The sequence below is a fragment of the Streptomyces humidus genome (assembly GCF_014649655.1).
GTDB lineage: Bacteria > Actinomycetota > Actinomycetes > Streptomycetales > Streptomycetaceae > Streptomyces > Streptomyces humidus.
In genome coordinates this window covers 114160-171830 of the sequence record NZ_BMTL01000010.1, presented here as the reverse complement: position 1 = coordinate 171830, position 57671 = coordinate 114160, and the positions used below count along the sequence as shown (strand labels likewise).

The window sequence follows — 57671 nt, the reverse complement described above, 5'->3', positions numbered from 1 at the left end:
ACTTGTTCGTGATGTCGTACGCCTCCATGTCGAGGTAGATCGGGCTGCCCGCCTTCATGCCGAGGGCGGACGCCTTGGCGACGGCGTCCGCCGCGTCGGTCGCGCCCAGGGAGGTCGCCGTGGCGGCGGTGATCTTCTCGGGGCTGGAGCCGGTCTGGCAGGGCGGCTGGGCGCCGACGTACAGCGGGATGAGCTTCCAGCCGAGCGTGTTGACCGACTTCACCCAGGAGGCGGTCAGGTTGGGCTGGGCACAGCCCCGGTTCTTGCCGCCCACGTACACGGCCGCGCCGCCGTAGTAGCCGTCGGTCTTCCAGGCCTTCATCGCGGCCGACGAGGGCGCGGTGCAGGTGTCGAAGGCACGGCCGGTGTACGTCTTCTGGGCGGGCCAGACGGTGGCCGCCATCGACGTCTGGGCGGCTATGCCCGCCCCCGCGAGGACGGCCGCTCCGGCCACGCCCCACGTGATGTATCTGCGCTTCCTGGACTGCCGGTGCTCGGCCATCCCCCACCCCATCGTTCGTCTGTGCGCACGGCGCCGACAGCGCGTACGCCTGTTTCTCGCCAGGTCTGCCTGTGGTGCGCTGCGTCGCGCGGGGCTCCTGGTGTTCTGCGCTCGGAGCACGACGATACGGTGTCGTCTCGACGTCCTGGACCGCAAAACGGATCGCACGTTACCCCGCGGTGTCCCTGTGACCGGGAAACACAGGTCCCGCGAAGCGGCAAGATTCGCTCATGTCACGGTAAAGAAGCAACGCTCCGACATGGTCCGCGCCCCGGTCGGTCCGTGGCCTACCCTTGGCCCCTGGTGACTTGGGGGCGACATGACGATGCCGACGACGGCTACGGGCGAGAACAGACGGCTGGAGGCCGGCTGGTTCCAGCGGCTTGCGTGGACGGCCCTGGTGTGGGGCTCACTGGGCTTCCTTGCTTGGGTGCCCTTCCTCTACGCGGCGATCCGCCGCGGGCTGCTCTCCGACTGGACGGCCGTCGGGGCGTTCTTCCTCTACGAGGGCTCGATCGTGACCATGACGGCGGTCTCGGGCGACGACGACGCGGACGCCTACTTCGGCCTGACCTTCATGACGGCCCTGCTGACGGCGACGGTGCTGCTGCTGTTCGCGGTCTTCGACAAGAAGCCCCAGCAGCCGGCACCGGCGTACGGAGCGGCGCAGGGCAACCCCTATCAGCAGGGCTATCCGTACGGCCGTTAGCCGCGGCGGCCGCGTCCGACGCCCCAGCACTCCCGGCACAGCCGGAGCAGCCGCGGCAGTGCGCTGTCACCCGTCGGCACACCCCGGGACGCCCCCGGCGAACCCCGGAGGGCAGCCGGGCGTTCAGCCTGCGCGGAAACGCCCCGCCGCCTTCGTGGGGTTGCCGCCCACGGGGAGTTTCTGCCCCGGGCAGGCCGTCAGGACCTTCTCCGTCGCGGACTTCTCGGCCCCGCTGACCCGCAGTTCGCACTTCCGCGCCGGATCGTGCTGAAGAAGGTCACCGACCTGCCGACTCCACGGTCAGGTCACCGTTCGTCGTCGACAGGTCCAAGCGGTACTTGCCCGACGGGTCGTTCTCGAAAGCCACCTTCTTGTCGCCGTGGGAGTCGCTCGCCGAGATCTGGTAGTGGGCGGGCGGGGCCGTGACCGTGAGGCTGCCGCTGGTCGTGCGGGCACTGATGTTCTGCGGGGTGACCGTGTGGATCGTCACCTCGCCGTTCGACGTCTGCGTGTCGATGTCGCCGCCCTTGGCGTCCTTGACCTTCACGTCACCGTTGGACGTGCGCAGCTTCAACGGGCCCGTCGTCCTGTTCACCGCGATCTCGCCGTTGCCCGTGTGCACATCGACCATGCCGACATCGGTCAGTGTGAGACTGCCGTTGGAGGTGCCTCCCGTCACCGCGAGACCGGCGGGCACCTCGACGACGTAGTCGACACCGCAGTCCCTGCCGCATCCGGAGAGCGTCAGGACGCCGTTCTCGACCCTGAACGAGGTGCCACTCGGCTTGTCGCCACGGTAGTTGACCTTGCGGTGCACGGAGGTCGTCGAGATGTCCGCCGAGGCGTCCACCTTCACCCCGCCGTTCCCGCTGTCGAGACGGATCGAGGAGATCTTCTGGGACACCTTTGCATCGTCCTCGAAGGTCTTCTGGCCGAGGGCAGCGCATGCGGAGAGCCCGCCGACGGTGAGTGCGGCGAAAGCAACCGTTGCAGGAAGACGCGTCTGTAAGCGTCGCATGAAGTTCCCCCGTCTGGAGCGAGTCGGACCGGTGATCCGTCACTGCGACGTTACGCGGCCACGGTCCCGCCCACGATGGGGAAAACCCCCCGGGACCGGGCTGGGTGCGGGGCGCTCGCCGCATTCACTGCGTGGAGCTACCAGAAGCAGGTCACGGGCCACTGTCGTGGATCAGCCGATCCGCCCTCGTCGAGATGCCCGTGCCGCTCGTCAACCGCCGCACTCGCGCAGCATGATCTGCTTGTCCGGGGCCGTCACCGGCATCTCGTACTTGAGGGCCACCTGCGCGAAGCGGACCGCATAGGCGCACCTGATCTGCTTGTTGGGCGGCAGCCAGGACGCGGGTCCGGAATCGCCCTTGGCGCTGTTGGCGCGTCCCTCGACCGGGATCAGATTGAGCACGTCGTTCGCGAGCTGTCTGCGCTTGCTCACCGGCCAGCGCGCCGAGCCCATCTGCCAGCTGTACGACAACGGCACCACATGGTCTATCTGTACCTCGGACGCTTTCGCCTTGCGCCATTCGATGGTCGTCGCGGTGTACGGATCGTGCAGCGTCATCGCGATGACCACACAGTCGGAGCCCGCTCGGAAGCGAAGGTTCTGGCCGTCGCGGTGGATGAGATCATTCCGCGTGTCGCATCCGTTCCTCGCGAGCGGCACTCCGTCCGCCGTGTCCATCCAGGCGTGGCCGAACTTGTCCCGCGCGTAACCCGTCTTGGGCCCACGCCCCTTCGTGGAAACCTCCTCGATGAGCTTTCGGGCCACGGCCTTGTCCGCATCCGTCGTCACGGGTGCGAGTCCCGGTTTCGTACCGTCCGGATTCCTGAGCGGACTGACCGCTCGTCCGTCCGCCGCAGCCGGCCCTGACCCGGTCGAAGCCGGGCCCGCACCGGTGGTCTGTTCCTTGCAGCCGGCCACCGTCACGGCGCACATCAACGCGGCGGCGACGGCCGCCCCACCCCTCAGACGCTTCACGCGCCCTCCCCTTCACCTGGCCGACGTCCGTCCCGCACAGAGCGGATTCCCCTCACGGGGAACGGCACACACCGTAGCGGGGGGCTCCAGGAAGCATCCGGGAGGTCCGGACCACGACCGACTCACGCGGGCATCTCACACACTCGGACGTCGCAAGCCCAGGCCTCCGGGAGACCGGGCATCCCGCACGAGGCCGCCGAACCGACCTGGCGCGGCACACGAAGCCGCCCGCCCGAGGCCGCCCGCACGGAGCAGCCCGTACGGAGCAGCCCCTGCGGGCGGCTTCGCCGCGCCCGGCGGGTGGCCGCTCTACGCGCCCGGCACCGTCGCCAGGAACTCCCCCACCCAGCCCAGCAGTTCGCGGCCGACCAGCGGCTTGCCACCGACCTTCGCGGTCTTCGGGCGAGGAACGAGGACCTGGTGCGCGGCGTGCTTGATGACGGACCCGGGGTACAGCCGCTTCAGGCGCAGCTCCTGCGACTCGCGCAACTCCACCGGCGCGAAGCGGATGTTGGCGCCCTGCAGCACGATCTCGCCGACGTCGCACGCGCGGGCCAGCATCCGCAGCCCCGCCACCAGCAGCAGGTTCTCCACCGGTTCCGGCAACTTGCCGTAGCGGTCGACGAGTTCCTCGCGGACGGCCTTGACGTCGTCCTCGGAGTTCGCGGAGGCGATGGCCCGGTAGGCCTGCAGGCGCAACCGCTCGCCGGGGGCGTAGTCGTGCGGGACGTGCGCGTCTACGGGCAGCTCGATCTTGACCTCGAGCGGCGGCTCCTCCTCGATCGCGCCGGTCTCCAGCTGGCGCCGGTAGTCCGCGACGGCCTCGCCGACCATGCGGACGTACAGGTCGAAGCCGACGCCCGCGATGTGGCCGGACTGCTCCCCGCCGAGCAGGTTGCCCGCGCCGCGGATCTCCAGGTCCTTCATCGCCACGTACATGCCCGCGCCCATCTCGGTGTGCTGGGCGATCGTGGCGAGCCGCTCGTGGGCGGTCTCCGTGAGGGGCTTCTCCGGCGGGTAGAGGAAGTAGGCGTAGCCGCGCTCGCGGCCCCGGCCCACGCGGCCCCGCAGCTGGTGCAGCTGGGACAGGCCGAAGGTGTCGCCGCGCTCCACGATCAGCGTGTTGGCGTTGGAGATGTCGATGCCGGACTCGACGATCGTCGTCGAGACGAGCACGTCGAACTTCTTCTCCCAGAAGTCGACGACGACCTGCTCCAGCGCCGTCTCCGACATCTGGCCGTGGGCGGTGGCGATGCGCGCCTCGGGCACGATCTCGCGCAGTCGCGCGGCCGCGCGGTCGATCGACTCGACCCGGTTGTGGATGTAGAAGACCTGGCCCTCGCGCAGGAGTTCACGGCGGACGGCGGCACCGATCTGCTTCTGCTCGTACGGTCCGACGAAGGTGAGCACCGGGTGGCGCTCCTCCGGGGGCGTGGTGATCGTCGACATCTCGCGGATGCCGGTGACCGCCATCTCCAGGGTTCGGGGGATCGGCGTCGCCGACATCGTCAGGACGTCGACGTTCGCGCGGAGCTTCTTCAGCTGCTCCTTGTGCTCGACGCCGAAGCGCTGCTCCTCGTCGACGATGACCAGGCCGAGGTCCTTGAACTTGGTCTCGGAGGAGAACAGGCGGTGGGTGCCGATGACGATGTCCACCGAGCCCTCGCGCAGGCCCTCCAGGGTGGCCTTGGCCTCCGTGTCGGTCTGGAAGCGGGACAGGGCGCGCACCTTCACGGGGAACTGGGCGTAGCGCTCGCTGAACGTGCCGAAGTGCTGCTGCACGAGCAGGGTCGTCGGCACGAGGACGGCGACCTGCTTGCCGTCCTGGACGGCCTTGAAGGCGGCGCGGACCGCGATCTCGGTCTTGCCGTAGCCGACGTCTCCGCAGATCAGGCGGTCCATCGGGACCGTCTTCTCCATGTCGTCCTTGACCTCGGCGATGGTGGTGAGCTGGTCGGGCGTCTCCGCGTAGGGGAAGGCGTCCTCCAGTTCGCGCTGCCAGGGGGTGTCGGCGCCGAAGGCGTGGCCGGGGGCCGCCATGCGCGCGCTGTACAGCTTGATCAGGTCGGCGGCGATCTCCTTGACGGCCTTCTTGGCGCGCGCCTTCGTCTTCGTCCAGTCGGCGCCGCCGAGCCGGTGCAGCGTGGGGGCCTCGCCGCCGACGTACTTGGTGATCTGCTCCAGCTGGTCGGTCGGGATGTAGAGGCGGTCGCCGGGCTGGCCGCGCTTGGCGGGCGCGTACTCCACGACCAGGTACTCGCGCGTGGCGCCCTGGACGGTGCGCTGCACCATCTCGATGTAGCGGCCCACGCCGTGCTGCTCGTGGACGATGTAGTCGCCCGCCTCCAGGGTGAGCGGGTCGATGGTCTTCCTGCGGCGGGCGGGCATGCGCGCGCCGTCCTTGCCGGCCGCCTTCTGGCCGGACAGGTCGGTCTCGGTGAGGACGGCGAGGCGCAGCGCGTGGTCGACGAAGCCGTGGTCGATCGAGCCGCAGGAGACATGCACGAGCGAGGCGCCGAGCTCGGTCAGGTCGCTGTCCAGACGGGCCGCGACACCCTCGCCGCCGAGCACCTCGACCGTGCGGGCGGCCGGTCCGTGCGCCTCGGTGACGAAGGCGACGCGCCAGCCGTCGGCCAGCCAGCCCTTGGTGTCGGCGAGGGCCTTGGCGGTGTCGCCGCGGTAGGTCTCGGGGGCGCGCATGCCGAGCTGGAGGGTGTCCGCCTCCAGCTCCAGGTCGGCCGCGAACGGCGAGACCGACCACCACATCATGTCCAGCTCGCGGGCGCGGTCGCGGACGTCCGCGATGGACCACAGGGAGGCCGCGCCGACGTCGATGGGCGCGTCGCCTCCGCCGGCCGTGGCCGCCCAGGACGCCTGGAGGAACTCCTGCGAGGTGGTCACGAGGTCGGCCGCACGCGTGCGTACCCGCTCCGGGTCGCAGACGACGGCCATCGCGCCCTTGGGCAGGACGTCGATGAGCAGCTCCATGTCGTCGACGAGCACCGGGGCCAGGGACTCCATGCCCTCGACGGCGATGCCCTCGGCGATCTTGCCGAGCAGCTCGCCCAGCTCGGGGTGGAGCTCGGCGAGGTCACGCGCGCGGGCGCGCACGTCGTCCGTCAGCAGCAGTTCACGGCAGGGCGGGGCCCACAGGCCGTGCTCGGCGACTTCCAGGGAGCGTTGGTCGGCGACCTTGAAGTAACGGATCTCCTCGACGTCGTCACCCCAGAACTCGACGCGCAGCGGGTGTTCCTCGGTGGGCGGGAAGACGTCCAGGATGCCGCCGCGCACGGCGAACTCGCCGCGCTTCTCGACGAGCTCCACGCGCGCGTAGGCGGCTGCGGCGAGGGCTTGGACGACCTCGTTCAGGTCGGCCGTGGAGCCGGAGCGCAGGGCCACCGGTTCCAGGTCGCCGAGGCCCTTGACCTGCGGCTGGAGCACCGAGCGGACGGGTGCGACGACGACCGAGACGGGGCCGGTCTCCGGGTCGTCGGGGCGCGGGTGGGCCAGGCGGCGCAGGACGGCCAGGCGGCGGCCCACGGTGTCGCTGCGGGGGCTGAGGCGCTCGTGCGGGAGGGTCTCCCAGGAGGGGTACTCCACGACGCCGTCGGCCGGGATCAGCGAACGCAGGGCGGCGGCCAGGTCCTCGGCCTCGCGGCCGGTGGCCGTGACGGCGAGAACCGTGCGGGTGGTCTCGCGGGCGAGAGCGGCGATCGCGAAGGGGCGGGCGGCCGGCGGGCCGACCAGGTCGACGTGCAGGCGGTTGCCGTCGGCGGCCGCGGGGATGGCTTCCGCGAGGGCGGCGTCCTTGACGACGGCGTCGAGCAGACCGTGCAGGCTCATGGAGGGCTTTCCGTCCGAGGGGCTCGGGCACGCGGCGTTCTTCGAAGGACGCGGGCGTACCGGAGTCCGGGGTGGGCAACGCGAAGGGCCCGACGCGTCTCACGGGCCGGGGGTGTCCAGAGTACGACGGGGCGGGACGGTTCGCCGGGGGCTGTGGACAACCCCGGCGTCGGCGGGGGCCGCGCGAGGCCCTCCTCCGCCCCGCCGCCTCTTCTTTCCCCGGCCCTGGCGGCGCTCTTTCCCGGCCCTGGCGGTGCGCCTGCCGACCCCCGCTTCCGGCCCCGGCCCTGGCGGCGCGCCGCCAGGGCGGGCCGGGGAAGAGCACGACAAAGCCCGGCACCGAGAAGACCCCCGTCCTCCTCGGTGCCGGGCCGTGTGCCCCCGTCGGTCCCGCGGTGCTACTCGGTCGCGATCGCGTTCAGGACGTTCATGCGACCCGCGCGGAACGCCGGCACCAGAGCCGCGAACAGTCCCACGAAGGCGGAGCCGACGAACACGCCGATGATCGTCGGCCACGGGATCTCGAGGACGTCCAGGCCCTGCAGGGCGAGCAGCCGCTGGGCGGTCGCGCCCCAGCCCATGCCCAGGCCGAGGCCGAGCAGCGCGCCGAAGAGGGCGATGACGACCGACTCCATGCGGATCATGCGGCGCAGCTGGCGGCGCGAGAGGCCGATCGCCCGCATCAGGCCGATCTCCCGGGTGCGCTCCACCACCGACAGGGCCAGGGTGTTCACCACACCGAGGACCGCGACGATGATCGCGAGGGCGAGCAGACCGTAGATCAGGTTCAGCAGCTGCCCGATCTGGTCCTTCAACTCCTGCTTGTAGTCGGTCTGGTCACGGACCACGTACTGCGGATAGTCGTGCAGCGCCGCCTTCAGGGCGGTGTACGCGCTGTCCTGCTGCCCGTCCTTCGCGGTGGCGAAGACCAGCGCGTCCAGCGGCAGCTTGTCGGCGGGAACGTACTTCTTCAGGGTGGCGACGGAGGTGTACATCGCGCCCTGGTCGATGACGCCGTCGCTGCTGGTGATCGCGCGGACCGTCAGCCGGGCCGTGGAACCGTCCCGGAAGGCGACCGCGATCCGCGAGCCGAGTTCGACCTTGTGGTCCTTCGCGAACTTCTCGTGGACGGACATGGAGTCGGGGCGGTAGGCGTCGGCGAGGTTGCCGGCGACGGTCTCGACGCGCAGGTCGCTCGCGTAGGTCGGGTCGGCCGCGGTGATCGCCGTCCCGTCGAGCGTCTTGCCGTCGGGGGTGGTGAAGTCGGCCTCGGTCACCTTGTACTCGGTGACCCGCGCCAGGCCCGGCGTCGACTTGACGGCCTGCACGGCCTGCGGGGTCACGCGCTGGCCGTTGCCGTTGTTGCTCTGGATGATGAAGTCCGTGCCGACGCTCTTGTCGAGCTCTTCCGTGGCGGAGGCCACCATGGAGGAGCCGACCACCGACAGACAGGCGACCAGCGCGAGGCCGATCATCAGGGCCGCGCCGGTGGCGCCCGTGCGGCGGGGGTTGCGCAGCGCGTTGCGTTCCGCCATCCGCCCGACCGGGCCGAAGGCCCTGAGGACGATCGCGCCCAGCACCCGGACCACGAAGCCGGCCAGCAGCGGGCCGATCACCACGAAGCCGATCAGGCTCAGCACCACGCCCAGACCCAGCCAGAGCGAGCCCTCGGCGGCCTTGTCGGCGGCGGAGGCGAGGTAGAGCCCCGCGCCGCCCGCGCCGGTGAGCAGGAGGCCGACGACGGCCCGGACGGCGCCGGCCTTGGCGTCCGCGGGGGCGCCGGCGTCGCGCAGCGCGGCCATCGGGGAGACCTTGCCGGCGCGACGGGCCGGGAGGTAGGCCGCCAGCACCGTGACGACGACGCCGAGGACCATGCCGACCACCGGGGTCGTCCAGGCGACGGTGAGATCGTCGGTGGACAGGTTCATGCCGGTCAGGCTCATGAGCTTCATCAGGCCGACCGCGACGCCGACGCCCGCGCCGACCCCGAGGACCGAACCGACCACGCCGAGCAGCAGGGCCTCCGCGAGGACGGACCGGTTGACCTGCTTGCGACTGGAGCCGATGGCGCGCATCAGGCCGATCTCACGGGTGCGCTGCGCGACCAGCATCGAGAAGGTGTTGATGATCAGGAAGATGCCGACGAGGAAGGCGACCCCGGCGAAGCCGAGCATCGCGTACTTCATCACGTCGAGGAAGCTGCCGACGTCCTCGCGGTTGGCGTCGGCGGCCTCCTCGGCGGTCTGCACCTTGAAACCGGCGCCGATCTCGGCCGCGACGCTCTTCTTCAGCTGCGCGTCGCTCACCCCGGACGCCGCCGTGACGTTGACGTTCGTGTAGACGTCGGGTTCGCCGACCAGCGTCTTCTGGGCGGTCGCGGTGTCCAGGTAGAAGATCGCCGCGCCGGGGTTGGTCACCTGGAAGGCGGCGACGCCGGAGACCTTCGCGGTGTGCGTGCCGACCGCGGTGATCACGCCGACCTCGTCGCCGAGCCGGAGGTGGTGCTTGTCGGCGGTGTCCTCGTCGACCATGACCTGGTCGGAGCCCTTCGGCGCCGCACCCTCGGTGATCTTCATGGTGCGGGCGTCGTTGGCGTTCCAGCTGCCGACGATGGTGGGCGCGCCGCTGGAGGGCGACAGGCTGTCCTTGTCGGCGTCGACGACGGTCACCGCGCTGGAGAAGACCGACCCCTCCGCCGACTTCACGCCCCGCGCCTTGCGGACCCGGTCGAGCACGGAGGCCGGCATGACCGGCGGCTTGCCGTTGTCGGCGGTCGTCGCGCCGGTGTCCGAGGCGCTCTTCGCACTCACCGTCACATCGGAGGCGGTGGCGGCGAAGAGCTTGTCGAACGTCGTGTTCATGGTGTCGGTGAACACGAGCGTCCCGCAGACGAACGCCACCGACAGCAGGACCGCCACGGCCGACAGGGCCATGCGTCCCTTGTGCGCGAAGAAGTTGCGCATCGAGGTTCTGAGCACGGTCATGACGTACGCCCCCGCGCGTCGAAGTCCTTCATGCGGTCCAGGACGGTCTCGGCGGTCGGCTTGAACATCTCGTCGACGATCCTGCCGTCAGCGAGGTACAGCACCCGGTCCGCGTAGGCGGCGGCCACCGGGTCGTGCGTGACCATCACGATGGTCTGGCCCAGGTCGTCCACCGAGCGGCGCAGGAAGCCCAGGACCTCGGCGCCGGCACGGGAGTCGAGGTTGCCGGTCGGCTCGTCGCCGAAGATGATCTCCGGGCGGGCGGCCAGGGCGCGGGCCACGGCGACGCGCTGCTGCTGACCGCCGGAGAGCTGGGTGGGACGGTGCTTGAGCCGGTCGGCGAGGCCGACGGTCTCCACGACCTGGCTCAGCCACGCCTGGTCGGGCTTGCGGCCGGCGATGTCCATCGGGAGGGTGATGTTCTCTATCGCGTTCAGCGTGGGCAGCAGGTTGAACGCCTGGAAGATGAACCCGATCCGGTCCCGGCGCAGCTGGGTGAGCTTCTTGTCCTTCAGCCCGGTGATCTCGGTCTCGTCCAGGTAGATCTGCCCGGACGAGACGGTGTCGAGCCCGGCGAGGCAGTGCATCAGCGTGGACTTGCCGGACCCCGAGGGGCCCATGATCGCGGTGAACTGACCGCGGGCGATGTCCACGTCGACGTGGTCCAGCGCGACGACCCGGGTCTCCCCGGCCCCGTACGCCTTGACGACCTGCCGCGCCCGCGCGGCAACGGCCGTACGCCCTCCAGTGCCCCCGTGCCTGGGAATGGTCACAGCCGATGTCACGGTGAATCTCCTATGTCCGATATCAGAAGCAATGGCGCGATGCCGTGGGCGGTGGTGCTGGGTGACGCGGTGCCCGGTGACGCTCGCGGGTGCGACTCGCTGATGCGACTCGCCGGTGAAGCGCTACGTCGAAGAGTCTGTCGCGGGAGGCGATCCCGCGCGCTGGTGCTCGGGCCCGTCTTCCCGGGGGGTTAGCCCCACCCCCCGGCACGGGGGCCGCCCCCCCTGCCGGTCGCCGCCACCCCCGTCGACGGCGTAAAGCCAGGTTAAGTACCGACCGGGCCCGTCTCCTCCTCCGTCAGTACGAGCCCTCCCCCAGCCCTGGTGCGGATGTACCCCTAGGGGCAGTCCACCGCGGGGTGGAGAAACCCTCGGGGTCGTCTCCACCCCTCGGCACGCCCAGCCTGCGCCCTCCCGTCGCGTGAGCCTCAAGCGGGAGCCCGGGTTCCGCCGAACGGGTGCAAGGGACACGGAGAACCCGGCCACGAGGACATGCGGTCGCGGCGGACCGGGGGCGCGGGGGCGCGGGGAGGGAATCCGGTGGGGACGCGAGGCCCGCGTGCGGCACGCGGGACCGGAGAGCGACGCCGGCGCCGCTTCCCGGCCCGGACGGAATGAGCCGCGCACCAAGCCTTCCGCACGCCCATGGCCGGCAAGGCACGACGAGAAGCGACGAGGCGCGGATCAGGGGCGGAGAGAGCGGGGCGAGCGGGGAGCCGCGACGAGGCTCGGCAAGGCGGTGGAACGGCGTCGCCGGTACGAGGCGGTGGAGGGCTGGATCCTGGCAGGAGCAGTACGCGGCGGCGGAGAAGGCGGAGAAGACCGATCCCGGCACAGGTGGACGACGCCTGGTCGGCGGAGCCACGCCGGTCGAGCAAGCCATGTCAGTCGGCCACGCCGGTCGGCCGGGCCACTTCAGTCGGCTGTACCACTTCAGTCGGCTGTGCGGCCGGTGAGCGCGGAGAGGCTGTTGCGGACGTGGTCCATGTGGGCCTGCACGTCCTCCCCGCGCGCGCCGTGTTCCCGCAGCACCCGCTCCGTCTCCCGCTCGGTGCGCTCCTCGCGGGTGCGCGCCTCGGCGAGAATCTCGGCGGCACGCGCGTGTGCCTCCTCCTGATCGCGCCGGGCCGACTCCTCCGCCTCGGCGAAAGCCTGCGCGGCCTCGGACAACGCCGCCTCGGCGTCGGCCACGGCCACGGCGTACCGGGCGTCCAGTGCCGCGGTCCGCTCGGCCACCTCGCGCTCCGCCGCGGCCCACCGCTCGGCCTGCTCCTTCTCCTGCTCGGCGAGCACGGCCACGGTGCGCTGGCGCACCTCGCGCAGGGCGGCCAGCGCCTCCCCGCGGTACTCCTTCACCTCACGCCGGGCACCGACGCGGATCTCGTCGGCCTCGGCGCGCGCCGCGAGCAACCGCTGACGGGCGCGGTCCTCGGCCTCCGCGCGCAACGCGTCCGCCTCCTCCTGGGCCGCCCGGCGCACATCGAGGGCGCACGTCTCGGCGTACGCGACGTCCTCCAGCGCGGCACACCGCGCGTTCTCGCGGACGTCCGCCGCCTCTTCGACCGCGAGCTGGAGGACACGCCGTGCGCGCTCCCCCAGCGAGTCGTACGTCTGCGGCGCGAGCTGGGTCACGACCGCGCGCAACTGCTCGGCCTCCTCCTCCATCTCCCTGGCGAGGACGGTGAGTCGCGCGGCCCGCTCCCACGCGGCGTCCCGGTCGGCGCAGAGCGCGGCGGTGTACGCCTCCACCTGTTCGGGCCGGTAACCACGGCCGCGAACGGTCACGAACCCGGGCGGTGACACCGATGCGCTGCTCATCCTTGAACCCCTCACCACCAGACGGACACGATGATTTCGCGCATATCTTGATGGATCGGATGGAAGTGTTCATAACGCGACACTCCGCGCACAGGTCAGGGCCGACCCCAGCGCCGGCGGAGCCGGCCCCTGACACAGACGGGGCTGCGCCGAACGTGGGGGCCGAACCGAATGCACGGAAGGGCTGCGCCGAACGCACGGAAGGGCCGGGACCCTGTCCTCCGACCGGGTCCCGGCCCCTCGCGCGTCACCCGCTCGACCGTCCGCGGGTCAGCGGCCGCCCGTCACAGCAGCCCGTCCCACATCTCCTCCAGCAGCACCGACCACCAGCTCTCCGGCGAACCCAGCGCCGCCGGGTCCAGCGCGGCCAACTGCGCCTGGAAGTCGACGGTCCAGCGCCCCGCCTGCTCCTGGTTCAGGCCGAACCGCAGCCGCCACATCCGCCCGAGCAGCGCCAGACAGCGCGCGAACTCCGGCAGCCCCGTGTTCACGAACTGCGGCGGCACCGATCCGCCGCCCGGCCCGGCCTCCACCGGCACGGCCACGATGTTCGCCGTCCCGTACTGCACGCAGATCGCCTTGCCGAAGTCACTGCCCATGACAAGGTACGAACCCGCGTCCGGGGCGGGCTGGACGCCCCGTTCCGCCGCCAGCTCCGCCAGCGTCGGCACCGGCCGCCCCGGCTGGGCCTGCGCCCAGAAGAACGGCCCCATGTCCGCCGGCAGACCGGCGACCACCAACGTGTGCGCCACGATCGGCGGCACGCCCTGCCGCGACACCGCCGCCTGCTCGAACCGGAACACCCCCGGCCCGAACACCGCCGCCAGCTCCTGCCCGACCGCCTCCGGCGGAACCGGCGGCAGGGGCTGCACCGGCGGCAACGGCGCACGCACCGGCGCCGGACGCGCGGGCCCGTCCGCCACCTGGTGCAACTCGCCCTGATGCGCGAGCAGTTGCTGCATGCCCTGCTGCCGGCTGGCGTGATCCGTGCCGTACGGAGCGATGCTCGTGATCCTCGCCTGCGGCCACTGCTCCCGGATCATCCGCGCGCAGTACGCCCCCGGCAGCTCGCACGACTCCAACTCCGTGTGCAGCTCCAGCACCTGGTCCGGCGGCACGTTCATCGCCCGCAGTTCGTGGAAGATCTGCCATTCCGGGTGCGGCGTCCCCGGCGCCGAACGCCGGATCAGCTGCTGCTCCGAACCGTCCTGCGCGCGATAGCGCAGCACCGCCTGGTAACCCGGGCCCACCGTCGGCAGCCCCTGCTGCTGCGGATACCCGTACGCCGGCGGCTGCCCCGGCACCGGGCCGCCCGGCGGCGGCATCGCACCCGGAGGCATCGGCGGCCGGGGGACACCCGGCGGCATACCGGGCGCACCGTGGGCCGCACCGGGGCCGCCAGGAGCGCCGGGGAAACCGGGAACGCCGGGGACCTGCGGCGGCGGAGGCACGCCGGGGCCGCCCTGCGCAGGGCCGGCCAGCATCGTCCGAGCTTGGTGAACCGCACCCGGCGCACCCGACCCGCCGGGCCCGGTGCCGTGCACGCCGGGCCCGCCCGGGGCCTGCTGCGCACCGGGGCCGCCGGGAGGACCCGGCGGCTGCGGAGCGCCCCCGGCGCCCGGGCCCATCCGACCAGGGTCGGCCAGCATCGTCGCGGCATGGTGAACACCGCCGGGTGGCGTGCCCCCGGGCGGGTTCGGCCCGGCCGGCGCGCTCGGCGCACCGGCTGCTCCGGGGACACCCGGCGGCTGCGGCGCACCCGGCCCGTCGGATCCCAGGGCGGACACCAGCTGCGTGGGCACATAACCGCCCGCTGGAGCACCCGGAGCGCCGGGAGTTCCGGGAGCGCCCGGCGCGCCCGGTCCGGAGGAGGGGGGCGGCGGCATGCCGCCCGGACGCGCACCCGGCGCTCCGGGAGCACCCGGCGGAGGCGGCGGCACCGCCCCTCCGCCACGCGCCCGACGCGGAGGCGGCGCGGCCTTGCTGGTGGCGGCGTCGGCGATGTCACCGGCGTTCGGCGCGAGCGGCCGCGCCGGCGAACCCGGAGCCCCGGCAGCGGGAGGCTGGACGTCCCCCGCTCCCTGCGGACGGCCGTAGGACGAACCGCCGGGCGCGGGCGGCCCCTGCGGACCCGCCGGAGGCGGAGTCCCCGGCCCACCGGCCGCACCCGTCGCACCAGCCCCACCGGGCCCTTGCGGATAGCCGTACGACGCGGCAGCCGGCCCGCCCGGCGAACCAGGCGCACCCGAGCCGCCGCCCGCCCCGCCGGGGCCGCCGTGACCTCCCTGGCCACCCGGGCTCGTCGCGTCGAGCGGGGGCGAGACCGCAGTGGCCGGAAGCCGGCTGCCGCCGGACATCAGCGCCGTCTTGGCGTCCGAGGCCGCCGACGGCGGCACCGCCTCGTCGTCGTCGGAGCCGCTCAGCGGCGGCGCGAACACCGTCGCGGGCAGCGGAACGGAACGGTCGTCACCCGCGTCGCCGTTGGTGTCCGTCCCCGCCCACGGCGTCGCCCCCGCCGGAGCGGGAGCAGCAGCCGCCGAAGCCGCGCGGGCACCCGCACCCGCACCGGCACCCGAGGGCACCCCGCCCCGCGTCTCCGGATACCCGCTCCCGGGCACCCCGGCCTGCGTACGGGGAAGCGAAGGATCACCACCACCCGGCACACCCGCCGGAGCGCCCGCGCCGTCCCCGGCCGGGACACCCGAGACACCCGGACCGGAACCCGAACCCGTCACCACGGACGCGGCCGCGGCCGGCTCCACGGCCTCACCGACGCCACCGCCACCGCCACCGCCACTGCCGCCGTCACGGCCGTCACCCGGACCGGCGTCCCGCCCGTCCGTGACACCCAACTTGTCCGCCGCCTCCTGCAACCACTCCGGCGGCGACAGCAGGAACGACGTCTGGTTCAGATCCACCCGCGCCGCAGGCGCCGGCACCGCGTCGGCGGGACCGTCCGGCCGGCCGTACTCCTCCTCGTACCGGCGGATCACCTCACCCACCGGCGCCGCCGGCCACAACGTGGCCTCCCCGCTGTCCCGGGCGATCACCAGCCGCTGCGCGCCCCCGTCCGAACGCGGCCCCTCCGCCCGGTCCTCGGCCCACACCACGAACCCCAGCCCGAACTCACGCACCCGCACCTCACGGTGCTGATACGCCGGCACATCCCCGTTGACCCACTCTTCGGCGCGCTCCTGCGCCTGCGCGAACGTCACCATCGTTCAGCTCACTCTCCCGCGGACGACAAGGACGACACCGGGACCGCCCTCGCGAACCCGCCGTCCACCATCAGATTCGCCACCGTCTCCAGCTCCGGCGGACTACCGGCCAATCGCGACAGGAAGACGTCGAAGTCCTCACCGCACGGCAGAAGCAACCGCTCCACGCGCTCCGCCGGCGACCACCCCGGATCCACGTCCCGCACGTCGTCGTACGCACAGAACCACACCGAACCCGCCCGCTCACCCCGCACCTTCACGGCCAGCAGCCCGCCCTGCACGAAACCGACGCCCAGATAGTCCTTCGTCAGATGATCACGCAGACACTTGTTCACATACACCAGGTCGTTGACCGCAGCCTCGTCCCGCACCGTGAAGAACGGCTGGTCCACCAGCAGCCCCAGCTCCGCGTCCAACGCCGCGCCCACCGGCGCACAACCGCCCGCCGCCTTCAGGAACGACCGATACGCACCCGGCAACCGGTACCCCAGATCCTCCTCGACCCCCTGCACCTGCTGCTCCGTCACCGCCACACCCGACTTCGGCAGCCGGAAGTGCGCCGGACGCGTCTCCTGCAACGGACGCGTCCCCCGCTTCGACTGATCCACCACAGCCGTCGACACCCCACCGTGATGCCGCAGCAACGCCTTCACCTCGACCGGCACCAGCTCCAGCCGCCGCGAACCCGCCACGTGATGCCACGTCCAGCCGTGCGGCGTCGCCACCGCGGACACCGTGTCCCACAGCTCGTGCCCCGAAGCCGCCGACGCCGCGTTCGCCGACACGTAGTCCGTCAACCGCAACTCGTCCACGCCGAAACCCTCCGGCGGATCCGCGATCTCCGCGACCGCGCGCGCGTACGACGAGAAATCCGGGTAACCCCGCTCGTCCACGCGCACACCCCTCGGGTGCCGTGCCGCCCGGACCGGATCCGGGAAATGCACGACCTGCCCGGCATAGGCCGCGTTCGGCGGCGCGGCCTGCTGCCCGAGCCGACCTGTAGTCATGGCGGTTGCCCCCTGCGGCACTCTGTACGGCCCGCAGCGACCCGTTCCGCTTGCGAACCGGCCCGCCACGCCCCGTATCGACTGTCTTCAACAATCGCCAACGCGCGTCAACCGCGCGCTCACGGTGGCGACAGCCTATGCGGTACGACGACAGCGGTCACCGGCCCTCCGCTTCCGTGACCAGCCGTCACCCTGCCGTGACAGCCAGCCCGAACACGGGCGTGTCGCACCGCCCAGCTTCCCCACCCGCCACGCCGTTTGGCACTCTGAGACCTTCCGGGGGATGCACGCGAGGGGAAAGCGATCATGAACGCGACGCAGACGGGGTCACACACCGGCAGGCCGGACGACCTGCACCACCCCACCACGGGCGACCACCACACCGCCCTCACCGCCGACACCCGCCACACCTCCACCGGCGACCCCCGCATCGGCTGGTCCAGCGCCGAAGCCCCCCGGACCCCCACCCTGCTCCACCGCCGCGACGGCATACTCCCCACCGTCGCCGCCGCCCTCTCCGTCCGTGGGGCCACCCTCACCGGCACCGCCGCCCGCGGGGACCAGCCCCCGCCCCTGCACCCCCTCGTCCAGGACTTCCTCGACACCCTCCCCAGCGCCGGACGCGACCGCTTCACCGGCCGCTGCGCCGAAGCGCTCCTCATCTCCCGCCACATCGCCGCCGCCGACGCCGCCCGCAGCAGACGCGCCGCCCGCCGCCCCATGACCAACGGCGAAGCCCGCAAGACACTGAAACAAGCCAAACTCACCACCCGCCACATCCGCGAGGACGGCGACCCCCTCCACGGCGGCTTCGCCACCCCCTGCCGGGCCTGCACCGCCCTCAGCGCCCACTTCGGCGTTCGCATCGTCGACCCCACCACCGCCGACTGACCCACACACCCAGGCCGGCACCCCCACACCCTCCCCACCCGGCCACGCACCGCCAGCACGACGAACGAAGGGCAGATGCACCCCGACCGCACCTCCACCACGCGCTTCCCCGTACCCGTCGACGCCGCCCTGCGCGCCGCCGGCTGGCAACCCGGACGCTGGGACATCAGACAAGCCGAGATCTGGGCCGACGCCCTCCGCGCCCACACCTCACCCGCCGGCCACCGCCACGCCGTCTTCCCCGCCGCCGTCGAAGCCTGGGCCGAATTCGGCGGACTCACCATCACCCCCGCCGGACCGGGCCGCCAGATCGCCCCCACCACCCTCCACCTCGACCCCCTCCACGGCCTCCACCTCACCCGCACCCTCGCCGACCTCAGCCGCTCCCTCGACACCGACGTCGCCCCCCTCGGCACCGAAACCGACACCCACTCCCTCCTCGCCATCGACGCCGAAGGCCGCGTCTACGCCCTCGACCACACCGGCGACTGGTACCTCGGCCCCGACATCGACCAAGCCCTCGGCACCCTCACGACCGGCATGGAACCCACCCGCCTCACCGCGAACTGACCCCGACCCCCACCCGGAGCCCGGCCCACGCCGCGCCGATCACACCGGAGCCACGAGCCACGACGCCGGAGCCGCGACCCCGGAGTCACGACGCCGCAAGCACGCCCCAGAGCCACGACCTCGGAATCACGACGCCGCAAGCACGCCCCAGAGCCACGACCTCGGAATCACGACGCCGGAGTCACGACGCCGGAATCACCGCAGACACCCGAAACCCCCCCGACTCCGTCGGCCCCGACACGAACACACCGCCCAACGCCACCACCCGCTCCCGCATCCCCACCAACCCGTTCCCCCCCGACGGCAACCCCACCGACCCCACCTCAGGCGGCGCCCCGTTCTCCACCTGCATCGCGATCTCCGCCACCCGATGCGCCAACCGCACCCGCGTCTTCGCCCCCGCCGCGTGCTTGTGCACGTTCGTCAACGCCTCCTGCACCACCCGGTACGCCGTCTGCTCCACCTCCCGCGCATACGCCCGCACCTCACCCTCCACCGACAACTCCACCACCATCCCCGCAGCCGCCGACTGCCCCACCAACTCCTCCAACTCCTCCAGACAAGGCCCCTCCCCCTCCTCCACCACCGCCGCGGCCACCGCCGACAACGGCGCCGACGCAGCCCGCGCCCCCGGCCCACCACTGCGCAACACCCCGAGCATCTCCCGCAACTCGGTCAAGGCCTGCCGCCCCATGTCCCCCACCAACACCGCGTTGCGCACGGCCTTCTCCGGATCCTTCCGCGCCACCGCCTGCAACGCCGCCGCATGCACCACCATCAGGCTCACCCGATGAGCCACCACGTCGTGCATCTCCCGCGCGATCCGCGTCCGCTCCTCACCACGCGCCCACTCGGCCCGCTCCTCAGCCCGCTCCGCGAGCAACTGCAACTCCCGCTCCAGACTGTCCGCCCGCTCCCGCAGGCTCTCCATGAGCCGCCGCCGGGCGCCGACGTACATCCCGAGCAGCAGCGGAGGCGCGGTGAGCCCCAGCGAGGCCGTGATGGCGGCGAACGGGATGAACCAGTCGCCGATGGTCAGACGCCCCTGGTCCATGCTCTGCCGCACCCGCACGAACGTCACGATCAACGTCCCCACCAACTGCATCCCCGCCAGCGAGGCGATGATCCGCCGGGGCAACTCCGACGCGGCGAGCGTGTACAGCCCCACGATGCCCATCAGATAGCCCATCTGGGCCGGCGTGATCGCGATCGCCACCAGCACCACCGCGATCGGCCACTTCCGCCGCCCCACCAGCACCGAACCGGCCAGCGCCCCGAACACCACCCCCACCGCCACCGGAACCCCGGCAGCCCGCGCGAAGGGAACACCCTCCACCGCACACTCCACGGCGGACACGAACCCCAGGCTCAAGTCGAACGCCGCGCTACGCCGTCTGCTCCACCACAACGGCCCTCCCCGGGCCGCCGTGTCCTCTTCCCCCGTCGTGGTCATGACTCCACCCTACGGGCGCGGCCCCCGCCAATTCCGGCGACTTTCTCCGGCCCGCCCACACCACACACCGTAACCGAACAGCATCGAAACCCACCGGTATCCCTCGAACTGCTGAACCAAGCCCGTTCGACCCCGGAACCGGGCATTCCGCCCGGACGGTATGCGTATGGCACACACGGAAGGCAGGTACGCGGACTTCGAGGGATTGCGGGAGCGGGCGATCGCCCTGCGCCGCGAGGGCCTCAGCCTTCGCCGCATCCGCGACGAGCTGAAGATCTACAACAACGACATCCTCAACAGGCTCGTGAAGGGGGAGCCCCCTCCGGAGTGGACGAAGCGCCCCAACGCGAAGGACGACCTCAAGGCCAGGGCGAGGGAGCTCCGGCTGCAGGGCAGGACATACGACCAGATCCAGCTGGAACTGGGCTGCTCGAAGAGCTCGATCTCACTGTGGGTGCGAGATCTGCCGAAACCGGAGCGCCGCGACCCGGCCGAGCAAGCCCGCCTGGCCAGTCGTAAGCGCTGGGAGCACGAACTCGCGGTACGAGATGAGGCACGTCGACGCACCAAGACGACCGCAACCGCTCAACTCGGCACCATGTCCGAGCGCGACCTCTTCATCGCGGGGATCGCTCTGTACTGGGCCGAGGGCTCGAAGGACAAGCCCTACTGTCGCCGCGAGACCGTCACCTTCGTCAACAGCGACCCCGGCGTGATCCAGCTCTACCTGGCTTGGCTCAACCTTCTGGGCGTGGAGCCCGCGCGTCTGACCTACCGGCTGATGATTCACCTGACCGCGGACGTGGAGGGGGCGATCCGCTACTGGGCAGACCTTGCCGGCGTCGACGCGTCCGCCTTCCAGAAGACGACGATCAAGAAGCACAACCCCAAGACCCTCCGTAAGAACGTCGGCGAAAGCTACCGGGGCTGCCTCGTGATCCGGGTGGCGAAAGGAGCTGACTTGTACCGGCGCATCGAAGGCTGGTGGGCCGGCATGGTGAACTCCGCCAGGCGGGATCATGCCCCTCCCTGCCTCCGGTAGGGTTTGAGGCAGCAATCCGCCGTGGGGTAGCGGCATCCCGCAGGCCTTTGGAGCCTTGAGACGCTGGTTCGAATCCAGCCGGCGGAGCTGCCGAGCCGGGTCCTGGCCCGCCAAGGGTCGGGGCCCGCTCTCATGTCCCCCCGGAAACGCCCCGGTATCCTTCGGATGTCCCCACCTCTCCACAGCCGAAGGGCAACTCCGTGAGCGCCATTCGCCCGGCAGCCGTCGTCGTACTCGCAGCGGGTGAGGGCACCCGTATGAAGTCGGCCATACCGAAGGTCCTGCACGAGATCAGCGGCCGCAGCCTCGTGGGCCACGTGCTGGCCGCCGCCCGCGAGCTGGACCCGGAGAACCTGGTCGTCGTCGTCGGGCACGCCCGCGAGAAGGTCACCGCGCACCTCGCCGAGATCGACCCCGCCGTGCGCACCGCCGTGCAGGAGGAGCAGAACGGCACCGGTCACGCCGTGCGGATGGGGCTGGAGCAGCTCGGCGGCGGTGTCGACGGGACCGTGGTGGTCGTCTGCGGCGACACTCCGCTGCTCACCGGTGCGACCCTGGCGCAGCTCGCCGCGACGCATCAGGCGGACGGCAACGCGGTGACGGTGCTGACGGCCGAGGTGCCGGATGCGACGGGGTACGGGCGGATCGTGCGGGACGAGGCGTCGGGTGCGGTCACGGGGATCGTGGAGCACAAGGACGCGTCGGAGGCGGTGCGGGCGGTCCGGGAGATCAATTCCGGGGTGTTCGCGTTCGACGGGCAGTTGCTGGCGGACGCGTTGAAGAGGGTGCGGACGGACAACAGTCAGGGTGAGGAGTACCTGACCGACGTCCTGGGGATCCTGCGGGAGGCCGGTCACCGGGTGGGTGCGTCCGTGGCCGTCGACCACCGTGAGATCGCGGGTATCAACAACCGTGTGCAGTTGAGCGAGGCGCGCCGGATCCTGAACGACCGGTTGCTGACGGCGGCGATGCTGTCCGGTGTGACGGTCGTGGATCCGGCGTCCACGTGGGTGGACGTGACGGTGACGTTCGAGCGGGACGCGGTGGTCCACCCGGGTACGCAGTTGCACGGCTCGACGCATGTCGGCGAGGGTGCCGAGGTCGGTCCGAACTGCCGGCTGACGGACACGGCGGTGGGTGCGGGGGCGCGGGTGGACAACACGGTGTCGTACAGCTCGCAGATCGGTGCGCAGGCGTCGGTGGGGCCGTTCGCGTATCTGCGGCCGGGTACGCGTCTGGGCGTCAAGGGCAAGATCGGTACGTATGTGGAGACGAAGAACGCGTCCATCGGCGAGGGGACGAAGATCCCGCATCTGTCCTATGTCGGGGACGCGACGATCGGCGAGTACTCGAACATCGGCGCTGCCAGTGTGTTCGTGAACTACGACGGGCAGGAGAAGCATCACACCACCGTCGGGTCGCATTGCCGGACGGGTTCGGACAACATGTTTGTGGCGCCTGTCACGGTCGGGGACGGTGCTTACACGGCTGCGGGGTCCGTGATCACGAAGGATGTGCCGCCCGGTTCGCTGGCTGTGGCCCGTGGCCAGCAGCGGAATATCGAGGGTTGGGTGGCTCGTAAGCGTCCGGGCAGTGCGGCGGCGAAGGCGGCGGAGTCGGCGTCCCGCCAGGTGGACGGCGAAGGCTGACCGGAAACAGGTGCGCCGGAGTCGGCGTACCGTGATAGGTGCACACCCGCACCCCACCAGCTGAGACGGCCTCGTCGCGCCCAGCGGCGTGGTTTCTCGACATCCAGCTGAGACACCTCTGAGGAGACAGTGCTGTGACCGGGATCAAGACGACCGGCGAGAAGAAGATGATGTTCTTCTCCGGCCGCGCCCACCCCGAGCTTGCCGAGGAGGTCGCCCACCAGCTGGGTGTCGGGGTCGTCCCGACGAAGGCCTTCGATTTCGCGAACGGCGAGATCTATGTGCGGTATCAGGAGTCGGCACGCGGTGCGGACTGCTTCCTGATCCAGAGCCACACGGCTCCGATCAACAAGTGGATCATGGAGCAGTTGATCATGATCGACGCGTTGAAGCGTGCGTCGGCGCGTTCGATCACCGTGATCCTGCCGTTCTACGGTTATGCGCGGCAGGACAAGAAGCACCGTGGGCGGGAGCCGATCTCGGCCCGTCTGATCGCGGACATGATGAAGACGGCGGGTGCGGACCGGATCCTGACGGTGGATCTGCACACGGACCAGATCCAGGGTTTCTTCGACGGCCCGGTGGATCATCTCTTCGCGCTGCCGCTGCTGGCGGACTACGTGGGCAGCAAGGTGGACCGCTCGAAGCTGACCGTCGTGTCGCCGGACGCGGGCCGGGTGCGGGTGGCGGACCGTTGGTGCGACCGGTTGGGCGCGCCGCTGGCGATCGTGCACAAGCGGCGTGACAAGGACGTGGCGAACCAGGTGACGGTCCACGAGGTCGTGGGTGAGGTCAAGGGCCGCGTGTGTGTTCTCGTGGACGACATGATCGACACGGGTGGCACGATCTGTGCGGCGGCGGACGCGTTGTTCGCGCACGGCGCCGAGGACGTCATCGTGACGGCCACGCACGGTGTGCTGTCGGGTCCGGCGGCCGATCGTCTGAAGAACTCGAAGGTGAGCGAGTTCATCTTCACGAACACCCTGCCGACGCCGGGTGAGCTGGAGGTCGACAAGATCACGGTGCTGTCGATCGCGCCGACGATCGCCAACGCGGTGCGCGAGGTGTTCGAGGACGGTTCGGTGACGAGCCTGTTCGACGAGCAGTGACGGTCGCCGTGCCGGTGACTGTGACGGTCGCCGTGCCGGTTCTCGTCTAGATCGATTTCTTGTACGGCCTTCCCGCTGCGTAGACTGTCCCAGTTGCTCGGCGAGGGAGGCCGTACGCGTGTGTTCCGCGCGTGTGTACGGCGGTCCGTTATCGACGCGCTCTTCGTAGCAGGCCGATCGTTTGGCCGGGTGACCACCTTTCCCCAGTTCTACGAGGAGTGAACATGGCCGAGGTCAAGCTCGCAGCCGAGACCCGCACCGAGTTCGGCAAGGGCGCCGCCCGCCGTATCCGTCGCGCCAGCAAGGTTCCCGCCGTGGTCTACGGTCACGGCGCCGAGCCGGTGCACATCACGCTGCCGGGTCACGAGCTCCAGCTCGCGCTGCGCACCCCGAACGTCCTGCTGAGCCTGGAGATCGAGGGCAAGAAGCAGCTGGCGATCCCGAAGGCCGTGCAGCGTGACGCGATCAAGGGCTTCCTCGACCACGTCGACCTGCTGCTGGTCCGCAGCGGTGAGAAGGTCAACGTCGAGGTCTACGTGCACACCGAGGGTGACCTGGCGCCGGGCGCGTACCTGCTCGAGCACGTGCTGAGCACGCTGACCGTCGAGGCCGAGGCGACGCACATCCCCGAGTCGGTCACCGTCTCCATCGAGGGCCTGGAGGCCGGCGCCTCCATCCTCGCGAAGGACATCCCGCTGCCCAAGGGCACGACGCTGGCGATCGACGAGGACGCGGTCGTCCTCCAGGTGCTGGCCGCCCAGGCGGAGGAGGCTCCGGCCGAGACCGAGGCCGAGGGCACCGAGGCCTGATCCTCGGGATCGTCGTTCCGCCGGCCGCCGCTTCCTCCGGGGAGCGGCGGTCTGCGTATGGTCCGTGTGTGCGGTTTCCGCTTGTAGCCCGTGCTCTTGCCCTGGCCCGTGGGCCCTCTGCCCGTGGGCCCTCTGCCTGTAGCCCCCTGCTGTGACCCCCTGCCTGTGAGTCGAGGAGACATGGACGTGACGACCGATGCCAGTGCGCCCTGGCTGATCGTGGGCCTGGGGAATCCGGGTCCGGAGTACGCGATGAACCGGCACAACGTCGGTTTCATGGTGGCCGATCTGCTGGCCGGGCGGATGGGGGGCAGGTTCAAGCGGGCGGGGAAGGCGCAGGCGCAGGTGGTTGAGGGCCGGGTGGGTCCGCCGGGAGTGGGAAGCCGGCGGGTGGTGCTGGCGAAGCCGATGTCGTTCATGAATCTGTCGGGTGGTCCGGTCAACGCGTTGCGGGACTTCTACAAGGTGCCGTTGGGGAACGTGGTGGCGGTGCACGACGAGCTGGACATCGATTACGGGGTGCTGCGGTTGAAGCTGGGGGGTGGGGACAACGGGCACAACGGTCTGAAGTCGATGACCAAGGCGATGGGGGCGGAGTACCACCGGGTGCGGTTCGGGATCGGGCGGCCGCCGGGGCGGATGCAGGTGGCGGATTTCGTGCTGAAGGACTTCTCGTCGGCGGAGCGCAAGGAGTTGGACTACTTCGTGGACCGGGCGGCGGACGCGGTGGAGGCGCTGGTGCTGGAGGGGCTGGAGCGGGCGCAGGGCACGTACAACTCCTGATCTCCCGGGCGGGCGAGTGCCGGTCTGTCACCCGGGCGGCTCCTCGTCCGTCGCTCGGGTGAGTGCGGTGCGTCGGCCGGGAGGTTGACGTGTCGTTCGGGCATGGCCAATGATCCCGGCCATGACTGCCGTAGCTGTCCGGTCCCATCGTCGCCGGGGTTCCTCGTGGAGAGGGCCTGCCGGGGGGTCGGCGGCGGCGTTGCGGTGGGGGCGGTTCGCCGTGATGGGCGGGGTGGCGGTGCTGATCCTGCTCGCGGGGGTGTGGGGTTCCTGGGGTGTGGCGCAGCACGTGATGCTGACGAAGGGCCGGGAGCAGGGCACGGTGGCGGTGGCGCGGTGTGACGGGGAGTGGTGTGCGGGGCGGTATGCGCCGGTGTCGGCGGGGTCGACGGCTCGTTCGCGGGTGGTGATCGCGGAGTCGGTGGCGGTGCGGGTGGGCGGCACGTATGCGGTGGTGCTCAAGCCGGGCACGGATGAGGCGGTGCGGTCGGGTCCTGCGGGGGTGTTGTTCGCGTGGGTGCCGTTGGGCGGGGCGTTGTTGTTGGCTTCGGTGGTGGTGGCGGGCGGTCTGGGGCGGGTGCGGGCGGGGTGGGTGTTGGCGGGGTCGGGGGTGGCGTTGTTGACGGCGGCTTTCGTGGCGATCTGAGGGGTCGCGCGGCTGGTCGGGTGGGCGGAACGTGACGGCGCCCCCGGGTTCGGGTGAACGCGGGGGCGCCGTCGTCGTGTGGTGGGTGTGTGTCAGCCGGTGTTGCGCAGGCCGGCGGCGACGCCGTTGACGGTGAGGAGGAGGGCGCGGGACAGGAGCGGGTCGGGTTCGGCGCCGGCGGCGGCGGCGTCGCGCTGGCGCTTGAGCAGGGTGACCTGGAGGTGGGAGATGGGGTCGAGGTAGGCGTCGCGGATGCTGAAGGTCTGCTTGAGGGCGGGGGTGGCGTCGAGCAGTTCGCGTTCGCCGGTGACCTTGAGGACTTCGGCGACGGTGAGGGCGTGTTCGGCCTTGATGGTGTCGAAGATGTGGCGGAGTTCGTCGGGGACGAGGGTGTCGACGTAGTGCTGGGCGATGCGCAGGTCGGTCTTGGCGAGCGTCATCTCGACGTTGGAGATGAAGTTGCGGAAGAAGTGCCACTGTTCGTGCATCTCGTCGAGGACGGTGTCCCCTTCTTGCCGCAGGCCTGCCTCGCGCAGCGCCTTGAGGCCGGAGCCCACGCCGAACCAGCCGGGGACGATCTGTCGCGACTGGGTCCAGCCGAACACCCACGGGATGGCGCGCAGGCCGTCGAGCGAGACGCCGGAGCCGGGGCGGCGGGAGGGCCGGGAGCCCAGGTGCAGGTCGGCGAGCTGGTCCACCGGTGTCGACGCGAGGAAGTACGTCGGCAGGTCCGGGTCCTCGACGAGGGCGCGGTAGGCGGCGTGGGCGGCGTCGGAGACGACGTCCATGGCGGCGTCCCAGCGGGCGAGGGCCTCGTCGGACTGGCGGGGGGCGGTGTGCAGAGCGGAGGCCTGGAGGGTGGCGGCGACCGTGAGTTCCAGGTTCTCCCTGGCGAGGGAGGGGATGAGGTACTTGTCGGAGATGACCTCGCCCTGTTCGGTGACCTTGATCTCGCCTTCGAGGGTGCCCCAGGGCTGGGCGAGGATGGCGTCGTGGGAGGGGCCGCCGCCGCGGCCGACGGTGCCGCCGCGGCCGTGGAAGAGGCGCAGGCGGACGCCGTAGCGGTGGGCGACGTCGCGCAGGCGGCGCTGGGCGCGGTGGATCTCCCACTGGCTGGTGGTGATGCCGCCGAACTTGGAGGAGTCGGAGTAGCCGAGCATGACCTCCTGGACGTCTCCGCGCAGTGCCACCAGTCGGCGGTACGACGGGTCGGAGAGCATGTCCTCGAGGATGGTGTCGGCGGCCTTGAGCTCGTCGGTGGTCTCGAGGAGGGGGACGATGCCGATCCTGGCCCAGCCGGCGTGGAGGTCGACGAGTCCGGCTTCGCGGGCGAGGACCGCGGCGGCGAAGACGTCGTCGGCGCCCTGGCACATGGAGATGATGTAGGACTCGATGACCTCGGGTCCGAAGACTTCCAGGGCGCGCTTGACGGTGAGGAAGACGCCGAGGGTCTTCTCGCCGGCGGCGTCGACGGGGGCGGGGGTGGGCGCGAGGGGCCTGCGTGACCTGAGTTCCTTGGCGAGGAGCTTGGTGCGGTACTCGCGGGGCATGTCGGTGTAGCGCCAGGACTCCTCGCCGAGGCGGTCGAAGAGCTGGCCGAGGGCGTGGTGGTGGGCGTCGGCGTGTTCGCGGACGTCCATGGTGGCGAGCTGGAGGCCGAAGGCGGCGAGGGTGCGGATGGTGCGGTTCATGCGGCCGTCGGCGAAGAGGGCGCCGCGGTGTTCGCGCAGGGAGGTCTGGATGAGGGTGAGGTCCTTGAGGAGCTCGCTGGTGCCGAGGTAGTCGCGGCCGGGTTCGTGGGGGATGCCCTTGGCGAGGCGCTGCTTGGTGTTCTCGAGCTTCTGGCGGATGCAGGTGGCCTTGAGGCGGTAGGGCTCTTCGGCGTTGAGGCGCTTGTAGCGGGGGCTGATCTCGGGGAGTCGTTCGAGGTCGGCCTGGAGGGAGGCGAGGAGTTCGTCGGTGGCGCCGGTGTAGCGGATGGAGTTCGACAGGAATCCGCGCAGTTCGTCGATGGTCTCCAGGGCGTCGTTGATGCCGTGTTCGTGCTGGAGGATGAGGACGTCCCAGGTCACGGCGGGGGTGACGTTGGGGTTGCCGTCGCGGTCGCCGCCGATCCAGGTGCCGAAGGTGAGGGGGCGGGTGTCGTCGGGGAGCTTGACGCCGACGCGTTCCAGTTCCGCCGTCAGGTCCTCGAGGACGTCGCCCACGGCGCCGGCGTGGAGTTCGTCGAGGTAGTAGATGGCGTTGCGGGCCTCGTCGGCGGGCTCGGGGCGGACGACGCGCAGTTCGTCGGTCTGCCACACGAGGTCGATGTTCTCGGCGAGGCGGGTGTCGTGGCGGCGGCGGTCTGACTCGATGACGGGGGTCTCGAGGAGTGCGGCGATGCGCCGGAGCTTGTTGAGGACCGACCGGCGCGCGGCTTCGGTGGGGTGCGCCGTGAAGACGGGGCGGACGTTGAGGTGGCGGACCGTCTGCTGGACGTGTTCGGGGTCGGCGTCCTTGAGGCGGTCGGCGGTGCGGGCGAGGAGGCCGCCCTCGGCGGCGCGGCGTTCGCGCAGTTCGCGGCCTCGGTGGACCTGCTCGGTGACGTTGGCCAGGTGGAAGTAGGTGGAGAAGGCGCGGACCAGCTTGGCCGCGGTCTCCAGTTCGATGCCACGCAGGAGTTCGGCGGCGGCTTCGCCGTCCTCTCGGGTGAGGCGGCGGACCTTCTCGACCAGGTCGAGGAGTTCGGGGCCTTCCTGCCGGACGAGGGTCTCTCCGAGGAGGTCGCCCAGTCGGCGGATGTCGGCGCGCAGCTCGGTGCTGGTCGTCGTGGTGGCCTGGCCAAGGTCGTCGGCACTGCTCACAGGTGCGGCTCCTTGCAGTGTTGAAGCTCGTCCGGGAGGGAACCCGGGTGCCGGGCCTCGCGGCGGACGCCGCATGGGGTCCTGACATCCGGGAAGAAATCAGAGCGGACCGCGCTGTCCGACCGTCTCCAAGGATAGGTGTCCTCGGGGACGCGCAGGTTGGCGGGCTCTTGCCGCGGGGCGGCACGCTGCCATACTTACGATGCCGTAGGTTACGGAACCGTAGGAATGACGTACGGGTTCCGGCGGTACGGCACTCTCCCTCCTTCCAAGACCCCCCAGGGGACGCGCATGACCACAGGCTCCAACGTGATCGAAGACCCTTCGAAGACGCCCGACGGCGCCACTACGCCCTCCGCCACCCTCGGTGGCGAGAAGAAGCGATCGATCGAGCAGATCATGTTGCTGCTCTTCATCGTCGTTCCGTTCCTGGCGGTGCTGGCGGCGGTGCCGCTGGCGTGGGGCTGGGGGGTGAGCTGGCTGGACATGGGGCTGATGGTCTTCATGTACTTCCTCGGCTGCCACGGCATCACGATCGGTTTCCACCGGTATTTCACGCACGGTTCGTTCAAGGCGAAGCGGCCGCTCCGGATCGCGTTGGCGGTCATGGGCTCCCTGGCGGTGGAGGGGCCGCTGGTGCGCTGGGTGGCCGATCACCGCAAGCATCACAAGTTCTCCGACGCGGAGGGCGACCCGCATTCGCCGTGGCGGTTCGGGGAGACCGTTCCGGCGCTGATGAAGGGTCTGTGGTGGGCCCACATCGCATGGATGTTCGACGAGGAGCAGACGTCGCAGGAGAAGTACGCGCCGGATCTGATCAAGGACCCGGCGATCCGTGCGATCTCGCGTCAGTTCGTCGTGTTCACGCTGGTGTCGCTGGCGATCCCGCCGCTGGTGGGCGGGCTGGTGACGATGTCCTGGTGGGGCGCGTTCACGGCGTTCTTCTGGGGTTCGCTGGTGCGGGTGGCCCTGCTGCACCACGTGACGTGGTCGATCAACTCGATCTGTCACGCGGTGGGCAAGCGTCCGTTCAAGTCGCGGGACCGTTCGGGCAACGTGTGGTGGCTGGCGGTCCTGTCGTGCGGGGAGTCCTGGCACAACCTGCACCACGCCGAGCCGACGTCGGCGCGGCACGGGGTGATGCGGGGCCAGGTGGACTCCTCGGCGCGCTTCATCCGGTGGTTCGAGATGCTCGGCTGGGCGTACGACGTGCGCTGGCCGTCACGCTCGCGTATCGATTCGCGCCGTAACAGCGGTGAGGGCGGCTCCCGGCAGGGGAGGGCGACCGCCGAGGCGGCATGATTGACGGCGTGGCGACCGATCCCAGCAACACCTCCAGTCCCAGCGGCGAAGTGAAGCCGCGGCGCGCGCGTCGTACCCGGATGACCGGGGCGGAGCGTCGCCAGCAGTTGCTGGAGATCGGTCGCACCCTGTTCGCCGAGAGGGGCTTCGAGGGCACGTCGGTGGAGGAGATCGCGGCGAAGGCCGGGGTGTCCAAGCCGGTGGTGTACGAGCACTTCGGCGGCAAGGAGGGGCTGTACGCGGTCGTGGTCGACCGGGAGATGCGCCGGCTGCTGGACATGGTCACGTCGTCGTTGACGGCGGGGCACCCCCGTGAGCTGCTCGAACAGGCGGCGTTCGCGCTCCTGGACTACATCGAGGAGTACACGGACGGCTTCCGCATCCTGGTCCGCGACTCCCCCATCCCGCAGTCGACGGGTTCCTTCGCCTCGCTGATCTCGGACATCGCCACGCAGGTGGAGGACATCCTGGGCCGCGAGTTCAAGAACCGCGGTTTCGATCCGAAGCTGGCCCCCCTCTACGCGCAGGCCCTGGTCGGCATGGTCGCGCTGACCGGCCAGTGGTGGCTGGACGTGCGCCGCCCGAAGAAGGCGGAGGTGGCCGCCCATCTGGTGAACCTGTCCTGGCACGGACTGGACGGCCTGGAGGCCAGGCCGCATCTGATCGGGCGGCGCAAGAGCTGAGCCGAAGCCGCCGGCACCGGCGCCGGGCGGTTTCGCCGCATGCGCGGGCCCCCCGTCCATGGAATGCCCATGGGCGGGGGCCCGTCCGCGTTCCGCGGATGCGACTCGGCCGGCGCGGCTCGGCGCGTCCCGGCGCTGCGCGTCGGTACCGAACGGCTCAGTGCTTGAAGACGTCCTTCGTCTTCTCCTTGGCCTGGCGCGCGTCGCCCTTGGCCTGGTCCGCGCGGCCTTCGGCCTCGAGCCTCTCGTTGCCCACGGCGCGGCCGACGGTCTCCTTGGCCTTGCCCTTGGCCTGCTCCATCTTCGCCTTGGACTTCTGCTCGCCTGCCACTGTTCATCACTCCCAGTCAGGTTTGCGTGCGCTCTCTGCACAGCGGGTGACCCGCCCGGCTCGCTTCAAACCTGCCCGCGATCCCCGCCCGGCGGGCTCGGCCCCTACGGGTCACCCGTCCGGGTCACCCGTCCGGGCCGCACGCCCTGAAGTCAGCCCGCCTTCGTGGCGACCGCGAACAGGCGGCGGAACGGCAGGACGGTGCCGTATCCGGTGCTCGGGTAGGCCTCGCGCAGCAGGTCGCGGTAGGCGGCGACGAAGGCGTCGCGGGCCTCGGGGTCGTCGGCGAGGGCGTCGAGGACGGGGCGCAGTCCGGTGCCCCTGACCCAGTCCAGGACGGGGTCCTCGCCGGGCAGGACATGCAGGTAGGTCGTGGTCCACACGTCGGTCGCGCAGCCGAGGCGGGCCAGCCGGTCGAGGTAGACGCCGGGTGCGTGGACGGAGTCCTCGCGCCGCAGGACGTGGCCGAGACGGCTCTTCCAGCGGGCGCTGCCGCCGAGCTCGCGCATCAGGGCGTGCAGGGGCGCGTCGGCGTTGTGCGGGACCTGGAAGGCGAGGGTTCCGCCCGGGGCGAGGCCGTCCAGCCAGCCGGCGAGGGCGTCGAGGTGGCCGGGGACCCACTGGAGGGCGGCGTTCGAGACGAGCAGGTCGTAGGTCTCGGCGGGCGTCCAGTCGGTGAGGTCGGCGTGGGCGAAGTCGAGGTTCGGGCCCGCGTGGGCGGCCGCCTCGGCGAGCATCCGGGGCGAGTTGTCGTAGCCGGTGATGCGGGCGGTGGGCCAGCGGTCGGCGAGGACGGCGGTGACGTTGCCGGGGCCGCAGCCGAGGTCGGCGATGCGGGGCGGTTCGCGGGGCAGGGCGGGGACGCGGGCGAGGAGGTCGGTGAAGGGGCGGGCGCGCTGGGCGGCGTGGCGCAGGTACTGGGCGGGGTCCCAGGAGGGGTTCGTCGTCATGTTCCGACTCTCCCCACAATCTGTCTCGACGTCAAGAGACTTCACAATGAGAAGCTTGTTATCAAGATGCTCGATATCAAGAGACTTCACATCGACACAACCACTACACTGATCGCCATGGAGGACGAGGTCGATCGGCTGGTCGCAGCGTGGCGCCGGGAGCGCCCGGACCTCGACGTGGAGCCGCTGGAAGTACTCAGCCGGGTGAGCAGACTGGCCCGGCACCTGGACCGGGCGCGCCGGCTGGCGTTCTCCGAGCACCAGCTGGAGCCGTGGGAGTTCGACGTCCTGACGGCGCTCCGGCGTGCGGGGGCGCCGTATCAGCTCTCCCCCGGGCAACTGCTGACGCAGACGCTGGTGACCTCGGGCACGATGACCAACCGCATCGACCGCCTCGCGAAGAAGGGCCTGGTGGAGCGTCTGCCGGACCCGAGCGACCGGCGGGGCGTGCTCGTCCGCCTCACGGACGACGGCAAGGACCGCGCCGACCAGGCGCTCGCCGGACTGCTCGACCAGGAGCGGGCGATCCTGGCCGAGCTCTCTCCGGCCCAGCGCGGCGAACTGGCCGGTCTGCTACGCCAGTTGACCGCCCCGTTCGACAACATCCCCGGCTAGGTCCACCGGCCCGACGCCCGCCCTGCGCGCGAGGGCGACCGCGGCGAGGGTGGAGTGCACGCCCAGCTTGCCGAGGACGTTCTGCATATGGGTGCGCACGGTGTGCGGGGACAGGAACAGGCGTTCGGCTACGGCCTTGCGTCCCAGTCCCGCCACCATGCACCGCAGCACCTCGCGTTCCCTCGGCGTGAGGGACTCCACCAGGCGTTCGCTCTCGGTGCGGTGCTTGCGGGCGGCCGTGAGCTCCCGCAGGACGCCGGTGAGCAGCGCCGGAGGCAGATGCGTCTCCTCGCGCAGCACGCCCCGGATGACGGTCAGCAGGCGTGAGAGCGAGCAGTCCTTCGCCACCCAGCCGGACGCCCCCGCCTGCAGCGCGAGTGCCGCGCGGCGCGGGTCGTCCTTCTCGGCGAGCACGACGGCGCGGAGGTGGGGCTGTGCGCTGCGCACGCCCGTGACCAGCGATATCCCGTCGACGAGCCCGTTCTCCCCCACCTCCTGCACGGGCATGGCGGGCCGTATGCCGGGCAGCGTGCCGCCCAGGTCGGCGTCGACGAGCAGCACGTCGTACCGGCGGCCCTCGGCGGCCGCGCGCTCCAGGCTGCGCAGCGCCGCCGGGCCGCTGCCGGCCGCGGACACGTCGACGTCCGGCTCGGCGGCCAGTGCCGCGGCGAGCGACTCGGCGAAGATGCGGTGGTCGTCGACGACCAGTACACGGATGCGAACCACGAAACCCCCTTCCCCAAGCTCCTTCACAGAGCAGGGGATACCCCAAAGGTCCGGAGACGGAGAACCCAGAGAACACAGAGAACACGGAAATCACGGTGAACACGGAGAACAACAGGACACACGGAGAACCCGGAGAACGACGACCGACGCGGGTACGACGCTCGCGGGGAGCGCCGTGACCGCACGGCCGCCGCCGTGCAGAGACTGCTACCCCCACCCGGGCGTCGTACCCGGCTGTCTCGCCCCCTGATCAGCATCGGCCCCCACCGATGTTGTTTCACAGGGTAGGGCTGTGGGCCGACAGCGGAAGGCAATGTGCAGAACTAATTACCCATCGCGTTTATGGTGTGCCGCATGTTTCGTCTTGAGACAGAAGTCGACAGGACTCGGCGCGATCTTCTCCGGTCCCGGCTTCTGGCCGCGAACACGGAGGCCTCCCCGGTGCTGCGCGCCCTGCGCGGCACCCCGGCGGAACGCGAGTCGCCGCTGCACGTGTGGGCCTGCGGTCCCGGGGGCGAACTGGCCGGCGGTCTGGTGGGCCACACCTGGACGGCCTGGCTGCACGTGGCCCACCTGTGGGTCGACGCCCGGCACCGCGGGGCGGGCCTGGGCTCCCGGCTTCTCGCCGAGGCGGAGCGCGTCGCCCGCGACGAACGGGGCTGCACCCGGGTCCGTCTGGAGACCTGGGACTTCCAGGCCCCGGGCTTCTACCGGCGGCACGGCTACGAGGTGGTGTGCGTGATCGAGGACTACCCGCCGGGCATCACGGAGTACACCCTGACCAAGCGCCTCACGCACGAACCGGGGTGAGGCGCTCTCCGCCTCACCCCGGTGGTGACGTCCGTCCGGTCCGGCCGGATCCGGTTCGGCCCGGCCCGGTTCAGCCGGGTCCGGTTCAGCCGGGTCCGGTTCAGCCGGGTCCGGTTCAGCCGGGTCCGGTTCAGCCGCCTTTCGGCAGCCGGGTTCAGCTCAGGCGCCGTGCCCCCGCCGAGGGCACCGCCTCGAACACCCGCGGCGCCTTGAGCCCCGCGGCCGCGAAGGCCGCCTCGACGGCCTTGGTGAGGGCCTCGACGTCGGTGGCCTCGGCCAGGACGATCGCCGAGCCGCCGAAGCCGCCGCCGGTCATCCGCGCCCCCAGCGCGCCGTGCGCGAGCGCGGTGTCGACGACGAGGTCCAGCTCGGGGCAGGAGACCCGGAAGTCGTCCCGGAGCGAGGCGTGTCCCGCCGTCAGGACCGGGCCGACGGCACGGGTGTCGCCGCCCGACTCCAGGAGGGCGACGACCTGCTCCACGCGCTGGTCCTCCGTGACCACGTGGCGGACCAGCCGGCGGACCTCCTCCTCGTCGCCGAGGCGGGCGAGGGCCGCGTCCAGGTCGGCGTAGGCGATGTCGCGCAGCGCGTCGACGCCGAGGAGGGCGGCGCCCTTCTCGCAGCCGGCCCGGCGCTTGCCGTACTCGCCGCCGCTGTGGGCGTGCGTGACCTGGGTGTCGACGACCAGCAGGCGCAGTCCCTCGGCGGCCAGGTCGAGGGGGATCTGCTTCTGGGAGAGGTCGCGGGTGTCGAGGAACAGCGCGTGGCCGGACTCGCAGCACGCGGACGCCGTCTGGTCCATGATGCCGGTGGGGGCGCCGACGTAGACGTTCTCGGCGCGCTGGCACAGCCGGGCGAGCTGCCAGCCCGGGAGTCCGAGCGCGAACAGGTCGTTCAGCGCCAGGGCCACGACGACCTCGAGGGCCGCCGAGGACGACAGGCCCGCGCCCGACGGGACCGTCGACGCCAGGTGGACGTCGGCGCCGGTCACCGGGTGGCCGGCCTCGCGCAGGGCCCAGACGACACCGGCCGGGTAGGCCGTCCAGCTGCCGTCGGACTCGGGCGCGAGCTCGTCCAGGCGCAGTTCGGCGACGCCCGCGTCGAGGTCGGCGGAGTGCAGCCGCAGCACGCCGTCCGTGCGCCGGGAGACCGCCGCGACGGCGGTGTGCGGCAGCGCGAAGGGCATCACGAAGCCGTCGTTGTAGTCGGTGTGCTCACCGATGAGGTTGACGCGGCCGGGCGCCGCCCACACGCCCTCGGGCTCGGCCCCGTACAGCCGGACGAACCCCTCGCGGACTTCCTGTGCCCCCACTACGACTCCCTTGCGCTGCTTGCGATGTGCTGCGCGAACTCCCACGCGTCCGCGACGATACCCGCGAGGTCCGCGCGGGACGGGTTCCAGCCCAGCTTCTCGCGGGCGGTGGCCGCCGAGGCGACCAGGACGGCCGGGTCTCCGGCGCGGCGCGGGGCCGCGACCTCGGGGATCGGGTGCCCGGTGACCTTGCGGACGGTCTCGACGACCTCGCGGACGGAGAAGCCGTTGCCGTTGCCGAGGTTGCAGACGAGGTGCTCGCCGGGCTCGGCGGCGGCGACGGCGAGCAGGTGCGCCTCGGCGAGGTCGGCTACGTGGATGTAGTCGCGCACGCAGGTGCCGTCGGGGGTCGGGTAGTCGTCGCCGTAGACCGAGATGGCCTCACGGCGGCCCTGGGCGACCTGGAGGACGAGCGGGATGAGGTGGGACTCGGGGTCGTGGCGCTCGCCCTGCGCGCCGTACGCGCCGGCCACGTTGAAGTAGCGCAGGGAGACGGCGCCGAGCCCGTGGGCCGCGGCCTCGCCGCTGATCATGTGGTCGACGGCGAGCTTGGAGGCGCCGTAGGGGTTGGTCGGCCTCGTGGGCGCGGTCTCGACGATCGGGACCTGCTCCGGCTCGCCGTAGGTGGCCGCGGTGGAGGAGAAGACCAGCTTGCGCACGCCGGCCTCGCGCATCGCGCCGAGCAGCGCCATGGTGCCGCCGACGTTGTTCTCCCAGTACTTCTCCGGCTTGACGACGGACTCGCCGACCTGGGAGAACGCGGCGAAGTGGAGGACGGCGTCGAAGGAGTCGTCGAGGTGCGCGGCCGCGTCGCGGATGTCGCCCTCGATGAACGTGGCGCCCGCGGGGACGCCTTCGCGGAAGCCGGTGGAGAGGTTGTCGAGGACGACGACCTCGTGGCCCGCCTCCAGCAGGTGCTGGGCGACCACGCCGCCGACGTAGCCCGCGCCGCCCGTGACCAGATACTTGCCGCTCGTGCCGGTGGTCCCGCTCATGAACTCGCTGCCTCTCGCAGTCGCTGGGCCGCGGACTCCGGCGGCACGTCGTTGATGAAGACGTTCATGCCGGATTCGGAGCCCGCGAGGAACTTCAGCTTGCCGGACGTGCGACGGATGGTGAAAAGCTCCAGATGCAGCGCGAAGTCGTCGCGGTTGACGCTCTCGAACTCCTCCAGCGCGCCGAACGGCGCCTGGTGCCAGGCGGCGATGTACGGCGTGGGCGGTTCACCTTCGCCGAAGATCCGGTCGAAGCGCCTCAAGAGTTCCAGGTAGACCTTGGGGAACTCTGTGCGCGCGTCCTCGTCGAGGGCGAGCAGGTCCGGCACCCGGCGCTTGGGATAGAGGTGCACCTCGTAGGGCCAGTGGGCGGCGTACGGCACGAACGCGACCCAGTGTTCACCCTCCAGGACGACCCTCTCGCCCGCGAGTTCACGCTCCAGGACGGCGTCGAAGAGGTTCTCCCCGCCGGTCGCCTCCTTGTGCGCGGCGACCGAACGCAGCATCAGGGCGGTGCGGGGGGTGGTGAACGGGTAGGCGTAGATCTGCCCGTGCGGGTGACCCAGTGTCACACCGATCTCGGCGCCGCGGTTCTCGAAGCAGAACACCTGTTCCACGGAGGGCAGATGCGACAGCTCGGACGTCCGGTCCGTCCACGCGTCGAGGACCAGCCGCGCCTGCTCCTCGGTGAGGTCGGCGAAGGACGCGTCGTGGTCGGAGGTGAAGCAGACCACCTCGCAGCGCCCGGAGTCGCCGGCCAGGGAGGGGAAACGATTCTCGAAGACGACGACGTCGTACGACGAGTCCGGGATCTCGCTGAGCCGGTCGCCCTGCGAGGGGCAGAGCGGGCACTCGTCGGCGGGCGGGTGGTAGGTGCGGCCCTGCCGGTGCGACGCGACGGCGATGGAGTCGCCGAGCAGCGGGTCGCGCCGTACCTCCGAAGTGGTGACCGTGGGGTCCAGCGGACGTCTGTCCACCGCGTCGCGCACCGCGTCGTCCCGCTGGTCGTAGTAGATCAGCTCACGACCGTCGGCCAAGCGGGTCGAGGTCTTCTTCACCGCGACTCTCCTCCGTACCTCTGGACCCGCGGACCCAGATCCGTACACCTAGCGAAGCTTCCAACAGAACCAAACACATAAAACCATAAACCCCCACGCGCGTCACCCTCACAACCAAACAAAGAACACCAAAAGAAGTGAGCAGGGCATGCGAACCCCCACACACCCGTCGCCACAGCTGGCCGCGGAGCTGCGCCTCCCCACGAACTGGCTCGACTACACGATCCTCGGCATCTACTTCGTCGTGGTCCTGGGCATCGGTTTCGCCGCCCGCAGATCGGTGAAGACCAGCCTCGACTTCTTCCTCTCCGGCCGCTCCCTGCCCGCCTGGATCACCGGTCTCGCGTTCATCTCGGCCAACCTGGCCGCCACCGAGATCCTGGGCATGGCCGCGAACAGCGCACAATACGGCGCGTACACCGTCCACTGGTACTGGATCGGCGCCATCCCGGCGATGGTGTTCCTGGGGCTGGTGATGATGCCGTTCTACTACGGCAGCAAGGTCCGCTCGGTGCCGGAGATGCTGCTGCTGCGCTTCGACAAGGCGGCCCACCTGCTCAGCTCGGCCCTGTTCGCCTTCGCCGCGATCCTGATCGCCGGGGTCAACCTGTACGCGCTCGCGATCGTCGTCGAGGCGCTGCTGGGCTGGCCGCAGTGGGTGGCGATCGTGGTCGCGGGGTTCTTCGTGCTGGCGTACATCACGCTCGGCGGTCTGTCCTCCGCGATCTACAACGAGGTCCTCCAGTTCTTCGTGATCCTGGCGGCCCTCATTCCGCTGTCCGTGCTGGGCCTGAAGAAGGTGGGCGGCTGGGGCGGCCTGACCGACAAGCTGAGCGCGAGCCACGGGGACAACTTCGTCACCGCGTGGGGCGGCACCGGCATCGGCAGCGCCAACCCGCTGGGCGCGAACTGGCTGACGATCGTGCTGGGCCTCGGCTTCGTCCTGTCCTTCGGCTACTGGACGACGAACTTCGCGGAGGTGCAGCGCGCCCTGTCCGCGAGGAACCTCTCGGCGGCCCAGCGCACCCCGCTCATCGCGGCCTACCCGAAGATCTTCATGGTGTTCCTGGTGATGATCCCGGGCCTGGTGGCGGCGGTGCTGGTGCCGAAGATCGGCACCAGCGGCTCGGACCTGCAGTACAACGACGCGATCCCGTACCTCATGCAGGAGCTGCTGCCGAACGGCGTGCTGGGGATCGCGGTGACGGGTCTGCTGGCGGCGTTCATGGCGGGCATGGCGGCGAACATCTCGTCGTTCAACACGGTGTTCACGACGGACATCTGGGCGAAGTACGTGGTGCTGGGCCGCGAGGACGCGTACTACGTCCGCTTCGGCCGCCTGATCACGGCGATCGGCGTGACCGCCTCGGTGGGCACGGCGTTCCTGGCGTCGTCCTTCTCCAACATCATGAGCTACCTCCAGACGCTGTTCTCCTTCTTCAACGTGCCGATGTTCGTCGTCTTCATCGTCGGCATGTTCTGGAAGCGGGCGTCGAAGAAGTCGGGCTTCTGGGGTCTGCTCGCGGGCACCACGGCCGCGATGGTCAACTACTTCGTCCTCTACAAGCAGGACGTCATCGGCATCCCCACCGACCAGGGCGCCAACTTCGTCTCCGCGATCGCGGGCTTCGTGGCGGGCGCGGTCGTGATGGTGATCGTGTCGCTGTTCACGGCCCCCAAGCCGGCCGAGGAACTCCAGGGACTGGTCTACGGCACCGTCTCCCCCGGCATGGCCGAGCCGCCGGCCGCGGGCGACGACGCCTGGTACCGGCGTCCGGCCCTGCTGGGCTGGGGCGCGGTGATCCTGGCCGCCGCCTGCTACATCCCGTTCTCGTTCTGAGCCCTCGCGAGATCCGCGGGAGGATGGAAACGCCATGTCCGAGCAATTCGAACCGTCCGAGAGCGCCGAGGCCGCCGCGGAGCGGCTGCGGCGAGCGGGCTACTCCGAGGCCGACGTCCAGCGCGAGGTCACCGAGCTGGAGCAGAAGTCCGCGACCGCGGCCCACATCTTCGACCTGCGCCGCATCATCGGCGGCCTGTTCGTCGTCTACGGCGTGATCGTCACGATCGCCGGGATCACGGACGGCGACGCGGAGATCGCCAAGGCCCAGGGGATCAACATCAACCTGTGGACCGGCCTGGGCATGCTGGCCCTGGGGCTCTTCTTCCTGGTCTGGCTGAAGCTGCGGCCGACGGCCCCCGTGACGCCCACGCTGCCACCGGAGGCCCTGAAGGGGGAACCGCCGCGGGGCGAGTGACGACGGGCACGGGCCCCTACTCCACGTTCTCCGGCGGTGCCGAAGGCAACGCCTGTGCGGAACTCGCCGCCTCCCCCGTCCCCTCGGCCCCGCACCTTCGGGAGAGCGAGGAGCCGGGGACCGCTCTCACCACCACACCCGCCGCCCTCGCCCACCTCCTGGCAGGGATACGCGCCGGTCTCGGCCGCTGATCAGCCCTCGGCGTCGCAGCCCGCGATCTCGCCGCTGCGGGCCGCCGCCCCCAGGGCGACCGTCAGGATCACCGCCCCGTCGACGAAGTGCGTCGACGGCGGGTAGCTCGCCAGGGTGTAACCGTCTCCCGTGAGCAGCACGACGGAGAGCGCCGCGAGCGGCAGGCCTGCGGTGAGGGCCGCCAGCAGGCCGCGCAGCACAGGGCGGGCCAGCAGCCGCCGCGGGGCGAGCGCCAGAGCGAGGCCGGTGGCCGTGCCCACGGCGACGCCGCCCGCCAGGCCGCCGAGCACCGCGAGTCCGGCGGCAGCCGTCAGCGCCAGCGCGGTTCCGTAGAGGCCGCCGGTCAGGAAGACGAACGCCGCCACCAGGCAGAGGACGCCGCCGATGCCGGCCGGCCATGCGCCGGTCAGCGCGCCGAGGCGTGCGCCGCGCCGGACGACCGTGTGTGCTCTCATGCGGGCTGCTCCGGTTCCGTCGCCGTGTCGTTGCGGGGGCCGTGCGGCAGCGGGCCCGCGCGGTCCAGAAGGCCCGTGCGGGCCGCCAGGGCCGCCGCCTCCAGACGGGAGCCCACGCCGAGTTTCATCAGGACCCGCTGGACGTGGGTGCGGGCCGTCGACGGGGCGATGTTCATGCCGGCGGCGATCAGCCGGGTGTCCTCGCCGTCCGCGACCCGGACCAGGACCTCGACCTCGCGCGGGGTGAGCATCTGCAGCAGACGCCGGCCCTCGTCGTCCGGCTGGGCCGTCGGGTTGAGCAGCTCGCTGAACGCGCCCTGCAGCAGTTGCGGAGCCACCGCCGCCTCGCCCGCCCTCGCCTTCATGATGGCCCGTTCGACGCCCTCGATGCGCTCGTCGTGGCGTACGTAGCCGGAGGCGCCGGCCGCGAAGGCCGCCGCGATGCCGCGCGGGTTCGGCACCGGTCCGAGGACCAGCACGGCCACCTGCGGCCGCTCCCGCTTGATGCGGACCACCGGGTCGAAGATGCCCGGCTCGGCCGGGACGGCCGTGCCCAGCAGACACACCTCCGGAGCGCGGGTGATCACCAGCTCCGCCGCGCCCGCGGCCGGGGCCGCCGCGGCGAGCACCCGGTGCCCGCGCAGTTTGAGAGCCGAGGCCAGCGCCTCGGCGAGCAGTCGGTGGTCGTCGACCACCATCAGCCGCACTCCCACGAGCAATCCCCCAGTCCCCCCATGGATGCCCACGCGGATCCACACGCACCAACGGGGGGCGCCCCCCGGCACCCCCGCTCTTCATGCCCGAGGAAGCTACACGCTTGTTCGACGTCGCGCTCCCCCAACCGGCGAGAAGTGCCCGGATCACGGAAAATCACCGCGCGCGAAGGTCACGCACGATAAGCACGCGGCCCCGCCCCCTGAGCAGGGACGGGGCCGTGACGGCAATTAAGATGATCAGCTGCCCGCGGTGCCGAACCCTACCGCCAGGTACTGCGGGTCGCCGTTCGACACCGCCCCGTCGTCGGCGTACACCTCCGACATGTACAGGCGTCCCTTGGCGAAGAGGACCTCCGAGTACTCCGGGGACATGGCGATCTCCACGTCGTGCACCTCGTCCGTGGCCGGGTTCTCCAGCAGCTTGGTCTCCTTGAAGGAGCCGCCGTCGAGGCTGACGACCTGTCCGCCCTTGTCGTACGGCGGCCGCTTGTAGGCGATCAGGGCGGTCCCGTCCATACGCAGCGGGTAGATCGTGTACCCGTCGCCCGCGTCCGCGCGCTGGCCGGTGAGCTTGCCGGTGGCCAGGTCGAAGGAGACGATCTCGTTCGAACGGCCGTGGTCGCCGCCGCCGTCGTGCTCCTCGGTCGGGACGTAGATCCGGTCGTTGCCGACGGCCAGGCCGATGCATGCCTCGACCCTGGTGATGCCTTCGCAGTCGGCCGCGTACTGGTCGCCCGGCACCGAGATGCGGGTGCGGAGCTTGCCGGTCTTGTTGTCGATGGAGAAGAAGTCCGAGATGCCGCTGCCGTCGCCGGCGCTGTCGCCGACGTCGGCGGCCACGACCAGCGGGTCGGTCGACACGATGGAGGCGTACTCGATGCCCGAGGCCAGCTCGTACTCGGAGATCACCTTCCCGGAGACCGGGTCGATGGTCTGGATGTGCAGCTCGGGGTTGTCGTAGGGGCCGCACTTGCGCACCGCCACCAGCTTCGGACCGCCGCCGTAGCCGTCGTCGTAGCAGGTGTCGGCCGGCTTCGGCGCCCACAGCGCCTTGCCCGAGTCGATGTCGAAGGCCGCGCCGCCCTCGGTGCTGCCCAGGGCGACCGTCTTCGCGCTGACCGTCACGTTGTCGAAGGTGACGGTGTTGTCCCCGGAGGCGACGGTCTTCCTCCACAGCTGCTTGCCCGCGACGAGGTCGATCGCCGCGACCTGGTCGCAGCCGGCCGTCTTGGCGGTGCTCGCCTGGAAGGTGACCGCCGTGCGGTGGTCCTCGGTGGCGAATCTGCTGGCTTCGCAGACCGGACCGGGCAGCGGCACCGTCCAGAGCTTGGTGCCCTTGACCAGGTCGTATCCGGAGATCTCGTTGACGCCCGTCTTCACGTACGCCGTGTCGGTCAGCCAGGAGCCCTTGACGCCGACGCTGGCGTCCTTCTTGACCACGGGCATCGGGACCTTGAACAGCACGTCGGCGGCGGGGTCGGCCGGCGCCTTCTCGCTGCCGCCCGGCGTCGTGCCGCCGGTGCCGCCGGCGCCGCCCTTGTCCCCGCCGCCGCTCGCGCCGCCGGAGCTCGCCTCGTTCTTCTTGCCGCCGTGACCGGAGTACCAGACGCCGCCGCCCACGATGAGCGCGATCGCGACGACGGCGGAGACGATGATCGCCACCTGCGCGTTGATCTTCCGGCCGCCGGATCCCGTGGACCCCGCGCCGACCTGCGGCTGCATGGGCACGGTCGGCTGCCCCGGATACCCGTGACCGGGCTGGACCGGATAACCCGGCTGGCCCGGCTGACCCGGGTAGCCGTAGCCCGGCTGCTGGCCGTACGCCGTGGCGGGCTGCCCGTAGGCGGGCTGCCCGTAGGGGTTCGGCTGGGGCGAGCCGTACGCGGACGGGCCCGGAGCGGCGGCGCCCGGCTGGGCCGGGTAGCCGTAGCCGGGGGCGGCCGCGGGCGGCGCCTGAGGGTAGCCGTAGCCCGGCTGGGGCTGCGGGGGCTGGGGGTAGCCGTAGCCCGGCTGCGGCGCCTTCGTCAGGTCGGGCGCGGCGGGCTGCCGCGGGACGTCCTGGGGCGGGGTGTCCTGCGGCGGGGTGTCCCGGGGCGTCGCGTCCTGCGGGGCGGCGTCCTGGGGCGGGGTGTCGGGCATCGTGTCAGGCGTGGTGTCGGGCCCGGCCTCGGGCGTCGCGTCCTGCGGGGGCGGGCCGAAACCGCCCTGCGGCGGCTGCGACGGCTGCTGCGGGGGCTCGTTCGGCGGCGGGGGCGGCGGCTGGGTCATGGTGTGGGTACCTCGGAAGGACGCTCGGGAAGCCGGGGAAGCTCGGGAAGACGGGCCTGGACGACGGTGACGGGCCGCAGTGCGGCGGGTCGCCCTACTTGCCGTAGGCGAGCATCAGCTTCTCCTTCGTGTCGTCGTTGCCCGTCAGCCTGGTGGTGGAGATGTAGAAGCGTCCGCCGGCCCAGTCGATGTCCCGCGAGAAGAAGCTGTCCTCGATCTCGGCCGTGCTCCTGGGCAGTTGCAGCAGCGTCTTCGGCGTGTGCGCGGAACCGGCCGTCGGGATGCCCACCACGCGGCCCGCCGCGTCGTACGACGGCTCCACGTAGGCGACGAGGTCGCCGCCCTCGGTCTTCACCGGCTTCATCGCCTCGTCGGTCGGGGACTTGACGCGCCACTTCTCCTTGCCGGTGGAGAGGTCGATCGCCACGATCTCGTTGGGACCGCTCTTCGTCTCGGTCGGCAGGTAGAGCGTGTCGGCGTCGGAGGCCGTGCTCGCGCAGCCCGTGAGGTCGCGCCGCAGGAAGCCGGACCCGCAGTCGGGGGCGAAGGACTCGTCGACGCGGACCTGCGAGCGGTACGAGCCGTCCGGCCTGAACGTGGTGATGTTCCAGTTCTTCTTGTCCTCGTTGACGCTGTAGACGACCAGCGGGTCGACGGAGAACGTCTTCGCGACCCGCCAGCCCTTGGCGAACTTCTGGGTCCACCTGACCTTGCCGGTCGCCGGGTCCAGCTCCTGGATCTCGTCGTGCTCGGTCGGGTCCGTAGCGTCGCAGGAGGCCACCGCTATCAGCCGGGTCCCGCCGGCGAACCCGTTCGGGAAGCACGCCTCGCCGTACTTCTTCTTGTCGTACAGCTTCTTGCCGGTGCGGACGTCGTACGCCGTCCCGGACTGCGAGCGGCCCACCATCAGGGTGTCGCCGGCCAGCGACAGCTCCACGCTGATCGCGCTGTCGAACAGCGCGCCGTCCTCGACCACGGCCGTCCAGCCCTTGGCACCGGTGTTCAGGTCGATCTGCTGGAGCTGGTTGCACTTGGCGCGGTCGCTGGTGCCGCTCATGTACGCGATGACGATCTTGTCGTCCGCCGTCTTCTGCGGGGTGACCGCGCAGATCTTCTGCGGCAGCGTGAGGGTGTCCCAGGCCGGTTTGCCGTCTCCGACGCCGTACGCGACGAGCTGCTTGTACGCCGCCTTCACCGCCGTCCTGGCGGTGACCCACATGCCGGGGGCGTCGGCTCCGTCGGCGGGCGCGTCGGGCGCCTCCTTGTACCAGAGCACCTTCGCCTCGCCGGTCTTGCGGCCGGCGTTGAAGTCCTGTTCGTCGCCGCCGTCGCCGCTGCCGTCACCGGGGTTGGCCGGGGCGTCGCTCGCCGTGGCTCTGCCGTCGTCGCTCGGTCCGGCGACCGGCTTCCTGTCGCCCTTGTCGTCGCCGTCGGCGACCGCGAGCACCGTCCCGCCGATGACCAGGAGCGCCGCCACCGCGGCCCCGGCCACCAGCGCGGGCCTGCCCTTGAAGGGGTTGCGGCCGCCCGGCGGGGTGCCCGGGGCGCCGGGTGCGCCGGGGAACTGGGGCTGCTGCGGGTAGCCGTAACCGGGCTGCGGGCCGTAGGGGCCGCTCGGCTGACCGTACGGGCCTGGCTGCCCGTAGGGGCCCGGCTGTCCGTACGGGCCGGGCTGCTGGGGCGGCCCGTAGGGGCCCGGCTGCTGCGGGTAGCCGTAACCGGGCTGCGGCGCGGGCGGGCCCTGGGGCGGCTGCTGCGGTGCGCCGAAGCCGCCCTGCGGCGGCGTCTGTCCGGCCGGCGGCTGCGGCCGGTCCTGCGGCGGTCCGAAACCGCCCTGCTGCGGCGGCTGATCGGGCGGCTGAGCCATCAGTGCGTTCCCCCTTGTCACCGATTTTTAGCCACGCCCCCGGGTCAGTGACCACCCGGAGCCGTCCAGAAGTACGCAGACGGCTCTTTCTATCACCCGGCGCCGACAGGCCAACGGGCCGGATCCGCCCTGTTCCCAAGGGCGGACCGGCCCGTGACGCCGCCGTTATGCGCCTTCACGCACCCTTCACGCGTCCTCGGCGAGTTCCAGCCACCGCATCTCCAGTTCCTCACGTTCGGAGGCCAACTCCCGCAGCTGGGCGTCCAGTCCGGCGACCTTCTCGAAGTCGGTGGCGTGGTCGGCGATCTGGGCGTGCAGCTTGGCCTCCTTCTCCGCCGCCTTGTCCAACTGCCGCTCGATCTTCTGCAGTTCCTTCTTGGCGGCGCGCTGGTCGGCTGCGCTCTTCTCCGGCGCGGCCTTCTGCGCGACGGCCGGGGCGGAGGCGGCGGCGGCCTCCTCCATGCGCTGCCGGCGCTCGATGTACTCGTCGATGCCGCGCGGGAGCATCCGCAGGGCGGCGTCGCCGAGCAGCGCGAAGACGCGGTCCGTGGTGCGCTCCACGAAGAAGCGGTCGTGGGAGATGACGATCATCGAGCCGGGCCAGCCGTCGAGGAGGTCCTCCAGCTGGGTGAGGGTCTCGATGTCGAGGTCGTTGGTGGGCTCGTCGAGGAAGAGGACGTTGGGCTCGTCCATGAGCAGACGCAGGATCTGCAGGCGGCGGCGCTCACCGCCGGACAGGTCCCCGACCGGCGTCCACTGCTTGTCCTTGTTGAAGCCGAACGTCTCGCACAGCTGCCCGGCGGTCATCTCGCGCCCCTTGCCGAGGTCGACGCGTTCGCGCACCTGCTGCACGGCCTCCAGGACCCGCAGACCGGGGTCGAGTTCGCCGACCTCCTGCGAGAGGTAGGCGAGCTTGACGGTCTTGCCGACGGCGATCCGGCCGGCCACGGGCTGCGTCTCGCCCTCGGTCCGGGCCGCGTCGGCCAGGGCCCGCAGCAGGGAGGTCTTGCCGGCGCCGTTGACGCCGACGAGGCCGATGCGGTCGCCGGGGCCGAGGTGCCAGGTGATGTGCTTGAGCAGCACCTTGGGGCCGGCCTGGACGGTGACGTCCTCGAGGTCGAAGACCGTCCTGCCGAGGCGTGAGGAGGCGAACTTCATCAGCTCGCTGCTGTCGCGGGGCGGCGGAACGTCCGCGATGAGCTCGTTGGCGGCCTCGATGCGGAAGCGGGGCTTGGACGTGCGCGCGGGTGCGCCGCGCCGCAGCCAGGCCAGCTCCTTGCGGACCAGGTTCTGCCGCTTGGTCTCCTCCGTCGCGGCGATGCGCTCGCGCTCGGCGCGCGCGAAGACGTAGTCGGAGTAGCCGCCCTCGTACTCGTGGACGTCGCCACGCTGCACGTCCCACATGCGGGTGCAGACCTGGTCCAGGAACCAGCGGTCGTGGGTGACGCAGACGAGCGCGGAGCGGCGCTCGCGCAGGTGCCGGGCGAGCCAGGAGATGCCCTCGACGTCGAGATGGTTGGTCGGCTCGTCCAGGACGATGAGGTCCTGCTCGTCGATCAGCAGCTTGGCCAGCGCGATCCGGCGGCGCTCGCCGCCGGAGAGCGGGCCGATGACGGTGTCCAGGCCCTGCGGGAAGCCGGGCAGGTCGAGCCCGCCGAACAGTCCGGTCAGCACGTCCCGGATCTTGGCGTTGCCGGCCCACTCGTGGTCGGCCAGGTCGCGGATGACCTCGTGCCGGACGGTCGCGGCCGGGTCCAGGGAGTCGTGCTGGGTGAGCACGCCCATGCGCAGCCCGCCGGAGTGCGTGACCCGGCCGCTGTCGGCGTCCTCCAGTTTGGCGAGCATGCGGATCAGCGTGGTCTTGCCGTCGCCGTTGCGGCCGACGACGCCGATCCGGTCCCCTTCGGACACGCCGAGCGAGATGCCGTCGAGCAGCGCACGGGTCCCGTACACCTTGCTGACGTTCTCGACATTGACCAGATTGACGGCCATTTCTCTCCTGCCCGGGGGGATCGATCGACCCTCCAGGGTAGTCCGGCGTCCCGCACCGCCGTCCCACCCGTCCGGCTGGGGGGAAGGGACCGGGGCGCGCGGAAGCGGAGTGCGCGGGCGGGCGGGAGCGGAGTGCGCGGGCGGACGGACGGCTCTGTGGGGCGCGCGATGCCGGGCGCCGGCGCGCGAAAGGCGTGTGCGCTGCTCAGCGACGGCGTACGCGGATCGGCTCACGCCCCCGGGTGCCGGAGCCTGCGGCCACCGCCCGGCCACGCACGGCAACCGGTCGCACGCCCGGGGCGGACGACGCCTCCCGCACGCCGTGCTCACGCGCCGGTCCGCGAGCCTGTCCCCACCGGTCCCACCGGACCCACCGGCCCCACCGGACCCAGCGATCCCGCCAGGCCCACCGGTCTCACCGGTCTCACCGGTCTCACCGGTCTCACCCGGTTCTCAGCACGTGCCCCGCAGAGGGCCGAACCACGAGGGATCGTCCATCGCGCCCTCGTCCTCGTGCCACTGCGGGGGCGCCGAAACGACGAAGCTCCTCAGGCCGCCGCCGCTCATCAGGCCGCCGCCCAGCACGAACAGACGCCCGGGCGCGACTTCCACCCCGTGGTCGAGGCCGGCCTTCCGGCATTCCTCGTCGTCGGCCCGGCGGATGACCAGACCGTCGTAGCCGGGCCGCAGAAGCATGAGATCGACGTTGCCGAAGTGGATGTCGATCCGGGTGTCCGGCGGCCTGTCCCGGCTGCTGCGCAGGAGCAGCCGCCGATGACCGACGGCGTACTGCCAGACCTGGAAAAACCTGTCCGCCCGGAACATCTCGGAGCCGGTGGCCTCCGGCGTCACCTCACCCATGCGACGAGCCCCCTCCGGTTCGGGTGTCCACAGTCCGCAGCCCCTCCGCCCACGACGACTACGACGACTACGACGATTGCGACGACTACGCCTTGCCCCCGACGACCGTGGCCCCCGGCGCCGGACCCGAGGCCACTCGCACGTCCGCGCAGGCGCCCGACGTGCGCAGCATCTGTGCGATCTTCTCGGCGGAGCCGGTGTCGCGGGCGAGGAACGCGGTGGTCGGGCCCGAGCCCGAGACGAGGCCCGCGAGCGCCCCGGCCGCGCGCCCCGCGGCGAGCGTGTCCGCCAGTTCGGGGAAGAGCGAGAGGGCGGCGGGCTGGAGGTCGTTGGAGACGGTGGCCGCGAGGGCGTCGGGGTCGCCCTCGGCGAGGGCGTCGAGGAGTTCGCGTGAGGCGACCGGCTCGGGGACGTCCAGCCCCGCCGTGAGCCGGTCGAACTCCCGGAACACGGCCGGCGTCGACAGCCCCCGCCCGGCCATCGCGAACACCCAGTGGAAGGCGCCGCCGGCCTCCAGGGCCGTCAGCTTCTCGCCCCGCCCGGTGCCCAGGGCCGCCCCGCCGACCAGACTGAACGGCACATCGCTGCCCAGCTCGGCGCAGATGTCGAGGAGTTCCTCACGGGAGGCACCCGTGCCCCACAGCGCGTCGCAGGCGACCAGGGCGCCCGCGCCGTCCGCGCTGCCGCCCGCCATGCCCCCGGCGACGGGGATGTCCTTGGCGATGTGCAGATGCACGTCGGGGGTGAGGCCGTACCGCCCGGCCAGCGCGATCGCGGCCCGCGCGGCCAGGTTCGTGCGGTCCAGGGGGACCTGGGCGGCGCCCGGGCCCTCGCAGGTGACGCGGAGCCCGGCGGCCGGGGTCACCGTCACCTCGTCGTACAGACCGACCGCGAGGAAGACGTTGGCCAGGTCGTGGAAGCCGTCCGCGCGGACGGCGCCCACCGCCAGCTGCACATTGACCTTGGCGGGCACCCGCACCGTGACGCTCACAGGGACGGCTCCTCGGACGGCTCCCCGGAGGGCTTCCCGGACGGCTCCCCGGACGGCTCTTCGGGGGACTTGTGCTCGGCGATCCTGGCGAACTCCTCGACCGTGAGGGCCTCGCCGCGGGCCTGCGGGGAGACTCCTGCCGCCACGAGGGCGGCCTCGGCCAGCGCCGCCGAGCCCGCCCAGCCGGCCAGCGCCGCCCGCAGCGTCTTGCGGCGCTGCGCGAACGCCGCGTCGACGACGGCGAACACCTCGCGCCGCGTCGCCGTGGTCGCGATCGGCTCGGTCCGCCGCACCAGCGACACCAGCCCGCTGTCCACGTTCGGCGCGGGCCAGAAGACGTTGCGCCCGATCGCGCCGGCCCGCTTGACGTGGGCGTACCAGTTGGCCTTGACGGACGGCACGCCGTACACCTTCGAGCCGGGCCCGGCGGCGAGCCGGTCGGCGACCTCCGACTGGACCATGACGAGGGTGCGTTCGATGCTCGGGAACGTCTCCAGCATGTGCAGCAGCACGGGCACGGCCACGTTGTACGGCAGGTTGGCGACCAGCGCGGTCGGGGCGGGCCCCGGCAGCCCGGTCACCTGCATGGCGTCGGAGTGCACCAGCGCGAAGCGTTCCGCGCGCCGCGGCATGCGCGCGGCGATCGTCGCCGGCAGCGCGCCGGCCAGGACGTCGTCGATCTCGACGGCCGTGACCCGGTCGGCGGCCTCCAGCAGCGCCAGGGTGAGGGAGCCGAGCCCCGGGCCGACCTCGACGACGACGTCGTCCGGCCGGACCTCCGCGGTGCGGACGATGCGGCGGACCGTGTTCGCGTCGATCACGAAGTTCTGGCCGCGCTGCTTGGTGGGCCGCACGCCGAGGGCCGCCGCGAGTTCGCGGACGTCGGCGGGGCCCAGGAGGGCGTCGGGGGTGGGGCTGCTCGTCACGGGACAAGGGTACGGGGGTCCGCCGGCCCTCCCGGCCGCCCGCCGGGCCTCACCCGCGCAGCCGCGCCCCGCAGTGCGGCCAGGGACTCGCCCCGCGGCGCACGTACAGCTTCTTCGCGCGGAACGTCTGCTCCGCCGCCGGCGCGTCCTGGGGCCGTCCGCTGCCGCCGAGGCTCTGCCAGGTGCGGGTGTCGAACTGGTAGAGGCCGCCGTAGGTGCCCGAGGAGTCGACGGCGTCCGGCCGGCCGCCCGACTCGCAGGCGGCGAGGGCCTGCCAGTTCAGGCCGTCGGCCCCCTGCACGGACGTCGGCCGCGGCCTCGTGCCGACCTTCACCACCTGGGTGCGCGGTGCGCGCACGACCTCGTCGCGGATCCGCCGCGGTCTCTGCCGGACGCCGTTGACGGTGCGCAGGGCGTACGTGATGCGGCGCAGTCCGGGCTGTCCGCTCCGCTCCACCACCTCCGTCCCCCTGAACAGCGAGGGGTCCTCGGCGCGGCGCACCCGGAACGGGATCAGTTCCGCGCGCACCTCCTGGGAGCCGGTGATCCGCAGCACGGTGACCGTCTGGCCGTCACGCGGGAAGCTGCCGGGGTCGACGGAGGTGGTGTCCTGCCCGCGCAGGGTGATCCCGGCCGCCCGGACCGCCTCGCGCACGGTGGCCGCGTTGGTGCGGACGGTGCGGGCGCGGCCGTCGGCCATGACGGTGATCGAGCGCTCGGTGCGCACGTCCAGCGCGAGCCCCGCGCGTCCGATGGGCTGCGAGCGGGAGACGGACATGTACGCGCCCTCCGCGCGCACCCCCAGCTGCCGCAGCGCCTCCTCCACGGTGTGCGCGGTCGTCCAGATCTCCCGGCGCTGTCCGTCCAGGGTGAGCCGGACGGGGCGTCCGTGGCGGACGGCGACCTCGTCGCCGCTGGTGAGGGCGGTGCCGGGGGCGGGCGCCACCACGTCGTGGGCCCCCGCGTCCACGCCTTCCTCCGCCAGGAGTTCGCCCACGTCGTCGGCGAAGGTGTGCAGGGTGCGCGGCTTGCCGTCGACGGTCAGCTCGATCGCCTTGTCCTCGGCGACGAAGGCAGTGGTGCCGCCGGCCAGGAACGCGACGACGAGCGCCTGCGGGAGCAGCCGGCGCATCGCGGACTCCGGGCGCTCGGCGAAGCGCGACCTGCGCCGACGCGCGGCCCGCCCGCCCGGGTCGTCCTGTTCGAACGGCCGCACGGGCAGGCGCTCGGTGGAGGGCAAGGGCGAGGGCGAGGGCGACGACATGGACCGGGCCGGCGGGACGGACGGGGCCGGCGGGACGGACGGAAGCGGCGGGACGGACGGGGGCGGCGGGACGGACGGGGGCGCAAGCAGGGGCACGGGCAGTTGAAGCGTCTTGGGCGGCCGGGGGTGGGCCGCGTAGGGCCCGTACGATCCGTAGGGCTCTTGCCCCGCGTAGGGGCCGTGCCCCGCGTAGAGGCCGTGCACCGCGTAGAGGCCGTGCACCGGGTAAGGCCCGTGTACCGCGTAGGGCCCGTGCGCCGCGTAGGGCCCGTGCGGCTCGTCGGCCGGGCGGGACCCCTGCGCTCCCAGCGCCGCGTCGGACGCGTGCATCCCCGGTGCCCCTGGTGCCGCTGGTGCCGCTGGTGCCGGGTACGGCTGATGGGGCTGGTGCGGCTGATGGGGTCGGTACGCCTCGTAGGCCTGGTAGGCCTCGTACGCGGGCCGGTAGGTGTCGTCGTAGGTCCCGGGGGCCGCGTACACGCCGTACGCGACCGTCTCGGCGCTGTGCAGGTCGGCGTACGGCCCGCCACCGCCGTACGGCTCGTACTCGAGGTGCTGCGAGTTGCTCACGCGACACGCTCCAGGGGGTGGGCTCCGGATCGGGCCCCCAGAACCTAGCGGAGCGGCCGTCACTCTCCAAAGTGACGCGACTACCCTACGTGGCGTTCGAATCGGTCCGCTCGCCGTCAGTAGCCGAACGCGCGTGCCGTGTTGGCGGCGATCGCGGTGGCCAGAGCGTCCTCGCCGACGCCGCGCACGGCGGCCAGGGCACGCACCGTGACCGGGACGAGATAGGGGGCGTTGGGCCGTCCGCGGTAGGGCGCGGGGGTCAGGAACGGAGCGTCGGTCTCCACGAGGAGCAGTTCCGCCGGGGCCACGGCGGCGGCGTCCCGCAGGTTCTGCGCGTTCTTGAAGGTGACGTTGCCGGCGAAGGACAGGAAGTATCCGGCGCGGGCGCAGATCTCCGCCATCTCGGCGTCGCCGGAGTAGCAGTGGAAGACGGTGCGCTCGGGGGCGCCCTCCTCCTTCAGCACGCGCAGGACGTCTGCGTGGGCGTCCCGGTCGTGGATGACCAGGGCCTTTCCGTGCCGCTTGGCCATCTCGACGTGCGCGCGGAAGGAGTACTCCTGGGCTTCCTTGCCCTCGGGGCCGGTGCGGAAGTAGTCCAGCCCCGTCTCGCCGACGCCCTTGACGTGCGGGAGCGCCGCCAGGCGGTCGATCTCGGCGAGCGCCTCGTCGAGCGCCGCCGCGCCGCCCGCCTTGCGGGCGCCCTGCCGGGACCAGTTGTCGGGGTCGCCGTGCACGATGCGCGGAGCCTCGTTCGGGTGCAGGGCGACGGCGGCGTGGACGCTGTCGTGCGCCGCCGCCGTCTCCGCGGCCCACCGGGAGCCCCGTACGTCGCAGCCGACCTGGACCACCGTCGTCACGCCGACCGACGCCGCCTTCGCGAGGGCCTCATCCACCGTGTCCGACTGCATGTCGAGGTGGGTGTGGGAGTCGGCGACCGGCACCCCGAGGGGGGCCGGAAGCGGCGGCGCGGCGCTGGTGTCGGCGTTCCTGCCGGCGTTCGAAGACATGGCCCGATCCTACGGAAGGGGCGCGCACCCCCGGCCGACGCCCTCGGCCTGACGGACGGGGCCGGACCGGATCACCATCGGGCGGTCCGGTCCGGTCCGATCGGTTCCGGCGGGCCGGTCAGCCCGCCTTGCGGTGGAAGGGGTGCAGCAGATCGGAGAGGTGCCAGTGATGGATCGTGTGCTCGGCGGCCCCTGCGGGCCCGGCCGCCTCGGCCGTCTCGGCCGTCACAGCCGTCTCGCCGGAGTGCTTCCCGGCCGCCGGCTCCGGCACCGCCACGGGCCCGGCCGGGGGCGCCGCCTTGCGCGGGCGGGCGGCGTCGCGCACCGAGGAGACCTGTCCGGCCCGCATGATCCGCACGACCTGTCCGTCGCAGTTCTGGCAGGCGGGGCGGCTCAGCGGCGACGGCACGATCCGGCCCTCCGCCACGTAGAGGACGAACTCACGTCCGTCGCCGTCGGTGTGGTGCTCGATCTCGTACGACTGTTCCCAGCCGTGCCCGCAGCGCATGCAGGCGAAGGAGTACGACTCGTTGACGACGGCGCTCGCGCCGTCCCGGAGGCCGGTGTGCCCTGTGATCTCACTCATGCCAGCTCCTGCTGTCCGCTGGACAAGCGCTCCCGGCGCGGGAGTTCCCCCCGGAACGCCCTTGGGAGCGAGGGACGGGTGCGTCCCCGTCACCAGTGGACTCCTCGGTGGGCGCGAAGGCATCAGGCCTGTGCACTGTTGGAGGCGATTTGGACTTTCCTTGCCGAAGCGGCCCCGGCGAGGGGGCTGGGCTTTGCATTCGGCGACGGCCCTTTGCCCCCGCATGGGGCGCACGCTCAGACGGCATGCACCCTGCTCAGAGGGGGTGTGAGCGGCTTCACAGCAACGTGGTCACAGCTGTCACAGACACCTGACGCGACCGTCACCCGAACGCGCGGGAACGTCCCGTCGGGCCGCGGGCGCCGTCACAGCTCCCCCGCGTTCTTCGCCGCCACCACCGCGTCGAACACCTCGCGCTTGGGCAGCCCGGCCTCCGTCGCCACCGCCGCGATGGCCTCCTTGCGCCGCTCGCCCGCCTCCTCGCGCACCCGCACCCGGCGCACCAGTTCCGCCGCGTCGAGCTCCTCGGCCCCGCGCTCGGGCGCGCCGGTGACGACGACGGTGATCTCGCCGCGCACCCCCGCCGCGGCCCACTCCGCGAGCTCACCGAGCGGCCCGCGCCGCACCTCCTCGTACGTCTTGGTCAGCTCGCGGCAGACGGCGGCCCGGCGGTCCGCGCCGAACACCTCGGCCATCGCGGCGAGGGTGTCGTCGAGCCGGTGCGGGGCCTCGAAGTAGACGAGGGTGCGCCGCTCCTGCGCGACCTCCCGCAGCCGCGACAGCCGCTCCCCCGCCTTCCGGGGCAGGAACCCCTCGAAACAGAACCGGTCGACGGGCAGTCCGGACAGCGCCAGCGCGGTGAGCACGGCGGACGGGCCGGGGACGGCGGTGACGCGGACGTCCCGCTCCACGGCCGCGGCGACCAGCCGGTAGCCGGGGTCGGAGACGGAGGGCATCCCGGCGTCGGTGACCAGCAGCACGCGTGCGCCGTTCACGAGCTCCTCGACCAGCTCGGGCGTGCGGGCGGACTCGTTGCCCTCGAAATAGGACACCACCCGCCCTTTGGGCGTCACGCCCAGCGCCTGCGTCAGCCGGCGCAGCCGGCGGGTGTCCTCGGCGGCGATGACGTCGGCGCCGGCCAGCTCGTCGGCGAGGCGGGGCGGGGCGTCCGCGACGTCGCCGATGGGGGTGCCGGCGAGCACGAGGAGTCCGGAGGCGGTTCGGGGCGTGGCTGTCACGTTTCCATCCTCGCAGGGGAGAGACACGGGACTCACACAGACCTGTTCCCTACGATGGCGCGGTGACCAGTACCGCGTCCTCCATGGACTCAACGGACTACCGGCAGGACCGGCCGCCGCACGACCATCGGCCGTCCTGGCAGCAGCGACTGCGCCGCTTCGGATACACGGCGGAGCCCTCCGCCGACGTCCGCGAGCGCCTGTCGCCGCCGTACGCGCAGCCCAGCCCCCGGCTGTGGCAGGCGCTCGGCGTCCCGCACGGGTGGGCGGAGCGGATCGCGCGCTGGTCGCCGTGGGGGGGACCGCTGCTGGTCACGCTGATGGCGGGGGTGCTGCGGTTCTGGAACCTGGGCAGCCCCAAGGCGGTGATATTCGACGAGACGTACTACGCCAAGGACGCGTGGGCGCTCGTCCACCGCGGGTTCGAGGTCAACTGGGACAAGAACGCCAACAATCTGATCCTGTCCTCGGGCGGTCATGTGACCGTTCCGACGGACGCGGCGTACGTGGTGCATCCGCCGGTCGGCAAGTACGTGATCGGACTGGGCGAGCTGCTCTTCGGGTTCGACCCGTTCGGCTGGCGGTTCATGACGGCCCTGCTGGGCACCCTCTCGGTCCTCCTGCTGTGCCGGATCGGCCGCCGGCTCTTCCGCTCCACCTTCCTGGGCTGCCTCGCGGGCGCCCTGATGGCCGTGGACGGGCTGCACTTCGTGATGAGCCGCACCGCGCTCCTCGACGGCGTGCTGATGTTCTTCGTGCTGGCCGCGTTCGGCTGTCTGGTCGCCGACCGCGACCAGGCGCGCGCGCGGCTGGCCGCCGCGCTGCCGCCGGACGCCGACGGCCGGCACCGCCCGGACGCGGCGGTCGCGGAGAGCACCCGCCTCGGGCTGCGTCCCTGGCGCTGGGGCGCGGGCCTGTTCCTGGGGCTGGCCATCGGCACCAAGTGGAACGGCCTCTACATCATGGTCGCGTTCTGCCTGATGTCCGTCCTGTGGGACGTCGGTTCGCGCCGGGTGGCCGGCGCCCGTCATCCGTACCGGACGGTGCTCGTACGCGACACCGGCCTCGCCTTCCTGGCGACGGTCCCGGTCGCGCTGGTCACGTACCTGGTGTCGTGGACGGGCTGGATCCGCTCCGCCGCAGACGGCAAGGGCGGCTACTACCGCAACTGGGCGGCCACCGACGGCAAGGGCGGCACGTGGACGTGGCTCCCGGACTGGCTGCGCAGCCTGTGGCACTACGAGCACGAGGTGTACGAGTTCCACACCCACCTCACGTCGCCGCACCGGTACCAGTCGAACCCGTGGAGCTGGCTCGTCCTGGGCCGTCCGGTGTCGTACTTCTACGAGTCGCCCGCGCCCGGCCAGGACGGCTGTCCGGCCGACGTGAGGGAGAAGTGCGCCCGCGAGGTCCTCGCCATCGGCACGCCGCTGCTGTGGTGGGCGGCCTGCTTCGCCCTCCTGTACGTGCTGTGGCGCTGGCTGCTGCGCCGGGACTGGCGGGCGGGTGCGATCGTCTGCGGCATCGCGGCCGGCTATCTGCCCTGGTTCCTGTACCAGGAGCGCACGATCTTCCTCTTCTACGCGGTCGTCTTCCTGCCCTTCCTCTGTCTGGCGGTGGCGATGATGATCGGCGCACTCGTCGGCCCACCGGGTGCGACGGACACCCGCCGCGTGGCGGGAGCGACGGGCGCGGGCGTCCTCGTCCTGCTCATCGCCTGGAACTTCATCTACTTCTGGCCGCTGTACACCGGCCAGGCGATCCCCATCGACTCCTGGCGGTCGCGGATGTGGCTGGACACCTGGGTCTAGCTGGACAGACGACCAACGGTGACCACGACGGACACTCCGCCGTCGTGGTCACCGTTGGTCGTTATTGGTCGTCCCAGGCCGCCCTCGGACGGCCCGGAGACGGCCCAGTGTGGGCCCCTCTGGCAGATTCACAGCAGACTGGCTCATGGCCCTGAGCAGGTGATTCGACCGCCAGAGACCGTGATGGGGGACATCTAGGGAGCTGAGGTCTGTGGAGCGCCTTCGTGGGGGCCGGCTCGACGGTCCCGTGCACAGACCGTCTGCGACGGTAGCCCCCGTGCTGGTCTACAGAGCTTCTGCGGACGATGCGGGAGCCCTCAGCGCACCAAAGCCGCGTAAACGAACCCCAAATAGCAATGAGAGAGATATCATCAGAACGCCATGATGCCCCCGCCGCTGCACACTATGAGGTTTCCCCATGGCCGACATCATCTTCCCAGGGCTAGGCATTTCTGGATTCCGTAGCTTCGGTACAGAGATGCAATACAGCGGACGCTTGGGAAGCGTAACGCTGCTAGCGGGCCAAAATAATGCCGGAAAGTCAAATTTCCTTCGCTTCTTTAAGAAGCTGTCAACTAGTGATTCTTCACTAAGCATTCTCGATAGGCCACAAAGTCATCCAGACACTCCCTGTCGATACTCTCTCGCTTACAGCATTGACAAAATCATCGAATCCCTTACGCCAGAACAAAGGTCTGTCGAAGGTACGCTCCGAGGTCTACTGGGGCATCCCTCATTGCAGAAATTTAACGATGGCCTGACGTGGCTAGAATTCAACCTAGAGGGAATGCTCATCGAGGAACAATTTAGAGATGCAAGTGGTGAGGTGGCAGGCCTTGTCGGGGCTTCCCGACTCATCGCTAACGAATGGAACGACTCAAACAACGAGACAGCCCGACGGCTGAATTCCGTCAGGATCACACAAAGACTTATCGGGCGGCCACTTGAGGTGCTGTCTGTCGAGACAATTGAGGCGTTTCGACAGATTCGACCAGTCGCCGACGGTATGGGAGCAAATGGCACCCATGAAGGTGCTGGACTGCTTGAGAAGCTACAAAAACTTCAGAACCCTAATGCAGAGACATATCGCAGAGACTCTGAAAAATTCGGCGCTATAAATAAGTTCCTCCAAAATGTTCTAGATGATGATTCCGCACAGTTGGAAGTCCAACACAATGCGCTAACCTTGAATGTCCATCATGGCGGGAGAATGCTGCCTCTGGAAAATTT

The 57671-nt window shown here is 71.3% G+C and carries 47 protein-coding genes and 1 tRNA gene (2 of these 48 only partly in view); 19 read left to right on the top strand and 29 right to left on the bottom strand.

All coding sequences use genetic code 11. The features are described from left to right. Positions 1-502: the 5' portion of a glycoside hydrolase domain-containing protein gene (locus IE239_RS14225; protein WP_190149646.1), read on the bottom strand. 329 nt of this gene lie to the left of the window's left edge; 502 of the gene's 831 nt are visible here — the first part of the coding sequence; the start codon lies at positions 500-502; its stop codon lies beyond the left edge, outside the window. 319 nt (positions 503-821) lie between these two features. On the opposite strand from IE239_RS14225, the gene IE239_RS14220 reads away from it, so the two are divergent. Continuing rightward, the gene (locus tag IE239_RS14220; protein WP_190149645.1) at positions 822-1211 is read left to right on the top strand and encodes a hypothetical protein; all 390 of its coding nucleotides are present in this window, start codon (positions 822-824) and stop codon (positions 1209-1211) included. A 277-nt stretch (positions 1212-1488) separates the two neighbouring features. Here the strand turns inward: IE239_RS14220 and IE239_RS14215 are convergent, their stop codons facing one another. From IE239_RS14215 to IE239_RS14180, 8 genes are all read right to left on the bottom strand, one after another. After that, complete coding sequence (locus tag IE239_RS14215; protein ID WP_190149644.1) at positions 1489-2115, bottom strand: DUF4097 family beta strand repeat-containing protein; 627 nt, start codon at positions 2113-2115, stop codon at positions 1489-1491. A 324-nt stretch (positions 2116-2439) separates the two neighbouring features. After that, positions 2440-3162 carry an HNH endonuclease family protein gene (locus IE239_RS14210; RefSeq protein ID WP_190149735.1) on the bottom strand — a complete coding sequence of 241 codons (723 nt, stop codon included), beginning with the start codon at positions 3160-3162 and terminating at the stop codon, positions 2440-2442. 351 nt (positions 3163-3513) lie between these two features. Beyond that, a complete protein-coding gene (mfd, locus tag IE239_RS14205; RefSeq protein ID WP_190149643.1) occupies positions 3514-7047 on the bottom strand; it encodes a transcription-repair coupling factor in 3534 nt (1177 codons plus the stop codon). Positions 7048-7445: 398 nt separating this feature from the next. Continuing rightward, the gene (locus IE239_RS14200) at positions 7446-10031 is read right to left on the bottom strand and encodes an ABC transporter permease (protein ID WP_190149642.1); all 2586 of its coding nucleotides are present in this window, start codon (positions 10029-10031) and stop codon (positions 7446-7448) included. Continuing rightward, complete coding sequence (locus IE239_RS14195; RefSeq protein ID WP_190149641.1) at positions 10028-10816, bottom strand: ABC transporter ATP-binding protein; 789 nt, start codon at positions 10814-10816, stop codon at positions 10028-10030. Before IE239_RS14195 ends, IE239_RS14200 begins: the two co-directional genes overlap by 4 nt. Positions 10817-11749: 933 nt before the next feature. Then, positions 11750-12634, bottom strand: coding sequence for a coiled-coil domain-containing protein (locus tag IE239_RS14190; protein ID WP_190149640.1), 885 nt, complete (start codon positions 12632-12634; stop codon positions 11750-11752). Positions 12635-12918: 284 nt separating this feature from the next. Then, positions 12919-15852 carry an SUKH-4 family immunity protein gene (locus IE239_RS14185; RefSeq protein WP_190149639.1) on the bottom strand — a complete coding sequence of 978 codons (2934 nt, stop codon included), beginning with the start codon at positions 15850-15852 and terminating at the stop codon, positions 12919-12921. Between the two features lie 8 nt (positions 15853-15860). Beyond that, positions 15861-16859, bottom strand: coding sequence for an SMI1/KNR4 family protein (locus IE239_RS14180; RefSeq protein ID WP_190149638.1), 999 nt, complete (start codon positions 16857-16859; stop codon positions 15861-15863). Between the two features lie 306 nt (positions 16860-17165). Between IE239_RS14180 and IE239_RS14175 the strand changes: the two genes are divergently transcribed. Both IE239_RS14175 and IE239_RS14170 read left to right on the top strand, forming a co-directional pair. Then, complete coding sequence (locus tag IE239_RS14175) at positions 17166-17750, top strand: YwqJ-related putative deaminase (RefSeq protein ID WP_190149637.1); 585 nt, start codon at positions 17166-17168, stop codon at positions 17748-17750. 75 nt (positions 17751-17825) lie between these two features. Further along, positions 17826-18320, top strand: a complete 495-nt coding sequence (locus IE239_RS14170) for an SUKH-3 domain-containing protein (RefSeq protein ID WP_190149636.1) — start codon at positions 17826-17828, stop codon at positions 18318-18320. A gap of 181 nt (positions 18321-18501) precedes the next feature. Here the strand turns inward: IE239_RS14170 and IE239_RS14165 are convergent, their stop codons facing one another. Beyond that, positions 18502-19773 (bottom strand): sensor histidine kinase, encoded by a 1272-nt coding sequence (locus tag IE239_RS14165; RefSeq protein WP_190149635.1) that lies wholly within the window; start codon positions 19771-19773, stop codon positions 18502-18504. A 166-nt stretch (positions 19774-19939) separates the two neighbouring features. On the opposite strand from IE239_RS14165, the gene IE239_RS14160 reads away from it, so the two are divergent. From IE239_RS14160 to IE239_RS14130, 7 genes are all read left to right on the top strand, one after another. Beyond that, positions 19940-20815, top strand: a complete 876-nt coding sequence (locus tag IE239_RS14160) for a hypothetical protein (protein WP_190149634.1) — start codon at positions 19940-19942, stop codon at positions 20813-20815. A gap of 15 nt (positions 20816-20830) precedes the next feature. After that, positions 20831-20902, top strand: a tRNA-Gln gene (locus IE239_RS14155). Between the two features lie 113 nt (positions 20903-21015). Next, positions 21016-22464 carry a bifunctional UDP-N-acetylglucosamine diphosphorylase/glucosamine-1-phosphate N-acetyltransferase GlmU gene (gene glmU, locus IE239_RS14150; RefSeq protein ID WP_190149633.1) on the top strand — a complete coding sequence of 483 codons (1449 nt, stop codon included), beginning with the start codon at positions 21016-21018 and terminating at the stop codon, positions 22462-22464. Positions 22465-22598: 134 nt separating this feature from the next. Next, the gene (locus tag IE239_RS14145) at positions 22599-23573 is read left to right on the top strand and encodes a ribose-phosphate diphosphokinase (RefSeq protein WP_190149632.1); all 975 of its coding nucleotides are present in this window, start codon (positions 22599-22601) and stop codon (positions 23571-23573) included. 224 nt (positions 23574-23797) lie between these two features. Further along, positions 23798-24382, top strand: a complete 585-nt coding sequence (locus tag IE239_RS14140) for a 50S ribosomal protein L25/general stress protein Ctc (RefSeq protein ID WP_190149631.1) — start codon at positions 23798-23800, stop codon at positions 24380-24382. A 180-nt stretch (positions 24383-24562) separates the two neighbouring features. Beyond that, positions 24563-25165 carry an aminoacyl-tRNA hydrolase gene (pth, locus tag IE239_RS14135; RefSeq protein ID WP_190149630.1) on the top strand — a complete coding sequence of 201 codons (603 nt, stop codon included), beginning with the start codon at positions 24563-24565 and terminating at the stop codon, positions 25163-25165. 109 nt (positions 25166-25274) lie between these two features. Beyond that, positions 25275-25811, top strand: a complete 537-nt coding sequence (locus IE239_RS14130; RefSeq protein WP_190149629.1) for a hypothetical protein — start codon at positions 25275-25277, stop codon at positions 25809-25811. Between the two features lie 92 nt (positions 25812-25903). Here the strand turns inward: IE239_RS14130 and ppc are convergent, their stop codons facing one another. Beyond that, positions 25904-28657: a phosphoenolpyruvate carboxylase gene (ppc, locus tag IE239_RS14125; RefSeq protein WP_190149628.1), complete on the bottom strand. Its 2754-nt coding sequence runs from the start codon at positions 28655-28657 to the stop codon at positions 25904-25906. Positions 28658-28948: 291 nt separating this feature from the next. Here ppc and IE239_RS14120 point away from each other — a divergent pair, with 291 nt between their 5' ends. Continuing rightward, the gene (locus IE239_RS14120) at positions 28949-29959 is read left to right on the top strand and encodes an acyl-CoA desaturase (protein ID WP_190149627.1); all 1011 of its coding nucleotides are present in this window, start codon (positions 28949-28951) and stop codon (positions 29957-29959) included. Next, positions 29956-30642 carry a TetR/AcrR family transcriptional regulator gene (locus tag IE239_RS14115; RefSeq protein ID WP_190149626.1) on the top strand — a complete coding sequence of 229 codons (687 nt, stop codon included), beginning with the start codon at positions 29956-29958 and terminating at the stop codon, positions 30640-30642. Before IE239_RS14120 ends, IE239_RS14115 begins: the two co-directional genes overlap by 4 nt. A 157-nt stretch (positions 30643-30799) precedes the next feature. On the opposite strand, the gene IE239_RS14110 is transcribed toward IE239_RS14115, so the two are convergent. Together IE239_RS14110 and IE239_RS14105 are read right to left on the bottom strand one after the other, a co-directional pair. Continuing rightward, a complete protein-coding gene (locus tag IE239_RS14110) occupies positions 30800-30973 on the bottom strand; it encodes a CsbD family protein (RefSeq protein WP_069768604.1) in 174 nt (57 codons plus the stop codon). Positions 30974-31125: 152 nt separating this feature from the next. After that, entirely contained in the window at positions 31126-31923 is a 798-nt protein-coding gene (locus IE239_RS14105; protein WP_190149625.1) for a trans-aconitate 2-methyltransferase, read from the bottom strand. A 117-nt stretch (positions 31924-32040) separates the two neighbouring features. Between IE239_RS14105 and IE239_RS14100 the strand changes: the two genes are divergently transcribed. Next, entirely contained in the window at positions 32041-32538 is a 498-nt protein-coding gene (locus IE239_RS14100; RefSeq protein ID WP_190149624.1) for a MarR family winged helix-turn-helix transcriptional regulator, read from the top strand. Here the strand turns inward: IE239_RS14100 and IE239_RS14095 are convergent. Then, positions 32497-33264 carry a LuxR C-terminal-related transcriptional regulator gene (locus IE239_RS14095; protein WP_190149623.1) on the bottom strand — a complete coding sequence of 256 codons (768 nt, stop codon included), beginning with the start codon at positions 33262-33264 and terminating at the stop codon, positions 32497-32499. The two genes, IE239_RS14100 and IE239_RS14095, sit on opposite strands and share 42 nt — an antisense overlap. Before the next feature lie 342 nt (positions 33265-33606). Between IE239_RS14095 and IE239_RS14090 the strand changes: the two genes are divergently transcribed. Then, positions 33607-34074: a GNAT family N-acetyltransferase gene (locus tag IE239_RS14090; RefSeq protein ID WP_190149622.1), complete on the top strand. Its 468-nt coding sequence runs from the start codon at positions 33607-33609 to the stop codon at positions 34072-34074. 154 nt (positions 34075-34228) lie between these two features. Here IE239_RS14090 and galK read toward each other — a convergent pair whose 3' ends face one another. From galK to galT, 3 genes are read right to left on the bottom strand one after another with little or no spacing between them, the layout of a single operon-like run. Further along, a complete protein-coding gene (gene galK, locus IE239_RS14085) occupies positions 34229-35386 on the bottom strand; it encodes a galactokinase (RefSeq protein WP_190149621.1) in 1158 nt (385 codons plus the stop codon). Next, the gene (gene galE / locus IE239_RS14080; protein ID WP_190149620.1) at positions 35386-36381 is read right to left on the bottom strand and encodes a UDP-glucose 4-epimerase GalE; all 996 of its coding nucleotides are present in this window, start codon (positions 36379-36381) and stop codon (positions 35386-35388) included. The genes galK and galE overlap by 1 nt, the downstream gene beginning before the upstream one ends. Then, positions 36378-37439 (bottom strand): galactose-1-phosphate uridylyltransferase, encoded by a 1062-nt coding sequence (galT, locus tag IE239_RS14075; protein WP_190149619.1) that lies wholly within the window; start codon positions 37437-37439, stop codon positions 36378-36380. The genes galE and galT overlap by 4 nt, the downstream gene beginning before the upstream one ends. 148 nt (positions 37440-37587) lie before the next feature. Here galT and IE239_RS14070 point away from each other — a divergent pair, with 148 nt between their 5' ends. From IE239_RS14070 to IE239_RS14060, 3 genes are read left to right on the top strand one after another with little or no spacing between them, the layout of a single operon-like run. After that, the gene (locus IE239_RS14070) at positions 37588-39279 is read left to right on the top strand and encodes a sodium:solute symporter family protein (RefSeq protein WP_190149618.1); all 1692 of its coding nucleotides are present in this window, start codon (positions 37588-37590) and stop codon (positions 39277-39279) included. A gap of 34 nt (positions 39280-39313) precedes the next feature. Continuing rightward, positions 39314-39697: a hypothetical protein gene (locus IE239_RS14065; RefSeq protein ID WP_229878087.1), complete on the top strand. Its 384-nt coding sequence runs from the start codon at positions 39314-39316 to the stop codon at positions 39695-39697. After that, entirely contained in the window at positions 39694-39888 is a 195-nt protein-coding gene (locus IE239_RS14060) for a DUF397 domain-containing protein (protein ID WP_190149617.1), read from the top strand. Before IE239_RS14065 ends, IE239_RS14060 begins: the two co-directional genes overlap by 4 nt. On the opposite strand, the gene IE239_RS14055 is transcribed toward IE239_RS14060, so the two are convergent. The 12 genes from IE239_RS14055 to rsmI form a co-directional block, all read right to left on the bottom strand. Further along, positions 39889-40344, bottom strand: a complete 456-nt coding sequence (locus tag IE239_RS14055) for a hypothetical protein (RefSeq protein WP_190149616.1) — start codon at positions 40342-40344, stop codon at positions 39889-39891. After that, positions 40341-41057, bottom strand: a complete 717-nt coding sequence (locus IE239_RS14050; RefSeq protein WP_229878086.1) for a helix-turn-helix transcriptional regulator — start codon at positions 41055-41057, stop codon at positions 40341-40343. The genes IE239_RS14055 and IE239_RS14050 overlap by 4 nt, the downstream gene beginning before the upstream one ends. A gap of 240 nt (positions 41058-41297) precedes the next feature. Then, positions 41298-43328 carry an outer membrane protein assembly factor BamB family protein gene (locus tag IE239_RS14045; protein ID WP_190149615.1) on the bottom strand — a complete coding sequence of 677 codons (2031 nt, stop codon included), beginning with the start codon at positions 43326-43328 and terminating at the stop codon, positions 41298-41300. 94 nt (positions 43329-43422) lie between these two features. Next, positions 43423-45195, bottom strand: a complete 1773-nt coding sequence (locus IE239_RS14040; protein WP_190149614.1) for an outer membrane protein assembly factor BamB family protein — start codon at positions 45193-45195, stop codon at positions 43423-43425. 186 nt (positions 45196-45381) lie between these two features. Then, the gene (locus IE239_RS14035; protein WP_190149613.1) at positions 45382-47187 is read right to left on the bottom strand and encodes an ABC-F family ATP-binding cassette domain-containing protein; all 1806 of its coding nucleotides are present in this window, start codon (positions 47185-47187) and stop codon (positions 45382-45384) included. 453 nt (positions 47188-47640) lie between these two features. Continuing rightward, positions 47641-48048: a hypothetical protein gene (locus tag IE239_RS14025; RefSeq protein WP_190149612.1), complete on the bottom strand. Its 408-nt coding sequence runs from the start codon at positions 48046-48048 to the stop codon at positions 47641-47643. 85 nt (positions 48049-48133) lie between these two features. Continuing rightward, entirely contained in the window at positions 48134-49039 is a 906-nt protein-coding gene (locus IE239_RS14020; RefSeq protein WP_190149611.1) for a 4-(cytidine 5'-diphospho)-2-C-methyl-D-erythritol kinase, read from the bottom strand. Continuing rightward, positions 49036-49965 (bottom strand): 16S rRNA (adenine(1518)-N(6)/adenine(1519)-N(6))-dimethyltransferase RsmA, encoded by a 930-nt coding sequence (gene rsmA / locus IE239_RS14015; protein WP_190149610.1) that lies wholly within the window; start codon positions 49963-49965, stop codon positions 49036-49038. The genes IE239_RS14020 and rsmA overlap by 4 nt, the downstream gene beginning before the upstream one ends. 49 nt (positions 49966-50014) lie before the next feature. Then, positions 50015-51559 carry a resuscitation-promoting factor gene (locus IE239_RS14010; RefSeq protein WP_190149732.1) on the bottom strand — a complete coding sequence of 515 codons (1545 nt, stop codon included), beginning with the start codon at positions 51557-51559 and terminating at the stop codon, positions 50015-50017. Positions 51560-51915: 356 nt separating this feature from the next. Then, entirely contained in the window at positions 51916-52806 is an 891-nt protein-coding gene (locus IE239_RS14005; protein WP_190149609.1) for a TatD family hydrolase, read from the bottom strand. Between the two features lie 118 nt (positions 52807-52924). Beyond that, positions 52925-53392 carry a hypothetical protein gene (locus IE239_RS14000; protein WP_190149608.1) on the bottom strand — a complete coding sequence of 156 codons (468 nt, stop codon included), beginning with the start codon at positions 53390-53392 and terminating at the stop codon, positions 52925-52927. Between the two features lie 365 nt (positions 53393-53757). Continuing rightward, a complete protein-coding gene (rsmI, locus tag IE239_RS13995) occupies positions 53758-54630 on the bottom strand; it encodes a 16S rRNA (cytidine(1402)-2'-O)-methyltransferase (protein ID WP_190149607.1) in 873 nt (290 codons plus the stop codon). Positions 54631-54692: 62 nt separating this feature from the next. Here rsmI and IE239_RS13990 point away from each other — a divergent pair, with 62 nt between their 5' ends. Further along, on the top strand, positions 54693-56441 hold the full coding sequence (locus tag IE239_RS13990) for a dolichyl-phosphate-mannose--protein mannosyltransferase (protein WP_190149606.1): 1749 nt from the start codon (positions 54693-54695) through the stop codon (positions 56439-56441). 418 nt (positions 56442-56859) lie between these two features. After that, on the top strand, positions 56860-57671 hold the start of the coding sequence (locus IE239_RS13985) for an AAA family ATPase (protein ID WP_190149605.1). 919 nt of this gene lie beyond the right edge of the window; the window shows 812 of its 1731 coding nt (coding positions 1-812); the start codon lies at positions 56860-56862; its stop codon lies off the right edge, out of view.

Coding starts and splice junctions, on each gene's coding strand:
- IE239_RS14070 (WP_190149618.1), top strand. CDS start 37,588: ATGCGAACCCCCACACACCCGTCGCCACAGCTGGCCGCGGAGCTGCGC.
- IE239_RS14160 (WP_190149634.1), top strand. CDS start 19,940: ATGGCACACACGGAAGGCAGGTACGCGGACTTCGAGGGATTGCGGGAG.
- pth (WP_190149630.1), top strand. CDS start 24,563: ATGGACGTGACGACCGATGCCAGTGCGCCCTGGCTGATCGTGGGCCTG.
- IE239_RS14010 (WP_190149732.1), bottom strand. CDS start 51,559: ATGCACGCGTCCGACGCGGCGCTGGGAGCGCAGGGGTCCCGCCCGGCC.
- IE239_RS14055 (WP_190149616.1), bottom strand. CDS start 40,344: ATGAGAGCACACACGGTCGTCCGGCGCGGCGCACGCCTCGGCGCGCTG.
- galE (WP_190149620.1), bottom strand. CDS start 36,381: ATGAGCGGGACCACCGGCACGAGCGGCAAGTATCTGGTCACGGGCGGC.
- IE239_RS14210 (WP_190149735.1), bottom strand. CDS start 3,162: ATGTGCGCCGTGACGGTGGCCGGCTGCAAGGAACAGACCACCGGTGCG.
- IE239_RS14105 (WP_190149625.1), bottom strand. CDS start 31,923: ATGACGACGAACCCCTCCTGGGACCCCGCCCAGTACCTGCGCCACGCC.
- IE239_RS14045 (WP_190149615.1), bottom strand. CDS start 43,328: ATGACCCAGCCGCCGCCCCCGCCGCCGAACGAGCCCCCGCAGCAGCCG.
- IE239_RS14120 (WP_190149627.1), top strand. CDS start 28,949: ATGACCACAGGCTCCAACGTGATCGAAGACCCTTCGAAGACGCCCGAC.
- IE239_RS14090 (WP_190149622.1), top strand. CDS start 33,607: ATGGTGTGCCGCATGTTTCGTCTTGAGACAGAAGTCGACAGGACTCGG.
- IE239_RS14065 (WP_229878087.1), top strand. CDS start 39,314: ATGTCCGAGCAATTCGAACCGTCCGAGAGCGCCGAGGCCGCCGCGGAG.
- IE239_RS14140 (WP_190149631.1), top strand. CDS start 23,798: ATGGCCGAGGTCAAGCTCGCAGCCGAGACCCGCACCGAGTTCGGCAAG.
- IE239_RS14035 (WP_190149613.1), bottom strand. CDS start 47,187: ATGGCCGTCAATCTGGTCAATGTCGAGAACGTCAGCAAGGTGTACGGG.
- IE239_RS14100 (WP_190149624.1), top strand. CDS start 32,041: ATGGAGGACGAGGTCGATCGGCTGGTCGCAGCGTGGCGCCGGGAGCGC.
- IE239_RS14180 (WP_190149638.1), bottom strand. CDS start 16,859: ATGACTACAGGTCGGCTCGGGCAGCAGGCCGCGCCGCCGAACGCGGCC.
- IE239_RS14190 (WP_190149640.1), bottom strand. CDS start 12,634: ATGAGCAGCGCATCGGTGTCACCGCCCGGGTTCGTGACCGTTCGCGGC.
- IE239_RS14220 (WP_190149645.1), top strand. CDS start 822: ATGACGATGCCGACGACGGCTACGGGCGAGAACAGACGGCTGGAGGCC.
- IE239_RS14005 (WP_190149609.1), bottom strand. CDS start 52,806: ATGTCTTCGAACGCCGGCAGGAACGCCGACACCAGCGCCGCGCCGCCG.
- IE239_RS14175 (WP_190149637.1), top strand. CDS start 17,166: ATGAACGCGACGCAGACGGGGTCACACACCGGCAGGCCGGACGACCTG.
- IE239_RS14115 (WP_190149626.1), top strand. CDS start 29,956: ATGATTGACGGCGTGGCGACCGATCCCAGCAACACCTCCAGTCCCAGC.
- IE239_RS14025 (WP_190149612.1), bottom strand. CDS start 48,048: ATGGGTGAGGTGACGCCGGAGGCCACCGGCTCCGAGATGTTCCGGGCG.
- IE239_RS14130 (WP_190149629.1), top strand. CDS start 25,275: ATGATCCCGGCCATGACTGCCGTAGCTGTCCGGTCCCATCGTCGCCGG.
- IE239_RS14040 (WP_190149614.1), bottom strand. CDS start 45,195: ATGGCTCAGCCGCCCGATCAGCCGCCGCAGCAGGGCGGTTTCGGACCG.
- IE239_RS14000 (WP_190149608.1), bottom strand. CDS start 53,392: ATGAGTGAGATCACAGGGCACACCGGCCTCCGGGACGGCGCGAGCGCC.
- IE239_RS14170 (WP_190149636.1), top strand. CDS start 17,826: ATGCACCCCGACCGCACCTCCACCACGCGCTTCCCCGTACCCGTCGAC.
- IE239_RS14185 (WP_190149639.1), bottom strand. CDS start 15,852: ATGGTGACGTTCGCGCAGGCGCAGGAGCGCGCCGAAGAGTGGGTCAAC.
- IE239_RS14165 (WP_190149635.1), bottom strand. CDS start 19,773: ATGACCACGACGGGGGAAGAGGACACGGCGGCCCGGGGAGGGCCGTTG.
- IE239_RS14200 (WP_190149642.1), bottom strand. CDS start 10,031: ATGACCGTGCTCAGAACCTCGATGCGCAACTTCTTCGCGCACAAGGGA.
- mfd (WP_190149643.1), bottom strand. CDS start 7,047: ATGAGCCTGCACGGTCTGCTCGACGCCGTCGTCAAGGACGCCGCCCTC.